The following is a 56,977-nucleotide window of genomic DNA, read 5'->3' on the forward strand; positions in this document are numbered from 1 at the left end:
TTCTTCTGCAAACTCAAAGAGTTCAAGCGCATCGCCATGCGCGCCTGCAAAACCGATCTAAGCTTCTCCGCAATGATCTACCTCGCCGCAGCCGTCATCAACTCGCGATGAATCCCCACAACCCCTAGAGCAGCCTGAGCCGTCTGCCCGTCTTGCCGAGCGCGAGCTTGTCATCGTGCGAAAGGCCAAAGCGGCCCGAGAGCCATATACCCGCGACCAGAAGGGCCGCGCCTGCCCCGATGCGGATCAGGTGGTGCAGGGGCAAAAGCAGTTGCGAGACGAGCAGGATGGCCACGCCTATGCCCGCGGCGACCACGGCGGCGCGCGCGAAGGGCGGGGCGAAGGGGTGGATGCGCTTGTCGACCCACAGCTGGATCATCGGCGTCACGACCGAGATGGCGATGCCCGCTGACACCGCGATGGCCATGCCGTCCATCCCGCCTTGCGGCAGCAACAGCGCGCCGAGCGCCAGCGCGGCCGCGAGCCCGATCATGCTGCCGACCAGCGGATGATGATAGCGGCTGATCACCGACTGGATCGATGACGCCTGTCCCGCTACCGCCTCGATCAGCCGGGTGAAGGTGAGCAGCGCGAGCGCCACATAGGCCGCCTGCGCGGGGCTGCCGAACAGCGCGAGCAGCGCACGTCCTCCACCGGCGATAGTGCAAACCACCGGGGTGGCGACAATGATGGTCAGGCGGGTGGCGAAGCCGTAGATTTCGGCGACATGCTTCAGGTCGTGGCGCACCGCTTCGGACGCGAGCGGCGCCATCACATAGGAGAATGCCTGGCGGATCAGCTGGACCGCGCTGGCGATCTTGCGCGCGATCGCGAACAGGCCGGCCGCGCTCGCCCCCGCCGCGCCGGGAATGATCAGGTTCAGGATCAGCGGCGGCGCGTCGGCGAACAGGCGGCTGACGATGTTGGAGGGCAGGACCGACAGCCCCGCATAGAGCGTGCCCTGGATGTTTCCGCCGTCGCCGCGCAGCACAAGGTCAAGCCGGTAATAGCGTGCGAGCAGTCGAGTCGAGAATATGCAGGTGATCGCGAGCGAACAGACATGCGCGATCAGCAGGCCGAGCGTTCCCGCGCCGAGCGCGTAGAGCAGGACCGCAGCGCCCATGCGGATGAACTGTTCCCACATCACCCGCAGCCGGATTTCCGGGCCGAATGCCTTGCGTGCGCGAAGCGCCGACGTCGAAATCTCGACATAGGCCCAGAAGGGCAGTGCCCAGGCGAACAGCGCGATGCCAGTCGCCAGATCGTCGCGGTCCTTGGCGGCGACGTTGACGATGTCGGCGATCCATGGCGCGCCGAGGCTGATGGCGATCGCGATGAGGATGCAGGGCGTCAGGCCCAGCAGCATCGCCTGGCGCAGCGCCCGTGCGCGCTCGGCATCGTCGCGGGCCTGCGGCACGACGCGCTGCAGCGCGCTGGTCATGCCAAGGTCGGCGATATTCTCGATCAGGTTCACCGCCGACCACAGCACCATGTAGAGCCCGTAGGTCGGCAGTCCGAACAGCCAGACGTACAGCGGCTGCGAGACGATCTCGATCACCCCGCCGGCGCGCGCCAACAGCGCGGTTCCCGCACCCTTGGCGACCTGTCGCGAGCCGGGCGGCGGCCCGTCGGGAGGGGGGGATGACATTGCGTGTTTCTAGCCATACGCGGGCCAGGTTCAAGGGCGTGGCATTTTACTGCGCTTACCCGTTGAGCCGCGCCGCGCTATTCGCTATCGCGGCACCAACAGACGCAGGGGGTTCCGAGTCATGGCTGAGTTCGCGCTTCCCAAGAACAGCACGATCACGAAGAAGGGCAAGGTCCACAAGACGCCCGGCGCGAAGGATGCGAAGTCCTTCAAAATCTATCGTTACGACCCGGATAGCGGCGAAAATCCCCGCTACGACACGTTCGAGATCGACCTCGCCGAATGCGGCCCTATGGTCCTCGACGCGCTGATCAAGATCAAGAGCGAGCAGGATCCTTCGCTGACCTTCCGCCGCTCGTGCCGCGAAGGGATCTGCGGATCCTGTTCGATGAACATGGATGGCAGGAACGGCCTAGCCTGCACCACCGCGATCGAGGAGTGCAAGGGCGAGGTGCGCATCACCCCGCTGCCGCACATGGATGTGATCAAGGACCTGGTTCCCGATTTCACCCATTTCTATGCGCAATATGCGTCGATCCAGCCCTGGCTGCAGACGGTGACGCCCGCGCCATCGGGCAAGGAACGGCTCCAGTCGCCCGACGACCGCAACAAGCTCGACGGCCTCTATGAGTGCATCCTGTGCGCCTGCTGCTCGACATCGTGCCCGAGCTACTGGTGGAATAGCGACAAGTTCCTTGGTCCCGCGATCCTGCTCCAGGCCTATCGCTGGCTGGCCGACAGCCGCGACGAGATGACGGGTGAGCGGCTCGACGAGCTTGAGGATCCGTTCCGTCTCTATCGCTGCCATACGATCATGAACTGCTCGAACGTCTGCCCCAAGGGCCTGAGCCCGGCGAAGGCGATCGCGGAGATCAAGAAGATGGTGGTCGAACGCCAGATCTGATGGTTTCTCGGGATGAGTAATCTCGAAACGGACCTCTATCTGTTCGAGCCGCACCCCGACATGCCGGGGTGGATGCGCTGGCGTATGAAGGATGAAGCGCGGTTCAGCGGGGTGGTTGGCGAGTTGGCCGTCCGCCGCGACGGAGACCGTGCCATCATCCGCATGCAGCCACGGCCCGGCCATTCCAACCTGGTCGGTACTGTCCATGGCGGTGCGTTGTTGACCTTGATCGACAATGCCTTGTTCATTGCGCCGCGCTTCCTGGATAATCCGGGCATGCGTGGAGTGACGGTCGACCTGAGCACCCAGTTCATGGCGGCGGCCGATATCGTCAGGCCGATCGACCTGACGCTGGAGATCATGCGCGAAACCGGACGGATGATGTTCATGCGCGGGACGATCGAGCAGGAAGGCGATATGGTCGCGACCTTCATGGGGATTATTCGCAAGATATCATGACAAGCGTTGTCGCCCGTTATGAGGAACTGCTGGCGGCAGGCGAGCTGCGCGCCGACGCCGACCAGCGCGCCACGATCGAGCGGCTCAACGCGCTGGCCGCCTCACTGGAACAGCAACCGGCCAAGGGTAGCCTGCTCTGGCGTATGTTGGGCAAGGCGCCCGCGCCGACGCGCGGCCTCTACATGTGGGGCGGTGTGGGGCGCGGTAAATCGATGCTGATGGACCTGTTCTACGACTGCGCACGGGTCGAAGCGAAGCGCCGGGTCCACTTTCACGAGTTCATGCTCGAGGTACATGACCGCCTGCGCGCCGAACGGACGAAGGAGAAGGGCGATCCAATTCCCCCCGTGGTCGAAGCTATCGCCGCCGAGGCGAAGCTGCTCGCCTTTGACGAGATGGTCGTCAACAACATGGCGGACGCCGCGATCCTCAGCCGCCTGTTCACCGGATTGATCGTTGATGCCGGTGTCACGATCGTCACCACGTCGAACCGGCCGCCGCGCGATCTGTATAAGGACGGGCTGAACCGCGAGCTGTTCCTGCCTTTCATCGACCTGATCGAGGCGAGGTTGGACGTGCTGTGCCTCAACGGGCCGACCGACTATCGGCTCGAACGGCTGGGGGGTGTCCCGGTCTGGTATACGCCAAACGGTCCCGAGGCGAGCGCGGCGCTGTCGCAGGCCTTTTTCCGCCTGACCGATTATCCTCCCGAGGATCGCGCGCATGTCCCGTCGGCCGATATTGCGGTGCATGGCGGGCGGACGTTGCATGTTCCCAAAAGCCTGAAAGGCGTGGCCGTCTTCTCGTTCAAGCGGCTGTGCGCCGAGGCGCGGGGCGCGGCGGACTATCTGGCGATCGCGCGCAACTATCATACCGTGATGATCGTCGGAATTCCGCTGCTCGGCCCCGAAAAGCGCAACGAGGCGTCGCGTTTCAAGGTGCTGATCGATGCGCTGTATGAGCATAAGGTGAAGCTGCTTGCGTCGGCGGAAGCCGAGCCCGGTCAGCTCTATCCAGACGGCGACGGCGCGTTTGAGTTCGAGCGCACCGTGTCGCGTCTGATGGAGATGCAGAGCCAGGACTATCTGGCGGCGGGACACGGCGTCGACGACTGACGACGCGGCGCTTTGCGGCATAGCGGCAAAGCCAGCTTTCCCGGCCCCCTAAAAAACTTGGGCAAAGCGTGCCGCCAACGGTTGCCCCATCGGGATCGCGGGGCTAAGCGGAGCCCGCACTTTCGGGCGGCCGCAACGCGGTGGTTGCCTTCCTTGGCGATTTCACATCGGAGGAGTCGGATGGCTCGTACTAAAATTGCGTTGATCGGTGCTGGCAACATTGGCGGTACGCTCGCGCACCTCGCGGCTTCGAAAGAGCTTGGCGATGTTATTCTCTTCGACGTTGTCGAAGGCGTTCCGCAGGGCAAGGCGCTCGATCTGTCGCAATGCGGCCCGGTCGAGGGCTTCGACGCGAAGATCACCGGCACCAATGATTATGCCGACATCAAGGGCGCCGACGTCATCATCGTCACCGCCGGTGTCGCCCGCAAGCCGGGCATGAGCCGCGACGATCTGCTCGGCATCAACCTGAAGGTGATGAAGTCGGTCGGCGAGGGCATCAAGGCGAATGCGCCCGATGCGTTCGTCATCTGCATCACCAATCCGCTCGACGCGATGGTCTGGGCGCTGCGCGAGTTTTCGGGCCTGCCGCACAACAAGGTCGTCGGCATGGCCGGCGTGCTCGATTCGGCGCGCTTCAGCTCCTTCCTCGCCGAAGAGTTCGGTGTCTCGGTCCAGGACGTCACCAGCTTCGTGCTCGGCGGCCATGGTGACACGATGGTCCCGGTCGTCGAATATTCGACGGTCGCGGGCATCCCGATCCCCGATCTGATCAAGATGGGCTGGTCGACCAAGGAGCGCATCGACGCGATCGTCCAGCGCACCCGCAGCGGCGGCGGCGAAATCGTCGGCCTGCTCAAGACCGGCTCGGCCTTCTACGCGCCCGCCACGTCGGCGATCGCGATGGCGGAAAGCTATCTGAAGGACAAGAAGCGGGTCCTGCCCGCTGCGGTCCATCTGACCGGCCAATATGGCATCGACAATCTCTATGTCGGCGTGCCGGTGGTCATCGGTGCCGGCGGCGTCGAGAAGATCGTCGAGATCGAATTGTCGGGGGAGGCCAAGGCCAATCTCGAAGTCTCGGTCGAGGCGGTCAAGGAATTGCTCGTCGCCTGCAAGGCGATCGATAGCTCGTTGGCCTGAGGCCGCATCACATTAGCCTCCCCGGGCGAAAGGAAGGTCTGACAGGCTTATGAGTATTCTCGTCAACAAGAACACTAAGGTCATCACGCAGGGCATGACCGGCAATACCGGCACCTTCCATACCGAGCAGGCGCTCGCTTATGGGACGCAGATGGTCGCCGGCGTCACGCCGGGCAAGGGTGGCACCACGCATATCGGCCTGCCTAATTACGACACCGTTCATGAGGCGGTCGCCGCGACCGGCGCCGACGCCAGCGTCGTCTATGTGCCGCCGCCCTTCGCCGCCGACTCGATCCTCGAGGCGATCGACGCCGAAGTGCCGCTGATCGTCTGCATCACCGAGGGTATCCCGGTGATCGACATGATCCGCGTCAAGCGCGCTCTGCAGGGTTCCAAGTCGCGGCTGATCGGCCCGAACTGCCCCGGCGTGCTGACCCCGAACGAGTGCAAGATCGGCATCATGCCGGGCTCGATCTTCAAGCAGGGCACGGTGGGTGTTGTTTCCCGCTCGGGCACGCTTACCTATGAAGCAGTGTTCCAGACCACGGCGATCGGCCTCGGTCAGACCACGGCGGTCGGTATCGGCGGTGATCCGGTCAACGGCACCAACTTCATCGACATGCTCGAACTGTTTCTCGCCGACGATGCGACCAAGTCGATCATCATGATCGGCGAGATCGGTGGTTCGGCCGAAGAAGAAGCCGCGCAATTCCTGCGTGACGAAGCCAAGCGTGGCCGCAAGAAGCCGATGGCCGGCTTCATCGCCGGCCGCACGGCGCCTCCGGGCCGCCGCATGGGTCATGCCGGGGCGATCGTCTCCGGCGGCCAGGGCGGCGCGGACGAAAAGATCGCGGCCATGGAAGCCGCGGGTATAAAGGTGGCGGCGAGCCCTTCGGAGCTCGGCACCACATTGGCAGAGGTCCTGAAGGGCTAGATTGGTTCGCCTTCGGGCGGATTGATTGAAGACATAGTATCAACCGCAATTGCTGTACTTCGGGCCTAAGTCCCGGGGTGGGTGCAGCCAAGGATGGTGTGATGGGTATCGAAGGCGTCGGACTCGACGGACCGGAGGGAGTGAGTGCTTCCTTCGTCGAGGGACTGTATCGGCAATATCGTGCCGATAAATCGAGCGTAGAGCAAAGCTGGCAGGATTATTTCGCCGGGGTCGAAGCCGAGGTTTCGGGGCCGAGCTGGGCCAGACCGGACTGGCCGCCATCCACCACCGACGCGCTGACAGCCGGGCTCGACCCGATGCAGATGGCGCCGGCGCCCAAGCTGTCGAAGACGGCGGCCCCCGCCGCAGCCCATCCCGCGGCATCGGCGATCAGCGAAAGCGATGTCGAGCAACGCGCGCTCGATTCGATGCGCGCGCTGATGCTGATCCGCACCTTTCGGGTGCGTGGTCATCTGCTCGCCAATCTTGATCCGCTCGGACTGAGCCGGAACGAAGAGCCCGCCGACCTTACCCCCGAATGGCATGGCTTCAAGGAAAGCGACATGGACCGCGAGGTCTATCTCGGCGGCTTCCTTGGCCTCGAACGTGCGACGCCGCGCGAGATCCTGGCGATCCTGCGCCGCAATTATTGCGGTAATGTCGGCCTCGAATATATGCACATCGGCGATGTCGAGGAGCGGCGCTTTCTCCAGGCGCGGATGGAGGGCAAGGATGCCGACATCCGCTTCTCGCCCGAGGGCAAGATAGCGATCCTCAACAAGGTGATCGAGGCCGAGCAGTGGGAGAAATTCCTCGGCCGGAAATATGTCGGCACCAAGCGTTTCGGCCTCGACGGCGGTGAATCGATGATCCCCGCGCTCGAAGCGGTGATCAAATATGCCGGGGCTTACGGCGTCAACGAAGTCGTGATCGGCATGGCGCATCGCGGCCGCCTGAACGTTCTCTCAAACGTGATGGCCAAGCCCTATCGGGCTATCTTCAACGAGTTTGCGGGCGGCTCCGCCAATCCGGAGGATGTCGGCGGCTCAGGCGATGTCAAATATCATCTCGGCACGTCGACCGACCGTGAGTTCGACGGCAATCAGGTCCATCTCAGCCTCGCGCCCAATCCGTCGCATCTCGAATGCGTCAACCCGGTGGTGCTGGGCAAGGCGCGCGCCAAGCAGACCAAGGTCGACGACGTCGAGCGCACCACGGTGCTGCCGATCCTGCTGCATGGCGACGCGGCTTTCGCAGGCCAGGGCATCATCATGGAATGCTTCGGCTTCTCCGGTCTGCGCGGCTATCATACCGGCGGCACGATCCATTTCGTGATCAACAATCAGGTGGGCTTCACCACCTCGCCACAATTCGCCCGTTCGTCGCCCTATCCGTCGGACATCGCAAAGATGGTCCAGGCGCCGATCCTGCACGTCAACGGCGACGATCCCGAGGCAGTTACTTTCGCCTGCAAGGTCGCGACCGAGTTCCGCCATACCTTCAAGCGCGACGTCGTGATCGATATGTGGTGCTATCGCCGCTTCGGCCATAACGAGGGCGACGAACCGGGCTTCACCCAGCCGCTGATGTACGAGGCGATCCGCAAGCATCCGCCGATCAGCGCGATCTACAACGCACGGCTGGTCCAGGAAGGCGTGATCGACGCCGACTGGACCGCGACCAAGGAAGCCGAGTTCGTCGCGCACCTCGAAGGCGAGTTCGACGCAGCCAAGAGCTACAAGGTCAACAAGGCCGACTGGTTCGAAGGCGATTGGACCGGCTTCGCCGAGCCTCGCGAGTCGATCAGCGAACGCCGCGCCGCGCAGACCGGCATCTCCGCCGATCTGCTCGGCGAGCTTGGCCGTCAGCTCACTACGGTTCCTGAGGGGCTAGTGATTCACAAGACGCTCGGCCGCATCCTCGACGCCAAGAAGGAGATGTTCGCTAGCGGACAGGGTTTCGACTGGGCGACCGGCGAGGCGCTGGCCTTCGGCTCGCTGCTTAAAGATGGTTATGGCGTCCGCCTCTCGGGGCAGGATTCAGGACGCGGCACCTTCAGCCAGCGTCACGCGGTGTGGGTCGATCAGACCGACGGCCATAAATATATCCCGCTCTCGGCGCTCGACCGCCATTTCCAGGTGCTCGACAGCCCGCTGTCCGAGTTCGGCGTGCTTGGCTTCGAATATGGCTATGCCTCGACCGCGCCGAACACGCTGGTGATGTGGGAAGCGCAGTTCGGCGATTTCGCCAATGGCGCGCAGGTCATCGTCGACCAGTTCATCTCGTCGGGCGAGGCCAAGTGGCTGCGCGTCAACGGCCTCGTGATGCTGTTGCCGCATGGGTATGAAGGGCAGGGGCCAGAGCATAGCTCCGCGCGGCTGGAGCGTTATCTCCAGCTGTGCGCAGAGGATAATATGCAGGTCGCGAACTGCACCACGCCGGCCAATTATTACCACATCCTGCGCCGTCAGATGGTCCGCAAATTCCGCAAGCCGCTGATCATCATGACCCCGAAGTCGCTGCTCCGTCACAAGGCGGCGGTGTCGAGCGCCGAGGATTTCATGGGCGATACGCGCTTCCAGCGCGTGCTGTCCGATCCGAACGCGCCGGAGGACAAGGATGTGCGCCGCGTCGTGCTGGTGTCCGGCAAGCTCTTCTACGAGCTGGCCGAGGCGCGTGACGCCGCCGGCGACACGAACACCGCGATTCTGCGGCTCGAGCAGCTCTATCCTTTCCCGGCCGATGCACTGATCACGCGGATGGGGCGCATGCCCAATCTCGAGACGGTCGTCTGGGCACAGGAAGAACCGAAGAACCAGGGAAGCTGGACCTTCGTCGAGCCTTATATCGAGAAGGTCCTGACCGAAGTCGGCGGAACGCCAGCCCGCGCCGTCTATGCTGGCCGCAAAGCCGCCGCGGCGACCGCGACGGGCCTCGCTCGAAACCACGCCGTGCAGCAGGCGGCGCTGATCGCCGAAGCGCTCGGCCACGAAGCAAAGGGTAAGTAAGATGGCGACCGATGTTGTAGTGCCGGCGCTCGGCGAATCGATCACCGAAGCGACGCTCGGCCAGTGGCTCAAGAAACCGGGTGAGGCCGTGAAGGCCGATGAGCCGATTGCCAGCCTCGAGACCGACAAGGTCGCGATCGAGGTACCAGCGCCCGTCGCGGGCGTGATCGGCGAACTCGTCGTCAGCGAGGGCGATACCGTCAATGTCGGTGCGGTGATCGCGCGGATCGAGGCGGGCGCCACCGCCGCGACCGCCGCCACCCCTGCGGTCGAGGATCGCACCGCGGTCGGCAAGGCCGAAGCCGCATCGCCGCCCGAGCCAGCCGCAGCGCCGGTAGACGAAGAGGGTGGCGATCCCGTCACATTGTCGCCTTCGGTCCGGCGCGCGGTGCTGGAGCATGGCGTCGACCCGTCGAAGATCAAGGGCAGCGGCAAGGACGGCCGCCTGACGAAGGACGACGTGATCGCCGCCGCGAAGACCGCGCCCAGGCCGGCCGCTCCGCTTGCCGCGCCGCCCGCGCCGGCCGCCACCGCGCCCGTCGCGTCGCAGGCCAATGGCCGCCGCGAGGAGCGGGTCCGCATGACCCGTCTGCGCCAGACCGTCGCAAGCCGCCTCAAGGAGGCGCAGAACACCGCGGCGATGCTTACCACGTTCAACGACGTCGACATGACGGCGGTGATCGAGGCGCGGAGCAAGTATAAGGACCTGTTCGAGAAGAAGCATGGCGTCCGGCTGGGCTTCATGGGCTTCTTCGTGAAGGCGGCCTGCATGGCACTAAAGGATGTGCCCGCGGTCAACGCCTCGATCGAGGGCGACGAGATCGTTTATCGCGATTATGTCGACGTGTCAGTCGCGGTGTCCGCGCCGAACGGGCTGGTAGTGCCGGTGATCCGCGACGCGCAGGCGCTGACCGTGGCCGAGATCGAAAAGACGATCGGCGACTTCGGTGCGCGTGCCAAGGCGGGCACCCTCAAGATGGACGACATGAAGGGCGGCACCTTCACCATTTCGAACGGCGGCGTGTTCGGCTCGCTGCTGTCGACCCCGATCATCAATCCGCCCCAATCGGCGGTGCTCGGCCTGCATCGCATCGAGGATCGCCCGGTCGTTCGCGATGGGCAGATCGTCGCGCGGCCGATGATGTATCTGGCGCTCAGCTATGATCACCGGTTGATCGATGGCCGCGAGGCGGTCACGTTCCTCGTCGCGCTCAAGAATGCGATCGAGGATCCGACCCGGCTGCTGATCGATCTGTAAGACTATCGTCGCCCCGGCGGAGGTCGGGGCCGCCCCGCGCTGGAGCGCTCCTGCTTCCTCCAGCGGCCCGGCCTTGGCCGGAGCGACGGAATGAGGAAGAGTTGTAATGTCCGACTATGATTTCGACGTACTCGTCATCGGCGCCGGCCCCGGTGGCTATGTCGCGGCGATCCGCGCGGCGCAGCTCGGGCTGAAGACCGCCTGTGCGGAGAGCCGCGAGACGCTGGGGGGGACCTGCCTCAATGTCGGCTGCATTCCTTCCAAGGCGATGCTCCACGCGTCCGAGCTTTACGATGAAGCCGCCAGCGGCAAGCTCGCCAAACTCGGCATCAAGACCACCGTCGAACTCGATCTCGATATGATGCACGGTCAGCGTCGCGAGGCTGTCAAAGGCCTGACGGGCGGCATTGAGTTCCTGTTCAAGAAGAACAAGGTCGAGTGGCTGAAGGGGCTGGCATCATTCACCGGCAAGGACACGGTCGATGTCGCCGGCAAGAGCTACCGTGCGAAGAACATCGTCATCGCCTCCGGTTCCAGCGTTACTCCGCTTCCGGGCGTCGAGATCGACGAGAAGGTCGTAATGTCCTCGACCGGCGCACTCGAACTTGCCAAGGTTCCCGGCCATCTCGTCGTGATCGGCGGGGGCGTGATCGGGCTCGAACTGGGTTCGGTGTGGAAGCGGCTCGGTGCGCAGGTGACTGTGGTCGAGTTCCTCGATCAGCTTCTCCCCGGCATGGACGGCGAAATCCGCAAGGAAGCCGCCAAGATCTTCAAGAAACAGGGCATCGTGCTCAAGCTTTCGACCAAGGTCACCGGCGTGACGGTCAAGGGTGACAAGGCGACCGTGAGCGTGGAGCCTGCCGCGGGCGGCGTTGCGGAGACGCTGGAGGCGGATGCGGTGCTGGTGTCGATCGGCCGCCGTCCGAACACCGAAGGGCTGGCGCTGGAGCGCGCCGGGCTGACCGTCAACAAGCGAGGCCAGATCGAAACCGGCCATGATTTCGGAACCGGCGTACGCGGCATCTGGGCGATCGGCGATGTCGTCCCCGGCCCGATGCTCGCGCACAAGGCCGAAGATGAAGGCATCGCGGTGGCGGAGAATATCGCGGGGCTGACCGGTATCGTGAACCACGACGTCATTCCCGGTGTCGTTTACACCATGCCCGAGATAGCGGGCGTTGGTCTGACCGAGGAAGAGGCAAAGGCCCGCGGTGAGGTAAAGGTCGGCAAATTCCCGATGATGGCCAATTCACGCGCCAAGACCAACCATGAGCCGGACGGCTTCGTGAAGGTCGTGGCAGACGCCAGGACCGACAAGGTGCTGGGCGTGCACATCATCGCTTCGCTCGCTGGCACGATGATAGCCCAGGCGGCTCAGGCGATGGAGTTCGGTGCGACCAGCGAAGACATCGCCTATACCTGTCATGCGCATCCGACCCATTCGGAAGCGCTGAAGGAAGCCGCGATGGCCGTGACCGGCAAACCCATCCACATCTGATCGATATAGGTCGTCCCGGCCTTCGCCGGGACGACAGTTCGGCCAAGCCCTTAAATCGGCGAGACGCCGAGCAGCTTCAGGATGCCGAGCACGAGCAGCAGCAACGCGATGGCGGCGATGATGCCGCCTATGTTGAAGCTGCTCTTTTCGACGACGACACGCTCGTCACTGTTCACGTCGGCCATGATCTCTCTCCTCTGAACTCGACTGCCCAACGTGCAGGCACCTCGCGCTGTTCCGTAGAGCGTCTCGGCCGAGCCACGCCGGACAAAGAAAAACCCCCTCGCGAACGAGGGGGTCGATCTCCGAAGCTACAAAAGCTTATCGAACGCTACGCTTATTGCACGACCAGCGTCGTGAAATAGACATTGTCGATGCCGCCAAAGCCGGTGCGCTGTTTGAGCACATCGTTGATCGCGGCCTTCAATTCCTTCTGGAGCTTGAGTTTGCCCTCGGGGGTCGAGATGGTGAAGCTGTCCTGTTGCGACAGCGCCATCAGGATCGCCGAGCGGATCGGCATCTCATTGTCCTTGACGTTGTCGACGACCTTCTGGTCGTAGAAGGTCGACGCACCGAGACCTACCTGGGTGAAGCCATCCGAATCCCGCAAGTTGGCGGTAAAGGGCTGCTCGAAGGTGTAATAGGTCGCCTTATATTTGGTCGGATCGGGCGACTTGTCGGTTTCTAAACCAACCGGAAGCGTCTTCTTCTCGCCATGGCCGCTATCCGTATGGCCTTCCTTCTCGACGAGCTTGGGCGCGTTGGGATCCTCGGGGACCTCCTCCTTATGCCCGCCGGCGAGGCCCGCGCCGGCTGCGTACAGCCCCGCGCCGACGCCACCGCCCGCGAAGACGATCGCCATAATGAGCATCATCAGGATGCCCTTCATCTTGCCCTTCTTCTTGGGCGCCTCAGCGGCGGGTGCTGCACTGCTCATCGTTCAAATCCCATGGATCAGGCGTAAAGTTCATCATCTTCGCGCGGAGCCGAATCAGCGGCATCCTCACGATTCACGGTCTGTGTACGCGCAAAAGGTTTAGAATCTTCTGACGGCTGGCGCTGTTGTCCCTGCGCGAAGGCGGAGCTGTTGCCGCTACCTTGCTGGTTGCTGTCGACCTGCGCATCAGCCACGCGCACGCCCTGCGCGCGGACCTCGGCTATCAGGCGCGGCTGCGCATCAGCGATTATCGCGCGCGCCTGGTCGGTCTCGGCGGACAGCTTGATCGCCGCGCCATTGGCACTGTTGGCGATCTCTACCGTCAACGCGCCGAGATGCTCCGGGTTGAGCTGGAACTTCAAATGGCCCTGCTGCGCGACCGACTGGCTGATGTCGCGCGCCAACTGGTCGAGCCACTGCGTATCACGGGCGAGATCCAGATGCCGGGCGACCGACTGTTCGGCGTGGTTCGGGGCGGCCATGATGACATCGGCCACTTGCGTATCGGTCGTAATCGCCGGCGCGACGGTGGCCGGGATCACCGGCGCGGCGCTCAGCGGCACAGAGGCGATGGCAGGCGTGGCGGCGCTCGCTGCCTGCTCTGCACTGTCTGGCGCCGGAGCGTCGGCCAGCGCAACGGGCGGTAACACCGACTCGGGCGCGACGGCGCTTACCGCCGGATCGGCGCGATCGATAGCGAATGCCGCTGCCGCCTTGCCCGCGGTCGATCTGACGGACTTGGCGAAGGTTTCGGACGTGGCGCCGATGTTGGCGACTTGCTCGCTTACCTTGGCTTCGGCTGGAATAGGCGTGGTCATATCGGCTGTGGACGTTGCCGGCGCTACGATGCCGGGGATCGCTACCGGCGCGGCAGCGATAGCGGTAGCGGCTTGGGCAACGGGTACCACGATCGCGCTGACAGTTGGCGTCGAGGCGAGCGCCACCGGTATTTCGACGGTAGTCTCGACCGGGTGGAACGCGGCCTTCAACGAGGCAACGATCGAGGCGATATCGCGTCGGATCGTGGTCGTTGTCGCGGCGGCACGGGTTCCGGCATCGGCAGCGATGTGCGGAGCCGGCTGGTCGGTCCGGAGAGCCGGGTTTATCGGTATGGCTTCGGCGTCTGCCGCAGCCGCGTCCTCGGCTGCGGCGATCGGGATCGTCGCGATCGGGAGCTTGACGGGCGTCGCGGCCATGGCGGGCTGTGCGATGCCGGGCGGCATGATTTCAGGCGTCGCCGGGGAAGGTGTGATCGGTGCTGCCGGGGCAGAGGCGGCCGGTGCGGCGATCGACGCGGACGGGGTCGCCGCAGGGGCGGGCGTGATTATGTTGATCTGCCCCGAGAAGGCGAACAGCGCCTCGATCTCGGCGAGCAGGTCGACCGGCTGATCCGGGGCGATGGCTTTCGCTTCGCTTTCGGGTTCGGCGGTAGTCTTGCCGATCGCGCTTTCGGCGGTTTCGGCTTCACCATCGGTCGTCTGCGGCTTGGTATCGCCTTTCGAGGCCTGTCCGTCGGGCTTGGCGCGCGACACGAGCTCCGCGAACGCTTCCGGTGTCTCGCCCGTCGCCGGCGCGGGCATAGCGGCCGGCACCGTCGCAAGGGCGATCGCGGATGTCGAAAGCGCGGCAACGGCCATGTCAGTAATTCCCCTTTTGCTTAAGTATCTTGGGCCGGAAGGCCGCGTTCATCCGCGACTCGGTCCAGTCCGCAAGTGCTTGCACGGCGCGCGCGTCGAGCTTGGCGGCGCTTTCCTGCCGCTGCCGCGCTTCGAGCCGCTCGGCGACTTTCAGTTCAGCCGCGGCGCGCGCCGAGACAATTGCGGTGGCGAGGCCATCACGCGCCTTATCGAGCCGCTGGGCGAGCTCGCCGCGATTCTGCAGCACCGCGCCGGTCGTCGTGCCGCTCGACACGGTAAGGCTGTCGCGCAGCGAGGCGAGCTTGGCGGCGTTGCTTTCGAGATGGACGACCTGCGCTTCGGCCGAAGCGGCCGCCGAAGCGGCGAGCAGATGTTGGGCGCTTCGAACGCGGGTGATTCGCGCGCGTTTCTTGACCAGCGCTTTCATCCGCCAAAGGCCTCAACCACCGCCTGGATCGAGTCCGCATAATTGACGCGGTCCTTCTGGCCCTGGCTGATGAACTCAAGAATATCGTCGTGACGGGCGATTGCCACGTCGACGATCGGATCGCTGCCGGCGCGATAGGCGCCCATCAGGATCAGGTCGCGATTCTCCTCATAGACCGCCCATAGCCGGCGCAGGATCTGCGCGGCCTGCTGATGTTCGGGGGTCACGATGTCGCTCATCACGCGGCTCAGCGACTTGCCGACGTCGATCGCCGGAAAGACGCCCTGTTCGGCCATGCTGCGCGAGAGGATGATGTGGCCGTCGACGATCGCGCGGGCGGTGTCGACGATCGGATCGTCGGTATCGTCGCCATCGGCGAGTACGGTGTAGAGCGCGGTGATCGATCCGCCCGAGGTGGCATCGACGCCGGCACGCTCGATCAGGCGGGGGATCAGGCCCAGCGCCGATGGCGGATAGCCCTTCATCGTCGGCGGCTCACCCAATGACAGGCCGATTTCGCGCTGCGCATGGGCAACGCGGGTCAGGCTGTCGATGAGCAGCAGGACACGCTTGCCTTGCGCGCGGAAATATTCGGCGATCGCGGTGGCGCGCATCGCGGCGCGCAGGCGCAGCACCGGCGGATGATCGGCGGGCACCGCGACGACGACGCTCTTCTGGCGGACAGGGCCGGCCAGCTTGGTGGCGAGGAAGTCCGAAACTTCGCGGCTGCGCTCACCGACCAGGCCGACGACGATGATGTCGGCGTCCGCGCCGGCGATCATCTGGCCCATCAGCACCGATTTGCCGACGCCGGATCCGGCGGCGATGGCGATGCGCTGGCCGACGCCTGCGGTCAGCAGCGCGTTGATCGCGCGCACACCCATGTCGAAAGGCTCGGTCACGCGGGCGCGATCGAGCGGATTGCCGCGTTTGCCGGCCAGCGGCCAGCGTTCGGAGGTAGCAATCGGCCCAAGGCCGTCTATCGGATTGCCGAGCGCGTCCATCACCCGGCCGAGCAGCGTCTCCCCGACATCGACCGAACCGCCACGGCGATCGGGCTCGACCCGCGCGCCGGCGCTGTGCGGGGCGTCGGCGTCGAGCGCCATCAGCAGGGTGCGATTGCCGCGGAAGCCGACGACTTCGGCGAGTGCGGCATGACCATCGGCATCGATCACGCGGGCATTCGAGCCGACCGGAACCGGAAAGCCGGTCGCTTCGAGCATCAGCCCGTCATAGGAGGCGAGGCGGCCGATGCGGCGGGGGCCGGCATGATCGATTTCGAGCGTGCCGAGCATCGCGTCGACCTGAGCGGCGAGACCCATCATTTCGGCTGTACCATGCTGTCGAGTTGCGTACGCAATTTGGCGAGACGGACCTGCGGGCCATCCTCGATCCAGCCCTCGCCAGTCTCCAGGATGATCGTGCCCGATGTCAGGTGATGATCGGGAGCCATCGGCAGGCCGAGATCGACGCCGTTGAGCATCGCGATATCGTCGGGGTTCATGCGCAGTCGGGCGGGCCCGGACTCGGCGGTGATGAGTTCGGCGATCGATTCGGCGCGCGCCTTGAGCATTACGGGGTCGATCTGCACCTCTCCGACGATCTGGCGGACGAGGCGCGTGACCGATTCCGCGAGCACTGCGGCGAGCGGGCCCGAGGGCTCGGGCTGGAGCGCCTCTGCTGAACGGATCAGCTCGGCGAGTGCTTCACGCTCGCGCATGAATTCGGCCATCACCGTCTGGCGGCCCTGCTCGAAGCCCTCGACGAAGGCTTCGTTGCGCAGCGTCTCGATATCGGTGACGGGCGAGCTCTGCTTCGGGGCGCTCGGCGCGAAATCGCTGGCGCGGCGGCGGGGATGGCCGTCGCTGCCCCAGGGGGTGAAGTGGCCGGTGGCCGCCGGGCGGGCCCAGGCGTCGACGCGGGTGGCTTCGCCGATATTCTCGGGGGTCCAGAGCTCAGACAAAGTCGTCGCCCTTGCCGCCGAGGCTGATCGTGCCTTCCGCCGCCAGCTTGCGCGCGATGGCGAGCATCGCCTTCTGCGCTTCCTGGACGTCGGCCAGGCGCATCGGGCCGCGATCGGCGATTTCGTCCTGGATCGACTGCGCTGCACGGCTCGACATGCAGCCGAAGATCTTCGCGCGCAGCTTCTCGTCGGCGCCCTTGAGCGAGACGACGAGAATATCGCTGTCGACTGCGCGGAGCAGCGTGCCGAGGTCCTTCTCGCCGACCGCCATCAGGTTGTCGAAGATGAACATTTCCTCCTCGATGTTGCGGGCGACGGACTTGTCGAGCTTCTGCAGCGCCTTGATGATCCGCTGTTCGGCCGCCTTGCGCGAGGAGTTGACGATCTTGGCCGCTTCTCCGGCGCCGCCGCGGCGGGTGGTCGATCCGGTCGACTGCGACGTGGTCGGGCGGTTGAGCAGTTCGTCGAGCTCGGACAGCGCGGCCTCGGTGATCGGCCCCATGGTGGCGACGCGATAAACGAGGTCGGCCTGCATATCCTCGGGCAGCAGCTGGAGCACATCGGCGGCGCGCTGCGATTCGAGGAAGGCGAGCACGGTGGCGGCAATCTGGGGATGCTCGAACTCGATCAGATTGGCGATCGCGCGAGCGTCCATCCATTTGAGGTTTTCGAGCGCATTGACATGCTGGACCGGGGTGATCCGCTGGAGAACCTGATCGGCCTTATCCTGGCCGAGCGCCTTGTGCATGATGCCCTTGATCTGGCGCTCGACGCCGAAACCGAGCGTGGTGCGGACGCGGGCCCGGTCGACGAATACGTCGAAGACGCCGTCGATTTCGTTTTCGGAGATGTTGGCGACGCCGAACATCGCGCCGCCGAGATGCTGGACCTCGCTGGGCTCCAGACGGCTCAACACGGTGGCGGCTTCTTCCTCGCCGAGCAGCATCAGCAGGATCGCGGCGGCCTGGCTGCCGCTGGGGGCAACCGGGGTGGCGTTTTCGGTATCGATGGGGGTTTCGTCCGCCATGACGTTACGCGGCTCCCGGCATGTCGGCGCGGATCAGGTCCCGGACGACCAGCGCGGCGCGGTCGGGATCCTGCTTCACGAAGTTGCGGATCAGTTCGGCGCGGTTGGCATAGCCCGGGGTTGCCTCGATCATGTCGAGGGTGACGGGCTTATTCGGATCGTGCAGCGCCTGCTGGGCGAGCGCCGAAGCGATCTCGTTGCGGATGGCCGGATTGGTGTTCTGCGGGATGCGGCCGCCCGAGGCGATGGCGGCGTCGATCGCGGCCTTCTTCTCCTCGGCATAGGCGGCGCGGCGCTTCAGCAGCGGCTTGGCGACGCCGAAGACGAGCAGCGCGACCACGAGCAGCGCCGACAGGTTGCGGGCGAGGGTGGAGACCCAAGGGGCTTCCCACCAGTTCGGCTTGACCTCGGCCTCCTCGGCAACCGCGAAGCTGCGCGCGGACAGGGCGACGACATCGCCGCGGGCCTGATCGGCGCCGATCGCACCGCGCACCAGCGTCTCGATGGAGGCTAGCTCAGCGCGGCTGAATTTGCGGGCGCCCTCGCGCAGGGCGACGGCGACCGACAGGCGCTTGACCTGACCTATCGGGTTGCGCGTGACCGAGACCTCGCGGCCCAGCTCATAAGTGCGGTTGTAGTTTTCAGAGGTTTTCCCGGCGTTCGCGGCGGCGGTCGTGCCCGGGGCATCGACGGTCTGCTGCGGAGCCGCCGTCACCTGGCTCGCGGCCGGCGGCTGGTTCGACAGCGCGCCCGGAATGCCCGAAGCCTCGCCGCCGGCGCCATTCTTGTCACCGGTCCACGCACCCTGCTCCGAGCGGACCACGGCGGTATCCTTGGGATAGCTTTCGCGGGTCGCCTGACTTTCGGTGAAATCGACATCGGCATGGACCTCGGCGGTGAAGTTGCCGGGGCCGACGATCGGCGTGAGGATCTTGTTGAGCGCTTCAAGATAGCGCTGCTCGATCTTGGTCTGGATATCGACCTGGCGGGCCGATGCCTGACTCATCGGATCGCTGCCGGAAGCCGATAGCAGCCGGCCGGCCTGGTCGACGACCGAAACGCCGTCGGGCGACAGGTTCGGCACCGACGATGCGACGAGATGGACGATCGCCTGGACCTGCGAGTCCGACAGCGCACGGCCAGCGCGCAGGCGCAGCATCACCGAAGCCTGGGGCTTGGCGTCGTCGCGCAGGAAGACGCTGGGCGCTTCGGCGGCGACATGGACCTTGGCGGTGTCGACCGCGTCGATCGCCTCGATCGTGCGGGCCAGATCCATCTCGCGCGCGGTGCGCAGCTTCTCGCCTTCGACCGCACGGCTGGCGCCGAGCGGCAGCGATGCCATCATGGTGTCGCCGTCGGGAGCCGCTTTGGGCAGCCCCTGCTGCGCAAGCAGCATCTTCGCCTGGTAGAAGCTGGTCTCCGGCACGGTCAGCGAGCCGGTGTTGCGATCCACCTCATAGGGAATATTGGCGGCCTTGAGCGCGTCGGCGACGGCGGCCTTGTCGGCATCCCCCATGCCGGCGAACAGGTCGCGCTGCGGCGCACCCGACATGGTCGACCACAGCAGCGCGGCGCCGCCGAGCAGGCCGAAAAGGCCGATCATCGGCAAGCTGCGCTGGACCGCCGGCTGGGCGGTGAAGCCCTTGACCCTTTCGAGGACGGCTGAGGTGCCGACGCCTGCGCTCGCAGGAGCAGACGAAGCCATTGCGGGGGCGGGGGAGGGGATGATGTCAGCCATATATTATACCGGCATGCTCATGATGTCCTTATAGGCGGACAGGAGTTTGTTGCGGACTTGTAAAGTGGCCTGGAAGCCGACGCTGGCCTGCTCGCGCTGGAGCATGACCGCGGCGATGTCGGTCGTCTCACCGCGCTCATAGCTCTCGGTGATCGCGCTCGACTTGGCCTGCTGGTTGTTGACCTCGCCGATCGCGCCACGCAGCGTCGAGACGAAGCTGTTGTCGGACGCGGCGGTGGCGTTGCCGATAGCGGCGGGGCCGGTGAGCGGGTTCGGAGCAGGCGCAGCGGCGGCCTTCTGCAGCGCGCTGTTCTGCTGCAATATGGCGTTGCGCATTGCCATGAGGTTGCTGGTGTTGACGGTCGTCATCTAACCCTCCTCAAGCCACGGCGCGCATATCGGCCATGCGATAGCGCAGCGTGCGTTCGGAAATGCCCAGTCGCTGGGCGGCGCGGAGACGGTGGCCGCCGGTGGCGGCAAGAGCTTCCTCGATCGCGCGGGCCTGGCTCATGCGGCGCGCATCGGCGAGGCGGATCGGACCGTTGTCGGCGACGATCGCCGGAGCGGCGACGGTCTCGACCGCGGTCATGCGAAAGGCGGGAGCAGCCGGGGCGGCGTCGATCATCAGGTCGGCGGCTTCGATCCGGTCGCCATCGCGCATGAGCATCGCGCGCTGGAGGACATTTTCGAGCTCGCGGACATTGCCCGGCCAGCCGTGGGTCATCAGCCGGTCCAGCGCGTTGGCGGTCGGCCAGGCCAGTTCTTCCTGGTCGGGCGTGTGACGCAGCAGCAGCGCGGCGGAGATCGCGCGGATGTCCTGACGGCGCTGGCCGAGCGGCTTGAGCATCATCGGCATGACGTTGAGACGCCAGTAGAGGTCGGCGCGGAAGCGGCCAGCTTCGACTTCGGCCGCGATGTCGCGATTGCCGGCGGCGATGATGCGGACATCTATCGCGATCGGCGCGGTAGCGCCGATGGGAAGGACCTCACGCTCCTGAAGCGCGCGGAGCAGCTTGGCCTGGAGCGCCAGCGGCAGCTCGGTGATTTCGTCGAGCATCAGCGTGCCGCCCTCGGCGGCGCGGAACAGGCCTTCGCCCGAGCCGCTGGCGCCGGTGAAGGCGCCCTTTTGATGACCGAACAGCATTGCCTCAAGCATCGTTTCGGGCAGCGCCGCGCAATTGACGGCGACGAAGGGCTTGTCGGCGCGCGGGCTGGCGGCGTGGATGAAGCGGGCAACGCCTTCCTTGCCGGTGCCGGTCTCGCCGAGCAGCAATACGGTAGCGTCGCTACGGGCGACGCGGGCGGCGATACCAAGGAAGCGGGCGCTCTCGGGCTCGCCGCAGGCCGGCATGGCGCGGGGACGGATCAGCTCGGCAATGAGGGCGTGACCGAAGGCCATGTCCTCAAAGCCGAAGACGACGGTGGAGGGGCGGCCGACCTTGGCGCGGCGGAGCACCGGCGCGCCGTCGGCGAAATCGATGAGGATGTCGTGCTGGCGGGCGAGGGCGACCTCGGTGACGTGGAGGATGCGCTGGCTGTCGCGGCCCGCCGAAGCGGCCGGATCGATCAGCGCGGTCTCGATGCCAGCGCCTGCCAGCCATGCGACGAGCGTGGGGTGGGAACCTTGCGCTTTCTCGCTGATGCCGATCATGGTCATTGCCGTCCTCATGGATCCGACGTGCCAGCCACGCCAATTCCTTCACGGACATCCTTACCGGCGAATTAACTTAAAAAGTCTTAATAGACCGCGCGCCGTGCACACCCGCGGTGGCGTCCACGCGTATGCGCGCGCGTAGGGGCCGACATAAACCCACGTTTTACGGGGCCTTTGCCGGTCGGCAAAAAGCTGCTCATCCTTTGGTCTAAAAGCGGCAAAGCCTTGCCGGGTCGGCTTTTTCCGGCGTCTTCGACGCCACGTGCTTCCGCATGAAAGCCGGTTTAAGCAAAAAAATCAGAAAATATTATCGTTATAAATCAGATAGATGATATGATTTTTCCGGGAAAAGTGAGCGTGGTGAACTTTCCTGGTTAAAGGGCGGGTAAGCATGGCCGTTAATGGGATCGAGGCGAGAACGGCCAGCACCGGATCGTCGCCCCTTAACAGGAACAAGGACTGATCCAATGACCGTCATCAACACCAACATTTCTTCGCTGCGTGCCCAGAATGCGGGCCGCCTTGCTGACGCCATGCAGGCAACCGCGATGGCCCGCCTTTCGAGCGGCAAGCGGATCAACAGCGCCAAGGACGACGCCGCCGGCCTCGCCATCGCTTCCTCGATGACCGCTTCGATCCGCGGCATGAGCGTGGCGATCCGCAACGCCAACGACGGCATCTCGCTGGCGCAGACCGCTGAAGGTGCGCTCGGCGAAGCCGCCAACATGCTGCAGCGTATCCGCGAACTGGCCGTCCAGGCCGCCAACGGTACCTATCAGAACAGCGACCGCGACAATCTGCAGACCGAAGTCGCAGCACTTCAGAGCCAGATCTCGAATGTCGTTACCGCCACCAAGTTCAATGGCAACACGCTGTTCTCGGCGACTTCGACGGCGACCACCTTCGCGATCCAGACCGGCATCAACTCCGGCGACACCACTGCGGTGTCGATCGGTGGCCTGGCCAGCGTCGCCCTGGCCTATGCCAGCACGATCCAGGTCGATACCGTTTCGGAAGCTTCCACCGCGCTCGGTGTCGTCGATACCGCGCTGACCCAGGTCGCCAACGTCCGGGCCAATCTCGGCGCCAACCAGAACCGCCTCGAAGCCAGCATCGCTGTGCTGACCGCGAACGTGACCAACCTTTCCGAAGCCCGCTCGCGGATCGAGGATACCGACTTCTCGGTGGAATCGAGCAATCTGGCAAAGGCAGGGATATTGTCGCAGGCATCGACCGCGATGCTTGCCCAGGCGAACCAGACCCAGCAGAATGTGCTGAGCCTGCTCAAGTAAACCGATTACAATTGCTGGCCGAGACGGCTCCCGGTGCATCGCATCGGGAGCCGTTTCGGTTTTTGGCGTCTTTGATTGTCTTCAGGCGCCGGCGGCAGGCTGTCCACCATAGCTGGCTTGCCGGTCCCTGCATCCCGGATCACGTCAGGGATCGAATGCGCGGCACCGCTCGGCTCTTGAAGCCTCTTCTCGCGCCCTGAGCGATAGCATGGGCGCTCTGAGCACGCCTTCGGCCGGCTGGCGAGCTGACCCACCATCCGTCAGTCTACACACAAAGCAGCTCGCTGCCCTCGGCGGCGCTCGGGCGACGGTGGGGCTGCTGCGCCGGCCGACCCGGCCTCACGCATCCTTCCTCGCGACAGTGGTGGTCCACCGGATGGATTTTTGGCGGATGCGCCGTTCAAGGCCTTCCGCATGACCGTGGCACAGGCCTCGCGCCTCGTCCGAATGACGGTAAAGAGATTAATGTCAGGATCTCGACCGGCAGACATTCGGCTATAGTCTAATGTCAAATACCCTTGAATTCCTTGGATATTGCGCGCCCGCGCGTAGAGGCGGGCCCATCGGGACAAAACTAATTTATGGTTAATCCGGGTTAACCATCTTTCTTCCTTAAGGCTGGTTTCGAGGCGTCGTTAACCGGATCGTGGCGAGGACGGTCAGTAGCCGGAACGCCGAGTAGTAGCGGAAGGATTACATCAATGGCTGTTATCAACACTAACGTTTCGTCGCTTCGTTCGCAGAACGCTGGCCGCCTCGCCGACAAGACCCTGGCGACCGCCATGGAGCGTCTGTCGAGCGGCAAGCGCATCAACAGCGCCAAGGACGACGCCGCCGGCATGGCGATCGCTTCTTCCATGACCGCATCGGTTCGCGGCATGTCGGTTGCGATCCGCAACGCCAACGACGGCATCTCGCTGGCCCAGACCGCTGAAGGCGCTCTCGGCGAAGTCAGCAACATGCTGCAGCGTGTTCGTGAACTTGCCGTCCAGGCGAGCAACGGCACCTACCAGACCAGCGACCGCGACAATCTGCAGACCGAGGTCAAGGCGCTGCAGGACCAGATCTCGGACGTCGTCACGAAGACCAAGTTCAACGGCAACACGCTGTTCTCGGCCACTTCGACCGCGACGAGCTTCGCGATCCAGACCGGCATCAACTCGGGCGACACCACGTCGATCTCGATCGGTGGTCTGAGCAGCGTTGCCGCAGCTTATGCGACGGGCATTCAGGTCGACAGCGTCACCGAAGCTCAGGCTGCGATCACCGCTTCTGACACCGCGCTGACCCAGGTCAACACGGTCCGTGCCAGCCTCGGTGCGACCCAGAGCCGCCTCGACGCCGCCGTCAACGTGCTGACCGCGAACGTCAACAACCTGTCCGAAGCCCGCTCGCGGATCGAGGACGCGGACTTCTCGGCGGAATCGACGGCTCTCGCCAAGGCGCAGATCCTGTCGCAGGCCTCCACCGCGATGCTCGCCCAGGCGAACCAGAACGGCCAGGGCGTCCTGAGCCTGCTTCGCTAAGGAATAGACGGCCAACCAAACTCGGCCGTCCGATAGGCCCCCGGCGCAATGTTTCCCCGCGCCGGGGGCCTTTTCCTTGAGTACCTGGAACGGCTCCCGATCCGATGGATTGGATCACGCATTCCAGGATGTTGTGTACCGCGATGATTTTCGGCCGGCCCAATCGGCCGGCCGAAACATCGAGTCAGTGTTCGACAGGAATATGTGATGGATGCGTCTCCCTCGGCCAGCGGAAATGGTTTCGACGCAGCGCTCAAGGCGCTTGAGGATCTCGACACGACGGTTGCCCCGCCCCGCGAGGCAGCGCCTGCGATCGTCGTGGCGCCCGCCATCGAACCGGTCAGCGCCCTTGCATTTTCCGATGCCGAAGACCCAGGCGAGCCCGCCGCGATCCTCGCCATCGCCGTTCCCGAAATCGTCGAGCTCCCTAACCAGCCCGCGGGGCCGGTAGCTGCTCCACAACCCATCGCCGCGGCCGCGCCAGTGCCAGTGCAGGCCGAGGCCGCGCCGGCGGCGCCCGTCCATGTAGTAGCCGCGCCCACCAGGGGCACTTTCACCAAAGTCGCGATTGGACTGGGTCTTGTATCCAGCGCCGTATCAGCTGCCGGGCTGATCGTCGCCGAACGCACCATCATGTCCGCGCAGCTGGTCGTCGCCGACGCGCGCGAGCGCCAGCGCCAGCTCGAACATGCCAACAAGCTGATCGACGATCTGGAACGGGTGCGTGACAAGCAGGTCGAATTGCTCCGCGCGCAGCAGGCGCAACTAAGCGCCGCGCCGGTCAGCAGCGCCGAGCTTCAGCACAGGATGGAAACTTTGCAAGCCGGCCTGCTCGCGCGCGATCCACTCAACGAGGTAGTGGTAGCGATCCGCGAGGGCCAGGCTGGCACCAATGCCCGGTTCAGCGAGTTCGGGATGAAAATCGAACGACTGGAAGCTGCAATGGGTCGGGGTGGCGACGGGCATTGATCGTCGCGCCTCAGGCGCCGGGGGCCGAGGCGGATCAGGCTATCGCCATTCCTTCAGCGAGCCGCGCAGCTTGTCGAGTGCGGCTTTCTTGATCTGGCAAACGCGCGCCGCGCCGATCCCCAATGTCTGGCCGATTTCCTCGAGGTTCATTTCCTCGACGAAGTAGAGCTGGAGAACCATCGCCTCCCGTTCGGGGAGGTCGGAGATATGTCCGGTTAGCGCCTGGCCGAGTTCTTCGCGCTCGATCGTCTGGTCGGCGCGCTCCTCGACATCGGCGAACCAGATCGACTGGTCCGAATAAACCTCATCGAGCGATTCCTGATAGGTCGCGGCGGTCTCGTCGATCAGCGCACGGAAGGCCGCGCCGTCGAGGCCGAGCGCCTGGGCGAGTTCCGACTCACTGGGGCTGCGGCCATAGGTCTTCTCGAACTCGGCCTTGGCCTTGAGCATCTGGCGTCGCTTGCCCATCGCCGAGCGGCTCATGGTGGCGTGACGGCGCAGGTGATCGATCATCGCGCCGCGCACCCGCATCGACGCATAAGTCGAGAAGGCGTGGCCGCGGTCCTCATAGCCATTCGCGGCCTCGACCAGCGAGATCATGCCGATCTGGATCAGATCCTCGATGTCGATCGCCGAGGAAACCCGGCCATGGACATGCCAGGCGATCTTGCGGACCAGCTGCATATGGCTGCGCACCAGCTCCTCCGGCCGTGCCTTCTGGGGCTTGCGGCCATAGGTCAGCTGTTGGGACTCTCTCGTTTCAGCCAGCACGAAGCACCGCCTCCATGCCGAAGAAGCAGTCGCCGCCCGCCTGCGCGCCGATATCGAGCGTGTCGATCGTCCGGGCGAGGTGGCCGATGGCCTGAGCGGCACGCGCATTGGGATATTGGTCGACAACCAGCCGGCGGCGGGCTGCGGCGGTCAGGACGCGTTCGTCCTTGGGAACACCGCCGAGATAGCTCAGCGACGTGTCGTCGAGGAAGCGTGCGGTCACGTCACGGAAGCGGCGGAACAGTTCGCGCCCCATCGCCTCGTCGCCGATGCGGTTGGTGATGATCGCGATGTCGCGGACGTCATGGTCGAGCGCGAGCAGCTTGACGGTGCCGTAGGCGTCCATGAACCGCTCGGCATCGGGCGCGAGCACGACGATCGGCAGGTCGGCCGAAGCGACCATGTCCAGAGTGTCGGGATCGGCGCTGCCTGGCGTGTCGACGATGACATAGTCCAGCGAGCGGCGATGCGGACGGAAGGCGTCGGCGAGCTTGAGGCGCGCGGCGAGGTCGACCCGGCCGGCGGCGTCGACCGGCCCGGCGGGTACGACGAACAGTGCCTCGGGGCCGTCCACGACGATCTCGTCGATCGTCAGGCGGCCGCCGATCACGTCATCGATCGATTCCTTGGGATTGAAACCCATCATGCGGGTCGCGTCGGTCGGGCCCGGATCGCAATCGACCAGCATCGCGCGGCGGTGCATCTTCGAAAGCGACAGCGCCAGATTGGCGGCGATCGTCGTCTTGCCGACGCCGCTGCGGCCACAGGCGATGCTGATTACACGGGCGCTGCGTTGCTGCTTGGCGGTACCCGGCAGGTCGGCGAGGGTTGGCATATGGGCGAAGGTCATGCTGCCGTCTCCAGGGGCCGTGCGCCTAATGCGCCGGCGCTACCTTGATGGGTGGGTCCGCCGCCGACGACAGCTGCGACCTCCACGGCCTTGCCATCGGGGATCTCGAGGAAGGACATGACGGGGGTCTCCGGCAGATGGGGCTTGAGAAGGCGGGCAAGGGCGCGGCGCGCAATCGGCGAGGTGACGATCGCGAACCGGGTCGCGCTGTTGACCAGCGGAGCCGACGCTTCGGAAATCGCCGCGACGACCTTGTTGGCGAGCGCGGGTTCGAACGGGTGGGCGGCGCCGGGCGAAGTGCGGACCGCCTGCGCGAGCAGCGATTCGAGACCGGCGTCGAGGGTGACGACCGGCAGCGGCATCTTCACCGGCACGAGCGTCTGGACGATCAGCGCGCCGATCTTGGAACGGATATTCTCGACCAGCGACTGGGCATCGGCCGACATGGTCGAGGCGTCGACCATCGCTTCGGCGATGCGACGGAAATCCTTGAGGGGCACGCCCTCGGCCAGCAGTGCGCGGCTGGCTGCGGCGATCTGCGCCAGACTGAGCGGCTGCGGGGTGAGGCCGGCGACCAGTTGAGGCGCGGATTCCTTGAGGGCGTCGAGCAGGCGCTGCGCTTCGTCCATGCCGAACAGATCGGCGGCGGCGGCGGCGATCACCTGGTTGAGATGGGTGGCGACCACGGTGGCGGGATCGACGACGGTATAGCCCGCGACGATCGCGTCGCCGCGCTTATCGGGGCTGATCCACACCGCTTCGAGGCCGAAGCTGGGATCGCGGACCATGCGGCCATCGACCGTGCCCTCCAGATCGCCGCTGTCGAGCGCGAGTAGCTGATCGGGGAAGGCTTCATCTTCGCCCATGATCACGCCGGCAACGGTGATGCGATAGGCGTTCGGCGGCAGACTGAGATTGTCGCGGACGCGGACCAGCGGCACGACGAAACCGAGCTCGCGCGAGAGCTGGCGGCGGATGCCGGTGATGCGGGCCATCAGCGGCGCGCCCTTGCGGTCGTCGACGAGGCTCACCAGGCCATAGCCCAGTTCGAGGCCCAGCGCGGCGCCGTCCGAAATCTCGTTCCAGTCGACGCTGTGCGGCGACACCGGGGCAGGAGCGTTGGCGGCTTCGGTCGCGGCGACTTCGAGCGCGGTCTCGGCGCTCTTGGCCTTGCTTAGTTTCCAGGCGGCGAAACCGGCGATGGCCGATGCCGGGAGGATGATGAAGTGCGGCATGCCGGGGACGATGCCGAGCAGGAACAGGATGCCCGAGACCGGCGCCCAGGCGCGGGCCGAACCGAACTGGCTGCTGATCTGGCCGGCAAGGTCGAGCGGCGAGGAGACGCGGGTGACGATCGCGGCGGCCGCGATCGACAGCAGCAGCGCGGGGACCTGCGCCACCAGCGCGTCACCGATCGCGAGGATGATATAGGTGGAGGCCGCTTCCGACAGCGACAGGCCATGGCTCATCACGCCGAGGATCAGGCCGCCGAGGATATTGATCACGAGGATCAGCACGCCGGCGACGGCATCGCCCTTCACGAACTTGGAGGCACCGTCCATCGAGCCGTAGAAGTCGGCTTCGGTGGCGACTTCCTGGCGGCGCAGCTTGGCGTCTTCGGGGGTGAGCAGACCGGCGTTGAGATCGGCGTCGATCGCCATCTGCTTGCCGGGCATCGCGTCGAGGGTGAAGCGCGCCGAGACTTCGGAGACGCGGCCGGCGCCCTTGGTGATCACGACGAGGTTGATCACCATCAGGATACCGAACACGAACAGGCCGACGGCATAGTCGCCGCCGATCAGGAAGTTGCCGAAGCTTTCGATGACATGGCCGGCGGCGGCGGGGCCCAGATGCCCATCGACCAGCACGACGCGGGTCGACGCGACGTTCAGCGCAAGGCGGAACAGGGTGGCGAACAGCAGCACCGTCGGAAAGGAAGAGAAGTCCAGCGGCTTGGCCGCGTTGAGCGAGACCATCAGCACCGCGAGGCTGATCATGATATTGGCGATGAAGCCGACATCGAGCAGGAATGCTGGCACCGGGATCACCATCAGCCCGACGAGCATCAGCGTCGCGAGCGGCAGGATCGCGCTACGGCCGGTGGCCGCCCACAATTTCCGAGTCACCGAAACCGGCGCCGCCATGACTCAGGCCCCCCGCCGCGCGGAGCGCGATATGGCCGGGAAAGTGGCGGAAACTCTGGCTCTGGGCATTGCGTCCTCGATTGCCTTTGCATGACTGCACGACGAGGAATGCCCGGAACGTGGTTAATTTTGCGTTAGGAAGCGTGAATATCGCGGCCCGGACTTAAGACTTTCGGATGAAGGCCGTTAAACTTCGGCTTTCTGGGTCGTGCGGCTGCGCCCGGCATCTACTCAAGTACGGGTGCTGCTTTCATCTTCGAGATGCTGGATGGCTTCTGCAGCACCGCGATGGCCTAGCCGCAGCCAATCCCGGAGCATGATGCGCGCCACTGTTGAAGGAGGTCGCTCAACCAAGTCGGCTACCTCGCCAATGAAATTGCGTAGATTCATTTCCATGCGAATGTGCATGTCTTCCGACTTCTTTTCCAACGGTCGATCCTACACAGGTGTGGGTAAGGCTTCGCGCGTTGCGCCACGATTGCGCCATATCAGCAGCTGAAGGGAACGGTCATGCCGGTAGGCGTTCCAAGCCTTTATGCTAATTGCGACCCGTTCGGCCTCAGCAGCCGGACTCGATGAGAGGCACGAGTTCGAATTAATCGCTCGCGCAGGTGACGAATCGGGCTGCCCTCTCCTAAATTAACACCATCGATTAACCGATCGAAAAAAATATCTGCCCTTTCTTCGTCCTTTTCGGCAAAGCTGCAATGCAATGCTGCAGCAATGCCGCTCCCCATTATTTCACGAATGGTCGCGACGTGCTTTAGGCTATATCTTATTTTGGGAGTGTTTTCTAGTAATTCTAGCAATTCTCCGGTAGATGGAGACGAATTTGCTGATAATACTACTCCTGTACGAATCATCCACAGCCAGCGCAAGGCAGAGGCTAAGATTATCGTATGTACCTCACCTCTTTCACGCAATATATCGCTTGTCGCGCGTCTGCGTCCAATATCTAGGGAGCTAATTATTTCATCAGGCAACCCCTCTACAATGATTGCGGGGAAAGGTTTCTTTGCTTTTTTTCCGGCTTCTAAGCGATGTTGTCCATCCAAAAGCCTGCCGCTGGAGCTTATTTTAATCGTTTGTCCATTTAATCGCCACCGACCTGCTTCTATATCTCTAGCGTACTTAGCTATGACAACCGCAGATACTGTTCTGTTGGGACCGCGATCAGCGAGGAGGCTATCGGCCATGGCGGGATCAATCATTAGGGCTTTGACCTTAATGCTGCGACTTGCCGATCGGCTCGTTTCTGGCAAACGCGGGGCGGTCGCTCGACTAAGTGGACCCCAATCCTGCTCGCCTGCAATTCGAGGAAAACTTTCGCGGTCGGGCGCAAAACGGAGAAGCTTAATCGCCTTTCCGGCTACAAATGCGTTCCAGGCTTTGATTGCAACCGCGAGAACGTAGGTCTGTTTACGAGCTCCGCCTTGTCCCCGCGTAGCGAGCAATATTTCTCGTAGTTGGTTGACGGGGTTATCCGGCGAGTCTGAAATAGGATCCTGAATTTGGGCCAGAAATTGGCTTGCTCGAATAGGATCGATTGCGCTGGCAAGGTAATGCAAAGCAATTCCGCAGCCATGGGGAAGCAGTGGCATGGCGCGTAGTGCCGGTTTGACGCTGTCTCGGATTATCGGATGCTCCTCAAGCACGCCCAACAGAGCCGTGGGAGCTGGAGGTTTACCGATGCCCGGTGTGCGGCCAGAACTGTAGGTCCACAGTATTCTCAGTGCAGCTCCCAGAGCGCGGCCGTGATGCTCCTCACGCATCGATAGCACATCTGCGAGCGTTCGCTTTCGCACAGCGTCGATTGTCTCGAAAGCTGTTACATCAATGCCTTCTATGATCAATGACTCGAATGTCGCGCCCGAGCGCACGCAGGCGTTCAGCCGCGCTCGACCATCGAGCAGCTGTCCATCACCAGAAAACACAATGGGAGCGCCGTTAAGCGCCCATCGCCCATCGCGCATGTCATGTTCGAATGCTTGAACTGAGGCCGCATCAAGTCTGGCACTACCAACGATCCGCTCAAGCATTTGCTTGGCAACCTCCGGAGTGACCTGCTGAATGCGTGATGTAATGGTGGATAAGTTGGACATGCACCCTCCTGCAAGTCCAACTTAGCGGGATGATCTCGCCCTGATCAGTCAGTTTCGTGTCGCACTTACTCAGCTTTTCCGCGCGTCACTGCTATCGGGCGGAATGATAAGGACGCCACCAGATTGGCTTATCAGACGGCTGCTTGCGCATGACCGTGGCAGGCAGATGCCAAGATTCTGTGAGACGCCTCGGATGTACTGCGATGAGGTGAGCAACAATAGCCGAATCGCGTTGGTTCATCTGACCGCACTCGTTATCGTCGGTATCCAAGCCAACGAGTACGGATCGCGCATAACAAGTGAAGAGCCGTATAGGCCTAAATGCCCTTATTAGAAAGAATATACGCTGTTCTTCGGTCATGGAGTGGCGCCATCGTTGAGGATAGTTATGGCGAGCGCCTGATAACGCTGATATTGCCGAACGCGGTGGACGCCCTTGCTCGAATGTCCAGGCAGTTTAAGCGTTAACGCGTATTCGCGTAGGTCGCCGGTGTGCAGTCGAACCGTCCCGCCGCGGTGGCGAGCATGTCGATCCGTTGCTGGGTGCGATCCGCGAGATAGCGGATGCGGGCGCGGGCGGAGTCGGCGAGTTTCATCGCCTCTGCCAGGCGCGCCGAAAGCCCCGGCGTCTTGTTGAAGACGCCGGGGGATTTCAGTGCCGCCACGCTCTGCCCGAACAGGGGAAGCGCGGCTTCGATCGCCTCGATATCATGGGCATCGAGCGCGGCGATCAACGCCTCGCTCGATGCGATCAGTCCATCGACGGCGGCCTCGGTCACGCGTTCGCCCTGGGCAGGTCGAGCGCGATCATCTTGGCGGCGATCGCCTTGGCGTCGATCGGATACTGGCCGGACGCAATGGCCCTGCGGATGGCCTCGATCTTTTCACTGTTGATCGGCGGGCCGGCTTGCGCCAGCGCCGCGACGAGCGACGGCGTCATCGACGTGTCGCTGCCCGTCGTCTGAACGACGTCGACCGGGGCCGCAGCCCCGACCTTGCCGTCCTTGACCTGACCGATGCGGGTCGGGCTGGTCGAACCTACCCCATTGATCATGATTGGTCCTTTCACTTCCGGCCCTTCGGCCAATATGTTTCCCACCATGCCGATGTTAACGACAGGTTTCGAATTCCTTTAAATTATTTAAATCCGATCAGGCGCACACGGCCCATATCGATCACCTCGGCGAACAATGTGCCCGGCTTCGACGCTGCCGAAACGCGGATGCGGCCGCCAATATTGGCGTCTTCCATCGCCATCGCATCGACACTGATCGAATAGGACTGGCCTTGCGCGATCAACTGGACCGGATCGCCCTTGCGGATGTCGGCCCTCGCCATCGGCGCTGGGCGGCCGCCATTTGGCTGCGCGCGATTGGCGGACACCATGTCGACCCTAGCCAGCGGCACGCGCAGGCGCCAGCCCGCGGTGGTGCAGCGGACGGTCACGGCGCCCAGCGTCGGCGGATCGACCTGGATGCCGATCGGGCAGGCGGCGAGCCGCATGCGCCGGTCGATCGGCGCCATCGGGCCGCCCGGCTGGCCGATATCGGCGCCGAGCGTCGTCACAACGATCTGTTCGAGCTGGTCAAGATCTTGCGCGGGGGGCAGCGCCCGCTGCGCGAGCAGGGGCGTCGCCGACAGTGCGAGTACGGGCGCGAGAGTCATAAAGGCGATGCGGATCATGTCGGAACTCCGGGTCATTGGCGGGGCATATCCCCAGACCTGGAAACAAATGGTTAACGCGCCGGTTACTTATTTCGAGATGATGGGAGCGTCACTCCGGGGGAGGGCGGAGCCCCGGCGGCATCGACGGCCAGCGGGACAGATGCCTCCTGAGACTCCGGCCACCGCCGGAGTGACGCTATATACATAGGGGCTAGCGCGAGCCGGCCCCCGGAAACGGTTGCACCGAAATGCGCTGGCCCCTGGCGGGTTCGCTCGCGCGCATTGGCGGAATGGTGATCTCGATCATCGCGTCGGGAACGCCGCCCATCCGGATGGCCCTTGCGACCGCGGTGGTGCGGGCGGCGGACAATTCCCAGCTGTCGAGCCGGGCGGTATGGCCATCGCGGCCCTGGCTGGCGACGATCACGCGCTGCTTCGCCTTCGCCGCTGCTGCGCCAATCGCCTTGAGGCGTGCCGCTTCGCCGGACTTGAGGATCGCCTCGTCCGCCTCGAAGGCGTTCGCGGCGACAAGGCCGTGGATCGTGCTGCTACTGCCATCGCCATCGCCTTCGCCCGAGCCGCCGAACGCATCGCGCATCCCGGCGACCAGCTTGATCCGGTCGCCCACCTGCGCCTGCATCATCACGAAGAAGGCTAGCAGCAGCAGCGCGAGATCGGCGAAACTCAGCACCCAGCGCTGCGAAATCTCCCTCCTCATGCCGCAGTCCGGAAGGCCGGGCGGGCAGGACGGCCTTGCGGCGCCGCGTCGAGCTCGTCACGGGCAAGCAGTTCGAGCTGCTTGCACGCGCTCATCTGCCAGGCGAGTTCGGTCTCGGACAGGCTCTCCAGCCGGCCGGCGACGGGCGCGGCAATCCCCGCGGACAATATGATGCCATAGAGGGTGGTCAGCATGGCCACCGCCATCGCCGGGCCGATCGTCGACGGATCGTCCATCTGGGCGAACATCTGAACGAGGCCGATGATCGTACCGATCATGCCCATCGACGGACCGGCTTCGGCGATAGCGCGCCATACGCCGATCGCGGCCTGATGGCGCAGGCGGCGGCCCTCGATCTCGTCGATGGCCCAGCGGGCGAAGTCCCGTGAGCTGCGTGCTTCGGACAGTTCGCGTGCGGCGCGCATCAGGAAGCGCTGCGCGGTCTCGACCCGATCGACGCAGTTGATGCTGCGGACCTCGGCGAGTTCGCGAATGCGGCTGACGGAAATGCGGGCGGCGGCGGCATCGGCGGTCGGGTCGGCCTTGCCAAGCAGGCCGAGCGCGGCGAAGGCGCGGCCGATATGCGCCCATGGCGCGCGGAAGATGGTGGTGATCAGTGTTCCGCCGAGCACGATCGCGATCGCGGCCGGGTCGATGAAGCGGGCAATCTGTTCAAGCAGGAACATTGTTTCCCATTGCCCTTCACTGGTCAAGAACCCGTTGCCGAACTTGGCTAACGGACCCGGCAGAATCGACCGGCAAAACCTTGCCGCAGCCGGCAACACTTTGCCGCTCACGCGCCAAATGCAGGAAATTTGAGGGGTTTCGACCCTGTTAACCACATTTGGCACGGCAGTTGCTTGGGATGTGGCCAAGGCAGCCGTCGAGCCTGTTCGAACATGATTAACGGCGGCGGCTGACAGACTTTTAGAGGAAGAAGCGAAAAAATGGCTGATCCGCTTTTCGGGGTACATGGCAAGGCGCTGGCGATCCGTTCGCAGCGGCTGGCGATGCTCGCCTCCAACATCGCGAACGCCGCCACGCCTAACTACAAGGCGCGCGATATCGATTTCCAGAAGGCGCTGTCCGACGCGACCGCCAATGGCGGGATGAGCGTCGACCAGGCCGCGCAGAGCAATGTCGGCTACCGCATTCCGCTGGAAACCTCGCTCGACGGCAACACCGTCGAACTGTCCACCGAACAGAATCAGTTCGCCGAGAACGCGATCCAGTACCGGGCCACGCTTTCCTTCCTGGAAGGCCGGATCGGCACGATCATGACGGCGCTGAGAGGAGAATAAGGCATGGCCAACAATCTCTCCGTCTTCGATATCGCCGGCCGCGCGATGTCCGCCCAGATGGTCCGGCTCAACACCTCGGCCTCGAACCTCGCCAATGCGGGATCGGTCGCGGGCAGCAAGGCCGAAGCGTTTCGCGCGATCAAGCCAGTCTTCTCCTCGGTCACCGACAGCCCCGGCGTCGCGACCGTGAAGGTCGATCAGGTGGTTGCTTCCAACATCGAACCCACCAAGCGCTACGACCCCAACCATCCCAAGGCCGACAAGGACGGCAATGTCTGGGAAGCGGGCGTCGATCAGGCGCAGGAGCTGGTGGAGATGATGGAGACCTCCCGCCAGTACCAGAACAACGTTCAGGTCATGCAGACCGCAAAGACGCTCACTCTCGACACACTGAGGCTCGGCAAATGACGATCAACACCGGCACTAGCTACCTGGACAGCCTTACCGGCAACCCGAAGGGCAGCAGCACGACGACGACAAAGTCGAACAATGCGCTCGATCAGACCGCTTTCCTGAAGCTTCTGACCACGCAGATGCAGACCCAGGATCCTTTCGATCCCGTCGACAACACACAGATGGTCGCCCAGATGGCGCAATTCTCGTCGACCACCGGCATCGCCGAGATGAACCAGTCGCTCAAGGCGATCACGCAGAGCCTGGCCTCCAGCCGCGTCGGCGACGCCGCCAGCTGGATCGGCAAGGCCGCGCTGGTCGAATCGAAGACCGCAAGCGCGCTGTCCGATGGTTCCTTCGCCGGCACCGTCACGTTGCCCGAAAACGCCTCGAGCGTCAGCGTCAGCCTCGTCGATTCGACCGGCAAGGTCGTTTACACTGGCCGCGCGAACGACGTCGCGAAGGGCGACCTGCCCTTCTACTGGGACGGCAAGGACCAGGAGGGCAACGCCGTCGCCGGCCCGCTGACCATCTCGGTCTACGCGAAGAACAACGAGGCCAAGACGATGGACAGCTCGACCGCGAGCTGGACCACCGTTCAGGGCGTCCAGTCGCCTGCCAGCGGCGCCACCAAACTCGTCACCGCGCTGGGGAATATCGACCCGGCCGACGCCATCCAGCTTTCCTGATTTTCGGTAACGGAGCTTAACGCCATGTCCTTTTACACCTCGCTTTCCGGCCTCAAGGCCTCGCAGACGTCCCTCGGGGTCATCTCGAACAATATCGCGAATGTCGGCACCACCGCGTTCAAGCGGAGCAGCACCGAGTTTTCCGATCTGGTGTCATCCTCACCGACCCAGGCCGCCGGTATCGCCGGCCAGGGCACGCGGCTTCGCGGCATCAACCAGCAGTTTACCCAGGGCGGACTGGCCAGCTCGGAGCGCTCGCTCGATCTCGCCATCTCGGGCCAAGGCTTCTTCGTGACCCGCGCATCGGGTTCGAACGCCCAGATCGCCTATACTCGCAACGGATCGTTCACCGTCGACAAGGCGCGCTACCTGACCGACAGCTCGGGCGCTTATCTGCAGGTGCTTCCCACCGACTCCACCGGCACCGTCACCAGCACCGGCGTCAACGCGGCGCGCGCGGTACAGCTGCCGCTGTCGTCGGGCACGTCGAAGGCGACCGAGGAAATCGACCTCGCCGTCACCTTCCCGTCAGCAGCCGACGTTCCCTCGGCACGGTCGGTTTACAGCACGACCAGCCCCTATGCTTTCGATCGTGACGATCCCAACAGCTACAATCAGTCGACCACGACCACGGTCTACGACAGCGCCGGAACGGCCTATCCGATGACCACATACTATGTCCGCGATAATATTCCGTCGGGCACGACAACGACGACGACCTGGACCGCGCACACCTTCATCGGCGATCAGGAGCTGAGCTATGACGGCGCAGCGGCGACCCAGCCGGCCCCGCTCTCGCTGACCTTCGACGCGGCGGGCGTTCTGACCGCGCCGACCGGGACCGTCACGACCGCCTCGATCAATCCATCGGGCGCTTCGGCCCCGCTGGCGTTCGACCTGACCTATGCCGGCGCGACCAAGATGGGCACGGTTCCGTTCACGATGACCAGCTTCGATCAGGATGGCTTCGCCGCGGGCCAGCTTGACAACATCTCGGTCGGCACCGACGGCCTGATCACCGCGACCTTCTCGAACGGCGACACTCAGGCGTTGGGCAAGATCATCGTCGCCAACTTCTCGAACCCGGAAGGCCTGCGCCAGCTGGGTGACAGCAAGTGGAGCGCGACCGGTAACTCGGGCGAGCCGATGATCAGCGAAGCCGCCACCAACGGCGCGGGCACGATCCAGTCGGGTGCGCTCGAGCAGGCCAATGTCGACATCACCGAGGAACTGGTCGCGCTGATTCAGGCGCAGCGCAACTTCTCGGCCAATGCCAAGGCGATCGAGGCGGCCAACACGATGACCACCACGATCGTCAACCTGCGCACATAAGCCTGAGACGCTGAGGGAAACCGGCCATGGATAAGCTGATCTACAGTTCGCTTTCGGCGATGCGGGCAGCGATGGCGCGTCAGACGACGACCGCCAACAACCTTGCCAACATCAACACGGCCGGTTTCCGCTCCGAAATGAGCTCGAGCTCGGCCCTGTGGCTGAAGGGCGACGGCTTCGACAGCCGCGCGACCAATTCGGGCGAAGTGGTTTCGGCCGATATGTCGGAAGGCACGGTCGCCGAAACCGGCCGCACCCTCGACGTCGCGCTCCAGGGCAAGGACAAGCTGCTCGCGGTGCAGAGCCGCGAGGGCGACGAAGCCTACACCCGCCGGGGCGACCTTCAGGTCAGCGACAGCGGGCTGCTCACCACCGGCGACGGCATGCCCGTCCTCGGTGACGGCGGCCCGATCACCCTGCCGGCCTATGACAAGCTGACGATCGCTTCCGACGGCACGATTTCGATCGTGCCGCAGGGCGGGGATCCGACGCAGATGCAGCAGGTCGACCGGCTTAAGCTGGTCGCCGTCAACGGCACCGACATCGCCAAGGGCCTCGATGGCCTGTTCCGCGCCCGCAACGGCGGCGCGCTGGCGGCGGACCCCGACGCTACCGTCCGTCAGGGCGCGCTGGAGGGTTCGAACGTCAATGCTTCGGCCACGCTGATCGACATGATCGAAGCGAGCCGGGACTGGGACATGCAGGTGAAGATGATGAGTGCGGCTCAGGACATCGACAAGGCGTCGACCGAATTGATGAGCCTCACCTGAGCCCTAACAGATTTAGAACGGAGTAGCTTTCGATGAGCAACGCAGCATTGCATGTCGCCCGTACGGGCCTCGATGCGCAGAATATGCGCATGCAGGTGATCGCCAACAATCTGGCGAACGTGAACACCACCGGCTTCAAGCGCGACCGCGCAAGTTTCGAGACGCTCGCCTATCAGGCGATGACCGCGCCGGGCGCGGCCTCGTCCGAGTCGACCAAGTTCGCCACCGGCACCAATCTGGGGACCGGCGTTCAGATCAACGGCACCGCCAAGATCGACACGCAGGGCGGCCTCCAGGCGACCGGCAACGCGCTCGATATGGCGATCGAAGGTCCGGGCTATTTCCAGATCCAGATGCCCGACGGGCGGACCGGCTATACCCGCGACGGCAATTTCAACCTGTCGTCCGACGGCACGATCGTAAACAGCGACGGCTATCAGCTGCAGCCGCAGATCCAGATCCCCGAAGGCGCGCAGAATATCACGATCGGCGCCGACGGCACCGTCAGCGTGACGGTCGCGGGCCAGACCGAGGCGAGCGAGGTCGGCAAGATCGAACTGGCGCGCTTCGTCAATCCGGCGGGCCTCCAGGCCGAGGGCAACAATCTCCTCACCGAAAGCGGCGCATCGGGCCAGGCCCAGGTCGGCGCCGCCGGCGTCGATGGCCGCGGCAATATCCGTCAGGCATCGCTCGAAGGCTCGAACGTCAACATCGTCGAGGAACTCGTCGACATGATCGAGACGCAGCGCGCCTATGAAGTGAACAGCAAGATGATCTCCTCCACCGACCAGATGCTGCAATATGTCAACCAGAACATCTAATCTCGACGTGATGGCCTATGCCCTCAACGGCGTCATCGCGGTGCTGATGCTCGGCACCGCGTTTCAGCCGGTCGACGCCAGAAAGCGCGATCGCGATCCGGAATATGCACCGACCTATTCGGCGCAGCCGATGGCGCCCGTCGCCAACGGCGCAATTTTTCAGGCATCGAACGGCTATTCGGCGCTGACCAACGGTGCGCGGGCCGCAATGGTGGGCGATATCGTCACCATTTCGCTGGTCGAGCGCACCCAGGCGACCAAGTCGAACAGCGCGTCGACCGATCGCTCCGGCGAGATCAGCCTGACCCCGCCGACCACCGGTCCGGCCTCCTTCTTCAACCCGGCCGACATCGGGGCGAGTGGCGGCAGCACCTTCGGAGGCAAGGGTGCGGCTGCCCAGTCGAACCAGCTCAACGGCGAGATCAGCGTGACGATCGCGCGGATCTATCCCAACGGGACCATGCTGGTGCGCGGCGAAAAAATGCTGACGCTCAACCGCGGCGACGAGAATATCGCGATTACCGGGATCATCCGCGCAGCGGATATCGGCCCCGACAACCGCGTTGCATCCACCCGCGTTGCCGACGCCCGCATTACCTATTCGGGTAAGGGCGAGATCGCACGGGGCTCGCGCCAGGGTTGGCTTAACCGTTTCTTCAGCATGTTGAGCCCATTCTAATTTAAGTTTTTCGAGGATGTGCCGTTCATGTATCGCGCGTTGATCACTTTCCTGTTCTGTCTCGGCGGCCTCTCGCTGTCTGGCGTCAGCCATGCCGAGCGGATCAAGGACATCGGAACCTTCCAGGGTCTGCGCGCCAACCAGCTCACCGGCTATGGCATCGTCGTCGGTCTCGCCGGCACCGGTGACGACAGCCTCGACTATTCCACGCTGGGCATGAAAGGCGTCGCCTCGCGCTTCGGCCTCCAGCTTCCGGCCGGGGTCAATCCCGCGCTGAAGAATGCGGCCGCCGTGATGCTGACCGCCGAACTTCCCGCCTTCGCCAAGCCTGGCCAGCGCCTCGACGTCACCATCTCGGCGCTGGGCAAGGCCAAGTCGCTGCGTGGCGGCACGCTGATCATGGCGCCGTTGCTCGGGGCGGACGGCCAGATCTATGCGATGGCGCAGGGCAACCTCGCGGTCGGCGGTCTCGGCATCGATGCCGCCGACGGTTCCAAGCTCACCATCAACGTGCCCACCGCCGGACGCATTCCGGGCGGGGCTACCGTCGAGCGCAGCGTCGATTCCGGCTTTGCCAGCACGCCGCAGCTTCGCTTCGACCTGGCTGAAGCCGACCTCACCACCTCGCAGCGCGTCGCCGCCGCGATCAACGCGAAGCTGGGCGCCAATGTCGCCCGCTCGATCGATGCGACCACGATTACCGTCGAGGCAGCCGCCGGCGCGGAATATCGCACGACGATGATGAGCCAGATCGAAAATATTCAGGTCGAGACCGCCGACGCCGCAGCGCGGGTCGTGGTCAACGCCCGCACCGGCACCGTCGTCATCAATGGCGCGGTTCGCATCGCTCCCGTCGCTGTCACACATGGCAAGATGACCGTGCAGGTCGACGAGAAGCCGCAGATCATCCAGCCCAACGCCTTTTCGAAAGGCGAGACCGCGGTTCAGCAGTCGAGCGCGATCAAGGTCGACCAGGAAGCCCGGCCGATGTTCGAGTTCCAGCCGGGCGCCTCGCTCGCCGAGATCGTCAAGGCGGTCAACGCGATCGGCGCTTCGCCCGCCGATCTGGTGGCGATCCTCGAAGCGCTCAAGCAGGCTGGCGCGATGAAGGCGGAGCTCGTGGTGCTATGATCAACGGCGTTTCCATCAAGGCGGGCGCGCTCGCCGATCCGAAGGCTGCCGAGCTCGATCAGCTCAAGGCCGCCGCGAAGCAATTCGAGGCGATCTTCACGCGCCAGATGCTCAAGTCGATGCGCGACTCGAAGCTTGCCGAGGACGATCTGTTCGGCAGCGATGCGACCGATCAGTTCCGCGAAATGCAGGATTCCAACTTCGCCGACGAGATGGCCAGCAAGGATTCGCTGGGCATTGCCGATCTCCTGGTCAAGCAATTCCAGGCGCGGGTCGGCAAGTCCGCGCCTGTGGCCGATGCGCCGTCTGCCGCCGACGCCGCGGCCAACACCGATAGTGCAAGCTGATGGCCGATCTGCTCAGTATCGGCCGATCGGGCGTCATCGCCTACCGGGCCGCGCTGTCCACAGTCGGTGAGAATGTCTCGAACGCCGAGACCGAAGGCTATACCCGTCGCACGGTGTCGCTCGGTGAATCGGCGGTCGCGACCTCCACCAACTATATGTACCGCTCGTCGGCTGTGTTCGGCGGTGTCGAGGTCGGCAGCGTTCAGCGCGTCTTCGACAATTACCGTTCATCCTATGCCCGCTTCGCCAATTCGGAAGCCGAGCGCGCGAACGCCCGGGCGAGCTGGCTCGAGACCGCCGAAGCGGCGCTTAATGATTCAGACGTCGGCCTCGGCGTGAAGATGAGCACCGTCTTCACCTCCGCCGAAGCGCTTAGCGCCGACGTATCGAGCGATACCAACCGCCAGCAGATGCTGACCTCGCTTACCGACGCAGCCTTTCAGTTCAACGCCACGGCGAGCAAGCTGAAGAGCGCGGCCGATGGCGTCTCGACGGCGGCGCAGAACACGATCGACAAGCTCAACGCCGATCTTCAGACGCTTGTGCAGATCAATTCTGGGCTGCGCCGCGCGGAAACGGGCTCGGCGGGCAAGGCGCTGCTGATGGACCAGCGCGACGCTTTGCTGAAGAGTATTTCGGGCGCGGTCGGCATCGATGTCAAATTGCAGGACGACGGCCGTGCCGATGTGACGATGCAGGGCGACGCATCGGTCCACTTGGTCGACGCAACCAAGACCAGCCCCAGCTATGTCGGCATGATCGAGGCAAGTGACGGGCGGTTGTCGCTGACGGCGTCGGGCTATGGAACCGCGGTCAACATGGCGCCGCAGTCGGGCGCGCTCTCCGGACTCGTCGATGTGTCGAACTCGATCGCGTCGCGCCGCCAATCGCTCGATGCGATCGCAGCCAACTTCGCCAATGTCATAAACACCTGGAATCAGGCGGGCGTCGATCGCACCGGCGCCGCAGGGGCGGCGCTGATCAGCGGCACGACCGCAGCCACGCTGTCGGTCGCTACCACCGATCTTTCCAAGATCGCCGCGGCCACCAGCGGTGGCGCGGCCAATGGCAACGCGCTGGCGCTCAAGGATTATCGCAATTCGAACGGGCCCGAAGCGGGCTGGGCGCTGCTCGTGTCGAACCATGCGCAGAGCGTGGCGGCGGCGAAGGCGGAGCAGACTGCGACGTCGACTCAGCGTGACGGCGCCCTGTTGCAACTCGATGAGGTCACCGGCGTCGATCTCGATGTCGAGGCGGCGCAGCTGCTGCGTTTCCAGCAAGCCTATAACGGTTCGGCGAGGATCATCCAGATCGCGCGCGAGACGCTCCAGGAAATTTTGGGTCTCTTCAATTGAGGGGTTTTGAGCGGTGATCACGGCTACCCGATACCGCGCGTTGGCGGAAATCAACCGGCAAGCCAAGCTTGGCGCCGAAATCGCGCGTGCGCAGACGGAAATATCGACCGGCAAGCGCATTCAGGTCGCCTCCGACGATCCGATCGCCTCGGCAAGGGTTTCGGTGATCCGCAACGCGCAGGCCGATCAGACGGTATGGGCCCGCAATATCCAGAGCGCCAAGTCGATCGCCGCCGAGGTAGATACCGCGCTGTCGGGGGTGTCGGACATCTTCAACCGGGTGAAGGAGCTGACCCTGGCCGGCGCATCGGAATCGGTATCCAGCAACGACCGCGCCGCAATGGTGCAGGAACTCGCCTCGCTCCGAACCGCGTTGACCAACCTTTCGACCTCGACCACCCCGACGGGGCAGTCGCTGTTCCCGACCGACGCGCCGTTGCTGGTGTCGACTTCGGCGACTCAGCGGCTGCCGGCCACCGCGCAGCGATCGACGGTGTTCGAGGGCATTTCCTATGCGCATGGATCCGATACGCTCGACTGGGTCATCGGCTCGGCGATAGACGCGATCGCGACCGACGACGTGACGGCGCGTCGCGCCGCCGCGAATACGGCGATCAGCGACATCGACAAGGCGATCGGCCATGTCACCAATCAATATGCGGCGCAGGGCGTGCGTGCGGCCCAGCTCGATAGCGCGGCGGAATCGATGGAAAGTGCGTCGATCCAGCTGTCGGAGGAGCGCAGCAAGCTCGAGGATACCGATGTCGCATCGACGGTGATGAGCCTCAATGCGAAGACGCTTAGCCTTCAGGCGGCGCAGATGGCGTTCGCCAAGGTCAATCGAAACACTTTGTTTGATCTTCTGAGTTAAGAGATTCTCACGACGCTTGGATAAAGCCTGTGCTTATCCTGCCGTTAACATTGAAGGGGAAGGCGCGAGACCCGCGCAAATGTCCCGAAATCGATATTCCCGTGGGAGTGTGCGTTCATGTTTGCTGGCATCGGCCTCGTTATCCTTCTCGCCATGGTGTTCGGCGGCTTCGCGATCACCGGCGGTGATCTCGCGCCTGTCCTTCACGCCATCCCGCACGAAATGCTGATCATCGGTGGCGCTGCCGTCGGTGCGCTTGTCGCGGGCAATTCGATGAAGGAACTCAAGGCTTTCGGCGGCGGCTTCGCAAAGGTCTTCAAGGGTCCGAAGTACAACAAGAAGGACTATCTCGACGTCATCTTCCTCGTTTCCTCGCTGATGAAGAAATTGCGGACCGAGGGCCCTGTCGCGCTCGAGCCGCATATCGAGGATCCAAAGGCGTCGACCCTGTTCGCCGAATATCCCAAGCTCCTCAAGGACAGCACGCTGATCCATATGATCACCGACACGCTGCGCCTGATCGTCATCTCGTCGGGCACGCTCGATCCGATGGCGGTCGAGGACGTCATGGATAACGCGCTCAAGACCCACCACCATGACGAGATCAAGCCCGCCGACATGATGCAGGGCCTGGCCGACGCGCTTCCGGCGCTGGGCATCGTCGCCGCCGTTCTCGGCGTGGTGAAGACGATGGGCTCGATCGATCAGCCGCCGGCCATTCTCGGCGCGATGATCGGCTCGGCGCTCGTCGGTACCTTCCTCGGCATTCTGCTCGCTTATGGCATCGTCGCGCCCTTCGCCGGCCGCTGCCGCCAGGTGATCGAGGCGGACTCCGCGATCTATGGCGTGGTCAAGCAGATCATCATCGCTTCGCTTCATGGTCACCCGCTGCCGCTGGTGATCGAGGCCGCGCGCTCGGGCATCAGCCATTCGAACCAGCCGGCTTTCGCCGACGTGTTCGACGGCATGCGCGGCCGCTAAGTCCAGTTACGCAAGGGACCGCTGATCCATGGCGCAATCGCCTGCAAAGCGTGGCAAGAATGAGCCCGAACCCAGACCGATAATCATCAAGAAGATTATCGCGGAGGGGCATGGCGGCCATCATGGCGGCGCGTGGAAAGTGGCCTATGCCGACTTCGTGACGGCAATGATGGCGTTCTTCCTGCTGATGTGGATTCTTGGCGCGACCACGGAGAAGCAGCGCAAGGGCATCGCCGATTATTTCACGCCGACGATGGTTCAGCTCCGGGAAAAAAGCGCGGGCGCGAATGGCCTGTTCGGCGGCGAATCGATCGTCGACAGGGACAATTATCCGCACCGCGCGGCGCAGACCGGCTCCAAGTCGATCACCATCCCAAAGGATGCATCGGGCGGCGACAAGGAAGGCGGCGCGGCGGTGCGCGCGAAGGAGCGCGTCGCGTTCCAGAAGCTCAAGGCGATCCTGGAGCAGAAGATGGCGAGCAATCCCGCCATGGCTTCGATGGCCAAGAATGTCCGCTTCATGGAAACGCGCGAGGGCCTGCGCATCGATCTGGTGGACCAGGCCGACTTCACGATGTTCAAGTCGGGCACCGACCAGCTGTCGGATAAGGCGCGCGAACTGATGAAGCAGGTCGCCGAAGTCGCCGACCTCGCCGACAATGCGGTGATCGTGCGCGGCCATACCGACGCGATGCCCTATTCGAAGGGCCGGATGGTCAACAACTGGACGTTATCTGCCGCGCGCGCCGAATCGACGCGCCGGGCGCTGTCCGACTATGGCGTGCCGAACAGCCGCTTTGCCCGCATCGAAGGCGTCGCCGACCGCGAGCCCTATGTGCCCGAGGATCCCTATGATCCGCGCAATCGCCGCATGTCGATCACGCTGGCCTGGTCTTCGGACATCGGTGGCGCGTCGGATGGCGGTACGGGTGGCACCGGCGGTGCTGGCGGCGAACGCAAGCCCGTCGACCTGATGGCGGGTGGCGGCGCGAACGACCCCACCGCGATGCCTGCGGCCGCGATGGCGCAGATGGCTGCGGCCAAGAAGCACTGAGCCATTATCATTCCAGCGAAAGCTGGAGTTTCGGTTTTCTCGCCCGGAAGAAGCCAATGAGATCCCAGCTTGGGCTGGGATTACGGCTTACTAAGCGTCTAGCGTGGTATCGCTGATCGTGCCGTCGCCACCGGAGGCGAGCATCATATAGGCGAGCATCGCGGTGTTGGGGTTCGGCTTCAGCAGGTTGAGGCGCGGGGTGTTGCCCATCATCGCCAGCATTTCGTTGGTGTCGGGCGAGGACTTGCCGTCGCCTTCGAAAACCTCGCGGGCATAGGCCAGCCGCATGCGGTCCGCCGAGAGCGGATCGGCCGCGCGGACCGGAGCGACCGGCGAACCATTGTCGTCGATCTTCTTCGCCATCAGCGCATAGACCTGGCTCAGCGACCGGGCGCTGCCGCCATTGTCGTAGAAGATGCTGCGGTTGGCGCGCGCCTCGCGCGGGAAGAGCGACGCGGCGCTCGCATCGGGCCGCGCATCGGCGGCCTTCAGGAATTTGGAGGCCCCTTCGAGGCCCAGGAAATGCGCGAAATAGAGATCGGCCGGGCGCGGCTGGCGGCCCAGCGCCGATTGTAGCCCTTGCGCGTTGTCGCTGGCGAACTCGGCCGCCATCAGCGACGACGCCTCGGGTTGATTGCGCAGCGCCATCACCTGTTCGCGGACCGCGCCATTGACTTTCCAGCTGCCATCGCCGCGCCGGCTGATCGCATCGGCGGCCCAGCCGAGGCCATGTTTGGCGCCGTACATTTTCACCGCGCCGAGCCAGCTCTGATCGATGAACTGGAACAGGCCTCCCGCCGAACTCGACTGCGCCTTGGCATTGGGGTTCAGCCCGCTTTCGGACTTCGCCTGGTTGAACAGATAGGAGAAGTCCACCCCGACGCGCTGCGCGGCACGGCTGATCGCGCCGCGCACGTCATTGACGTCGCGTTCGATACGGCCGCCGAAATCGGTCAGGCTCATGGGAGGGGTCCTGTTAACACCCCTTAATTATCGTCGATCATAGTTAACGAAAGGTTGCCGCCGGATCGGGGCCGGCTTCAGACTTTCGGCTGATCCTCGTCCTTGTCTGGATTGTCGCGCGGCAGTCGCTTGATCCGGGCGATCCCCGCGAACATCGGCAGGAGCAGGACGAGCAGGAGGATCGCCGCGACGATCTGTTTCTTCAAATCGCCACCTCGCGCGCCGCCGCCAGGATCGCCTCGTAGATCGCGTCGAGATCGGCATCGTCGATGCAATAGGGCGGCATCACATAGACGGTGTTTCCCATCGGTCGCAGCAACAGCCCGCGATCGCGGAAGAAGCGGCCGAGGACCGGCGCCATCGCCGACAGATAATCCCCGTACGGATCGACGAACTCCATCGCGGTGATCGTGCCGAGCTGGCGCTTGTTGACGATCGCCGGGTGGTCGAGCGCGGTGAGCCGCCGCGTCTGACGATAGCTGAGGTCCAGGATGCGCCGGCGGACCGGCTCGTCGCGCCAGATGGCGAGATTCGCATTGGCGGCGGCGCAGGCGATCGGGTTCGCCGTATAGCTCGACGAGTGAAAGAACATCTTCCCGCGATCGTCGGAACGATGCGCGTCGAAAATCTCGCGGGTCGCCAGTGTCGCCGCCAGCGGCACCGCGCCTCCCGTCAGCCCCTTGGACAGGCACATGATGTCCGGCGCGACCTCGGCCTGCTCGCAGGCGAACAGGGTGCCGGTGCGGCCCCAGCCAGTCATCACCTCGTCGGCGATGAACAGCACGCCCGCCCGCGCGCAGACGTCGCGCAGCGCCTTCAGCACATGGGGCGCATAGATCAGCATCCCGCCCGCGCCGAGGATCAGCGGCTCGACGATCAGCGCGGCGGGCGGTGCTTTCGCACACAGCCGTTCGAGTGCGGCGATCGCGGCGTCGCCATCGCCGGTCGGGAAGGGAATGGTGTCAACGTCGAACAGCAGTGGCTGATAGGCGCGGTTATAGACGCCGCGCTCGCCGACCGACATCGCCCCGATCGTGTCGCCATGATAGCTGTGCTCCATCACCGCAATACGATGCCGGGGCTCGCCGCGATTGAGCCAGTAGCCAAGCGCCATCTTGAGAGCCACCTCGACGCTGGTCGATCCGCTGTCGGAAAAGAACACATGCGCGAGCGGCCCGGGGGTGATGTCGACGAGATCCTGCGCCAGCGTCTCGGCGGGTTGATGCGTCCACCCGGCGAAGATGAGCTGGTCGAGATGCTGGGTCTGATCGCGGATCGCAGCCATAATCCGCGGGTCGCAATGACCGTGCGTCGTCACCCACCAGGAGGAGATCGCGTCGATATAGCGGCGTCCCTCCACAGTGTAGAGCGCGGCGCCCTGGGCGCGGACCACCAGCGGGATATCCTCGCCCAGGCCATGCTGGGTGAAGGGATGCCAGACGGGCGAGGTCAAGGCGCGAAATCCTCGATGTCGAAGGCTTCGTCGAACGCCTTGGCCAGACCGGCGGCGTCGAGCGGATCGATCCAGGGAAGGCGGCCCAGTCTTTTGACCCCGGCGATTCCGGCTATGGTGCGCTCGCTTTCTTCGTTGGCGTCGCCGACGAAGGCGACGCCCAGGATCGGAATATCGCGCGCGCGCAACGCCTCGATGGTCAGCAGACTGTGGTTGATCGTCCCCAGCGTGGTCCGTGCGACGACGACCGTCTCATAGCGCCAGCGCGCGAAGATATCAGCGAAGAGGAGCCCGCCGGCGAGCGGCACCAGCAGGCCGCCCGCGCCCTCGATCACGAGCCGCCGGTCACAGGCCGGTGGATCGAGCAGCGCGGGGTCGATCACGACATTTGCGATCGCGGCTGCCTGATGCGGCGAAGCCGGGGTCTCCAGCCGATAAGCCTCGGGCAGGATGCGCCCGGCGGGAACGCCGGAAAGCCGCCGCACCGTATCGCTGTCGGTGCCGTCGGCCAGTCCCGCCTGCACCGGCTTCCAATAGCAGCCGTCGATCGCGCGGGTCAGCCCGGCGGCGAAGACGGTCTTGCCGGCATCGGTGTCGGTGGCGGTGACGACGATGGCGTGGGTCATGCGGTCAGCTCGCTGATCGCATCGGCCAGCTGAGCGACGATCGCCTCGTCGACGTTGAGGGTCAGCGAGATCCGCAGCCGCGACGTTCCAGGAGGGACGGTCGGCGGGCGGATGCCGCGCACGTCGAAGCCGCAATCCTGCAGGGCAGTGGCCACCGCCATCGTCCGGGCGTCGTCGCCGAGGATGACGGGAATGATCTGCGACCCTGTAGAGGGCAGACGGGTTCCGGCGAAGGCGATCAGCCGGGCGAGGCGTTCGCGCCGTTCGGGCTGGCTGCGCAGCAGGGTGAGGCTGGCGCGCACCGCGGCGGCGGCAAGCGGGGAGGGCGCTGTCGAGAAAATGAAGCCCCGCGCCTTGTTGACGAATATGTCGGCGAGGACGCGCGGGCAGCAGATCAGTGCGCCCTCGCAGCCGAGCGCCTTGCCGCAGGTCCGGAGCGTCACGACATTCTCGCGGCCTTCGAGCGCATGAGCGAGGCCCCGGCCATCGGGACCGAACACGCCGGTGGCATGCGCTTCGTCGATGACCAGAAAGGCTTCTTCGCGGTTGGCCAGCGCGGCGAGTTCGTCGAGCGGGGCGATATCGCCGTCCATGCTGTAGAGGCTTTCGACCGCGATCCAGACCCGCCCTGTGTTGCCGGCGGCGCGCCAGTCGCGAATCGCGTCGGCGAAAGCCTGCACGTCGCCATGCGCGGCGGAAATCGCGGTGGCGCGGCCGAGGCGTATCCCTTCATGCGCGCTGGCGTGGATCAGCGCGTCGTGGACGATCAGGTCGCGGCCCGCCGGCAGGGTCGAGAAGATCGCGCTGTTGGCGGCAAATCCCGTCGAGAAAAACAATGCCGCCTCGCTACCGAAATAAGCCGCGGCTTCGGCTTCGAGCGCCTCATGCTCGGGATCGTTGCCGCGGAGCAGCCGCGATCCGCCCGCGCCTATCGCGACGCCGCGATCGAGCGCGGCGGCGACCGCTGTACGCAGTTCGGGTGCGGCCGACAGGCCCAGATAGTCGTTCGACGCAAAATCATGTCCGGCGCGCGCGATCAGCCTTCGGCTGCGTGACCTTTGCGCAATCAGGCTCAGGGCCTCGCGATGGGCGTCGAGGATCGACATGCGGCTGCCCTAGTGCGTGCACCGATTTGATGCAAAAAATACTGAACCACTGGTCGATTGCCTTCGTTTGACTATATCAGCGCGCGAAGCGATGGCGGGCGCGGCCCGAGACATGAAACCGGAAGCAGGCATGAGCGAAGAGAAGATCGGCGAGAACGACATGGAAACCCCCGTTGTTGCGGAAGAGGAAGGCGATTCTGAAAGCCCCTTCGCCCGGCTGGAAGGCGAACTGGAGAAGCTGCGCAACGAGGTCCTCTACGCGCAGGCGGAAACCCAGAATGTGCGTCGCCGGCTGGAAAAGGAAAAGGCCGACGCCTCGGCCTATGCCGCGACCGGCTTCGCGCGCGACATCCTGTCCGTCGCCGACAATCTTGGCCGCGCGTTGCAGGCGATTCCGGGCGAATTGCGTGAGGACGACCGGATCAAGCCGCTGCTGACCGGGCTCGAGATGACCGGCAAGGAGCTCGACAATGTGTTCCAGCGCAACGGCATCACCAAGATCGAGGCGATCGGCGCGAAGCTCGACCCGAACAAACATCAGGCGATGGTCGAGTTGCCGCATGCCGAGGCTGAGCCAGGCACGGTGATTCAGGAGATGCAGGCCGGCTATATGATTAAGGATCGGCTGCTGCGCCCTGCGCTCGTGGGTGTCGCGAAGGCGGGCGACGCATGAATATCGGCGTCATTCCCGCGAAAGCCGGGATGACGCTTCACGTTAATCGTCGCTGCGGGCCATCAATTCGGCCTGTTCGCGCTTGAGACGGGACTTGGCTTTCTTGCGGCCGAAGCGAGCGGTGTAGACGCTTTTCAGCCAGGCGCCGGTGCCGAGCAATTCGCGGCGGTGATTAGCGAGAGTCAGCTTGTTCTGGATATGGAGCGCCGTCCGCCGCAGGATCGCAGGTGGGCGCACCGTGGCGCTTAGAAAATAGCCGTTCTGAAGCAGCCAGCGGGCGGCACGGTGCTCCGCTGCGGACAGTTCGGCAATGTCCGCCTTGCGCCAGCGGCCTGTCGGTTCGCGGTGGAGCGCTTGCGCGGGGCCGAGCATCGCCGGATCGAACGGAAGCCCCAAAAACTCGCAAATCCGCTGCAACTCATAGCTGGTGTCGCTTGCCAGCACTTCATAGCGCAGGCTGAGTTGTCGCTCGGCGGGCAGCTTGTGCGACATCCGGTCCCACAGCACCTCGGCATCGACCCAGCCGGCGATACCGTGCCACAGATTGCCCGCCCGCCGCGACGCCACGGTCGCCTGCGCGACGTCGCGTCCGTCGCGAACGAGGTGGATGAAGCGCGCATCGGGCCACAGCCACAATATCCGGTCGAAATGACGTTGAAGCACCGCGCCGACGATCGGTGCGCCCGGCTTGGTCGCGGCGACCTGTTCCAGCATCGCCTGGGCGATCCCGGTGAAGGGTGTGCCCGGTGGCACAGTGAGGCCGAGTCGCTTGAAGCGGATGTTGAACTCCACCGAGCGCAGGAAGGCGTCGCGCTTCATGAAGCGGCCTTCGGAGCTGATCGCGTCGACCAGGAAATCGAACTCGGACGCCATCGCGATCGCGGGATGCAGGGCCAGCATCTGCCGCAATGTCTCCGCGCCCGATCGCGGCGCCGCGACCAGGAAGAGCGGGGATGGGATCGGCGGCGTGCTGCTCATCAGGGGTGCATATGCTCCATGTCGTCACCGGCGGCCACCGTCTTGGCCTCGGCTTCGATCCTGGCGCCGCTCTGGAAGGTGAAAAGCATCGGGATCGCCGTGCCGGGCGTGATTCGTGCATCGACGCCGAACAGCATCGCATGCTTGCCTCCAGGCGCGAACGATACGTCCGCTCCCTTGGGCAGTGGCACGTCGGCCATCTGCCGCATCGTCATCACGCCCCCGTTCATGACTTCCTCGTGCAACTCTATCTTGTTCACCACCGCGCTGTCGATGCGGAGCAGCCGATCATCGGCCCTGGCGCCCTTCACGACGAAATAGCCCGCTGCGGGGCGGCCTGCCACGGCGGGGAGGCGCACCCAGGCATCCTCGACAACCGGTTTTTCCGCGCCCTTCGGCTGGCAAGCGGTGAGAGCGAGGGCGGCAAAGCTGATGGCGAGCAGGCGGCGCATTCCGAACTCCATGAAAATCTGCACGCCAATTAGTCCGCCTTGCGTCTTGCAGCAATCGAATCCCCACCTATATCGCCCCCATTCAATGCGATCCGCGTGATGCTCGCCTCATTATCTGGGGGCATCGAGGGGGTCGCCCTTTGGGGGTTTGAAAGGACTGGAATGGCTAAGGTTATTGGTATCGATCTGGGCACCACGAACAGCTGCGTTGCTGTGATGGAAGGCGGCAAGCCCAAGGTCATCGAAAATTCGGAAGGAGCGCGCACGACGCCTTCGATCGTCGCGTTCGCCAAGGACGGCGAGCGGCTCATCGGCCAGCCGGCGAAGCGCCAGGCGGTCACCAATCCGGACAGCACGATTTTCGCGGTGAAGCGTCTGATCGGCCGTCGGTTCGACGATCCGATCACCAAGAAGGACACCGAACTGGTTCCCTATCACATCGTGAAGGGTCCGAATGGCGACGCATGGGTGAAGGCGGGTGGCGAGGATTATTCGCCGTCGCAGATCTCGGCTTACACGCTGCAGAAGATGAAGGAGACCGCCGAGAGCTATCTGGGCGAGACCGTCACGCAGGCAGTGATCACCGTCCCCGCCTATTTCAACGACGCTCAGCGTCAGGCGACAAAGGACGCCGGCAAGATCGCCGGCCTCGAAGTGCTGCGCATCATCAACGAGCCAACGGCGGCGGCGCTGTCCTATGGGCTCGAGAAGAATGACGGCAAGACGATTGCGGTCTACGATCTCGGCGGTGGCACCTTCGACATCTCGATCCTCGAGATCGGCGACGGCGTGTTCGAGGTCAAGTCGACCAACGGCGATACCTTCCTGGGTGGCGAGGATTTCGACGCCAAGCTGGTCGAGTTCCTGGCGGCTGATTTCCAGAAGTCCGAAGGCATCGACCTGACCAAGGACCGGCTCGCGCTGCAGCGGCTCAAGGAAGCGGCCGAAAAGGCGAAGATCGAACTGTCCTCGGCGCAGACCACCGAGGTCAACCTGCCGTTCATCACCGCCGATGCGACGGGCCCGAAGCATCTCGTCAAGTCGATCAGCCGCTCGGATCTCGAGCGTCTCGTCGAACCGCTGATCCAGCGTTCGATCGAGCCGCTGAAGAAGGCGCTGGCCGACGCCGGCATGAAGGCCAGCGACCTCGACGAGGTCGTCCTGGTCGGCGGCATGACCCGCATGCCGCGCGTCCGCGAGGTCGTGAAGAACTTCTTCGGTAAGGAGCCGCATACCGGCGTTAATCCGGATGAGGTCGTCGCAATGGGCGCGGCGATCCAGGCCGGTGTGCTTCAGGGCGACGTCAAGGATGTCCTGCTGCTCGACGTGACCCCGCTGTCGCTCGGGATCGAGACGCTGGGTGGCGTGTTCACCCGGATGATCGACCGCAACACGACGATCCCGACCAAGAAGTCGCAGACCTATTCGACGGCCGACGATAACCAGAACGCCGTCACGATCCGCGTCTTCCAGGGCGAGCGCGAAATGGCGGCGGACAACAAGATGCTCGGCCAGTTCGACCTGATCGGCATTCCTCCGGCGCCGCGCGGCGTGCCGCAGATCGAGGTCACGTTCGACATCGACGCCAACGGCATCGTCAACGTCCATGCCAAGGACAAGGGCACCGGCAAGGAGCAGCAGATCAAGATCCAGGCTTCGGGCGGTCTCTCGGACGCCGACATCGATCAGATGGTCAAGGATGCCGAGCAGTTCGCCGACGAGGACAAGAAGCGTCGCGAGGCGGCCGAGGCGAAGAATAACGCCGAAAGCCTGATCCACTCGACCGAGCGCCAGCTTCAGGAGCATGGCGACAAAGTCGAGCCGGCGCTGAAGGAAGAGATCGAGGCTGCGATCACCGAAGCCAAGACGGCTGTCGAGGGTGGTGAACCAGCCACGATGACCGAAAAGGCGCAGGCGCTCGCCCAGGTCGCGATGAAGCTCGGCCAGGCGATCTACGAGCAGGAACAGGCGGCCGCCGCCTCGCCCTCGCCCGATGACGCTGCAAAGAACGACGATGTGGTCGACGCCGAATTCTCGGAAGTCGACGACAAGAAGTAAGGCTAGTAGGCGTGATGCGTTTTCCGGTCCCGTTGCTCAAAGCGGCGGGGCCGGGTAGCGTTGCGTGGGGGCGTGATGGCAACTGACATCGATTATTATGAACTGCTGGAAGTCGAGCGCACCGCCGACGACAAGGTCATCAAGTCGTCCTATCGGCGGCTGGCGATGCAGTTCCACCCCGATCGTAACCCCGGCGATCATGAAGCCGAGGCGAAGTTCAAGGCGATCAGTCAGGCCTATGACTGCCTGAAAGACCCGCAGAAGCGCGCGGCCTATGACCGCTTCGGCAAAGCCGCGTTTGAAAATGGCGGCGTCGGCGGTGGCGCGGGACAGGGCGGTGGCTTTGAAGGCTTCTCGGATATCTTCGAGAATATCTTCGGCGAATTCATGGGCGGCGGCCGCGGCGGCGGCGGGCGTTCCAGCGTGCGGCGCGGCGCCGATCTGCGCTACGATCTGGAGATCAGTTTCGAGGACGCCTATGCGGGCAAGCAGGCATCGATCACCGTCGATGTCGCCGCACAGTGCGAGACCTGTGATGGATCGGGCGCAAAGCCCGGAACTGGCACCACCAGCTGCAAGACCTGTGGCGGCCACGGCAAGGTCCGTGCGCAGCAGGGCTTCTTTGTGGTCGAGCGCGCATGTCCGGCCTGCCATGGCGCGGGCGAAGTCATTTCCGACCCCTGTGGCGATTGCCATGGCGAAGGCCGGATCGAGAAAACCAAGACGCTCGATGTCGGCATCCCGGCGGGCGTCGACGACGGCACCCGTATCCGCCTCACCGGTGAAGGCGAGGCCGGCGCGCGGGGCGGCCCGCCCGGCGATCTCTACATCTTCCTGCACCTGGCGCAGCACGAACTTTTCGAACGCGATGGCACCACCCTGTTCGCCCGTGCGCCGATCAGCTTCACCACCGCGGCGCTGGGCGGTACGATCGACGTGCCCGGCCTCGACAAGACCCGTCACGAAATCCGCATTCCAGCCGGCATCCAGTCGGGCAAGCAGATCCGCCAGCGCGGCGCAGGCATGCCGGTGCTCAATGGACGCGGCTATGGCGATCTCGTCATCCAGATCGAGGTCGAAACGCCCACGAAGCTGAGCGCCCGGCAGAAGGAACTGCTCGAGGAATTCCGGACAACCGAAACCGGCGACGAAAGTCCGCAATCGAGCGGCTTCTTCGCCCGGCTCAAGGGCATGTGGGAAGACCTGACCGACTAGCTTCGCAGAGGCGAAACCGGAAGGGGTGGGCAGCTATTTCAGCTCGGCATCCGAAAATGTCAGTCCTGCCTTTTGCGCGGTGGCGGCGATGCCAGGGTCAGCGGCAAGCGCAGCATCCCGATCGGCTTTGGCCTTTTGAGCATCGCCTTTGCGTTGCCAAGCCACCGCGCGGCCGAACAGCGATCCTGCATTATCAGGTTCGAGCGCAAGGGAGCGGCTGTAGGACTCTATGGCCTCATCGGTCTTGCCGAGTTTGAGTTTCACAAGGGCCAGGCTTTTCAGGGTCAGATAATCGTCCGGTGTTTTTGCGGATGCGACCTCGCAATCCTGCAGCGCGGTCGGCAGGTCAATGTCGGTGAGTGCGTGATTCCAGCACAGAAGATCGAAATCGGTGCTGCTTTTGGCGGTGACGCGGGCGGCGGTGAAGCTTCGTGCGGCTTCGCCCTTATGGCCAGCTTGCGATAGCAGTTCCGCGCGCAACGTCAGCAGCTGGGAATCTTGAGGCTGCTCGCGCAGCGCGATCGCCAATGTTGCCGCGCCGCCCATCGGGTCGCCTGTTCTATCCTGCAGAGCCGCCTTTTCCCTCAAAGCCTGGAGGTTGGAAGGGTCGAAGCGCAGGGCCGCTTCGATATCCTGTCGTTTGCTGGCCAGGTCGTCATCGGCCCGCATGAACATGCGGCTGACGAACATTTCGGCGCCGGGGCGTATCTCGATCGCGCGGTTGATGGCCTTCAGGGCCGCGTCCTTCCGGCCCCCCTCATTGTAGATGATGGCTGCTTGATAATGGGCGAAGCTGTTCTCGGGTGCCGCGGCGATAGCGGCCTCGGCCTCGGCAAACGCCTTGGCGTCTTCGCGCGCCTTTTGGTATATTCGGGCGCGTAGAAAATACATGTCGGCCCATCCGGGCGATAGCTTCGTTGCGGCGTGCGCGTCGCGGATCGCGGCGGCATCGTCGCCTACCAAATGATAAACCTCGGCCCGCCATCCATATGTCACATGGTCGTCCGGTTGCGTCTGAAGCACCCGAGTATAGAAGCGAATTGCCTCTGCATGACGCTTCTGCTTCTGGGCGAGATACCCGCGATTCCGGAGCACATACGGGTCTTCCGGATCCAATACGGCGGCGGCGTTGAGATCGCGGGCGGCGCCGTTGAAATCGTCATACCATGCCAGAATGAGGCCGCGTCCGGCGAGAGCTCGGACATTATTCGCATCTCGCTTCAGGGCAGTCTCGAACGCGGCGCTCGCCCCGTCGAAATCCATGTCGCCGAGCAGTTCGAATCCCCGAAGGGTGAATGCATCCATCGGCCGGCGGCCTGCGGATGCGTCTGCGGGTTCTTGCTGCGCTGTACGGGGGGCATGGCTCTCCACACTCGCCCGCAGGGCAGGATTGTGGTCCGCCAGTGCGCGCATCGTCTGCTGAGCAGAGGGCGCCTCGCTCGCGGCAAACTCGCGCGCGACACTTTTCATGCTCGTTACCGCTGTGAAACGACTGCCGGTCAGGTCGGCGGTCCGCACGAAATGAATGCCGCCGGCGATCTGATCGACCGGCTCGACATTGACCGGCTTCACGCCGGGCGGAAGCAGCAGCGTTTCGGTCGCCCGGACAAAATAGGGGAAGCGCACGCTATAAGGTGCATCGCGATTCTCACCCGGGCCACGCTCCAGACTGGCGTTCTTGAACCCGACATCGCTGTCGGTCAGCCAATAGACCCCGCCCCGCCAGTCCATCGTCGCGATGCCGTCCATCGTCAGGCGCTGCTCGCGCTTGTTGGCATCATAGGATTGCCCCGCTGTCTTCACCTGAATGAACGGGTAACGTTTGACCCAATAGTCCCGCACCCATTTGTCGCGCTGGTCGGCGGTGAGGTTGGCGACAGACTGTTGCATGCCATAGGCGTCGTCGCCGCGCAGCACGATCTCCGCCTGCACCGGCGCGGGGCTTGAGATGCCGGCGCGCGCGTCGATGCGCAGCTGGGTATCCGCCTCGGGTAAGGCAAGTTGTTCGGAGAGCATTCGGACCAGTCCGGCGTCTTGTACCAGCGGGAGCCCCCAGTCATAGTCGGGGGTGCCGAGCTGATCGAGCCGCAGGTCGCCCGTCCGGGTGCCATCGAGCCAGTAATCTTTGCCGCGGATGGTTGCACGAACGATCACGTGGTTGAAATAGCGCAGCATGGGCAGTCGTTGATCGAGTCCGTCATTGCCATAGGTGTTGACGATGACCGGGGCGGCATTGATATCCATTGCGCGCAACATCGCGACTAGCATCGCGGACTTGGCCTTGCAGTCGCCGAACCGGCGGCTCCATGTCACCGCAGGGTCGGCGGGCGCGAAGTTGCCAG

At 64.2% G+C, this 56,977-nt stretch carries 56 protein-coding genes and 1 pseudogene (1 of these 57 cut by a window edge); 28 read left to right on the plus strand and 29 right to left on the minus strand.

From position 1 onward, the window contains the following. Positions 1-111 (plus strand): annotated as a pseudogene (locus tag WP12_RS25895) (IS5/IS1182 family transposase); the annotation flags it as partial. 13 nt (positions 112-124) lie between these two features. Here the strand turns inward: WP12_RS25895 and WP12_RS14520 are convergent. Then, a complete protein-coding gene (locus WP12_RS14520) occupies positions 125-1,648 on the minus strand; it encodes a lipopolysaccharide biosynthesis protein (RefSeq protein WP_046194397.1) in 1,524 nt (507 codons plus the stop codon). Between the two features lie 121 nt (positions 1,649-1,769). On the opposite strand from WP12_RS14520, the gene WP12_RS14525 reads away from it, so the two are divergent. The 8 genes from WP12_RS14525 to lpdA all read left to right on the plus strand — a co-directional run bounded on the left by WP12_RS14525 (position 1,770) and on the right by lpdA (position 11,967). Continuing rightward, on the plus strand, positions 1,770-2,552 hold the full coding sequence (locus WP12_RS14525; protein ID WP_046194398.1) for a succinate dehydrogenase iron-sulfur subunit: 783 nt from the start codon (positions 1,770-1,772) through the stop codon (positions 2,550-2,552). Between the two features lie 12 nt (positions 2,553-2,564). After that, complete coding sequence (locus tag WP12_RS14530; protein ID WP_046194399.1) at positions 2,565-3,011, plus strand: PaaI family thioesterase; 447 nt, start codon at positions 2,565-2,567, stop codon at positions 3,009-3,011. Beyond that, positions 3,008-4,126, plus strand: coding sequence for a cell division protein ZapE (gene zapE, locus WP12_RS14535; RefSeq protein WP_046194400.1), 1,119 nt, complete (start codon positions 3,008-3,010; stop codon positions 4,124-4,126). The genes WP12_RS14530 and zapE overlap by 4 nt, the downstream gene beginning before the upstream one ends. A 180-nt stretch (positions 4,127-4,306) precedes the next feature. Then, positions 4,307-5,269: a malate dehydrogenase gene (gene mdh / locus WP12_RS14540; RefSeq protein ID WP_046194401.1), complete on the plus strand. Its 963-nt coding sequence runs from the start codon at positions 4,307-4,309 to the stop codon at positions 5,267-5,269. Between the two features lie 49 nt (positions 5,270-5,318). Beyond that, a complete protein-coding gene (gene sucD / locus WP12_RS14545) occupies positions 5,319-6,203 on the plus strand; it encodes a succinate--CoA ligase subunit alpha (RefSeq protein ID WP_046194402.1) in 885 nt (294 codons plus the stop codon). Positions 6,204-6,304: 101 nt separating this feature from the next. After that, entirely contained in the window at positions 6,305-9,211 is a 2,907-nt protein-coding gene (locus tag WP12_RS14550) for a 2-oxoglutarate dehydrogenase E1 component (RefSeq protein ID WP_046194403.1), read from the plus strand. A gap of 1 nt (position 9,212) precedes the next feature. Beyond that, positions 9,213-10,469 carry a 2-oxoglutarate dehydrogenase complex dihydrolipoyllysine-residue succinyltransferase gene (gene odhB / locus WP12_RS14555; RefSeq protein WP_046194404.1) on the plus strand — a complete coding sequence of 419 codons (1,257 nt, stop codon included), beginning with the start codon at positions 9,213-9,215 and terminating at the stop codon, positions 10,467-10,469. Positions 10,470-10,575: 106 nt separating this feature from the next. Beyond that, on the plus strand, positions 10,576-11,967 hold the full coding sequence (gene lpdA, locus WP12_RS14560) for a dihydrolipoyl dehydrogenase (protein WP_046194405.1): 1,392 nt from the start codon (positions 10,576-10,578) through the stop codon (positions 11,965-11,967). Between the two features lie 50 nt (positions 11,968-12,017). Here lpdA and WP12_RS26235 read toward each other — a convergent pair whose 3' ends face one another. The 10 genes from WP12_RS26235 to WP12_RS14605 all read right to left on the minus strand — a co-directional run bounded on the left by WP12_RS26235 (position 12,018) and on the right by WP12_RS14605 (position 21,353). Beyond that, positions 12,018-12,152, minus strand: coding sequence for a hypothetical protein (locus WP12_RS26235; RefSeq protein ID WP_268794734.1), 135 nt, complete (start codon positions 12,150-12,152; stop codon positions 12,018-12,020). A gap of 152 nt (positions 12,153-12,304) precedes the next feature. Then, the gene (locus WP12_RS14565; RefSeq protein ID WP_046194406.1) at positions 12,305-12,904 is read right to left on the minus strand and encodes a flagellar basal body-associated FliL family protein; all 600 of its coding nucleotides are present in this window, start codon (positions 12,902-12,904) and stop codon (positions 12,305-12,307) included. A 17-nt stretch (positions 12,905-12,921) separates the two neighbouring features. Next, positions 12,922-14,541, minus strand: a complete 1,620-nt coding sequence (locus WP12_RS14570; RefSeq protein ID WP_046194407.1) for a flagellar hook-length control protein FliK — start codon at positions 14,539-14,541, stop codon at positions 12,922-12,924. 1 nt (position 14,542) lies between these two features. Further along, positions 14,543-14,968: a hypothetical protein gene (locus WP12_RS14575; RefSeq protein ID WP_046194408.1), complete on the minus strand. Its 426-nt coding sequence runs from the start codon at positions 14,966-14,968 to the stop codon at positions 14,543-14,545. Then, the gene (locus WP12_RS14580; RefSeq protein WP_235399148.1) at positions 14,965-16,293 is read right to left on the minus strand and encodes a FliI/YscN family ATPase; all 1,329 of its coding nucleotides are present in this window, start codon (positions 16,291-16,293) and stop codon (positions 14,965-14,967) included. Before WP12_RS14580 ends, WP12_RS14575 begins: the two co-directional genes overlap by 4 nt. Beyond that, positions 16,290-16,931: a FliH/SctL family protein gene (locus WP12_RS14585; protein WP_046194409.1), complete on the minus strand. Its 642-nt coding sequence runs from the start codon at positions 16,929-16,931 to the stop codon at positions 16,290-16,292. Before WP12_RS14585 ends, WP12_RS14580 begins: the two co-directional genes overlap by 4 nt. Then, positions 16,924-17,958 (minus strand): flagellar motor switch protein FliG, encoded by a 1,035-nt coding sequence (gene fliG / locus WP12_RS14590; protein WP_046194410.1) that lies wholly within the window; start codon positions 17,956-17,958, stop codon positions 16,924-16,926. Before fliG ends, WP12_RS14585 begins: the two co-directional genes overlap by 8 nt. A 4-nt stretch (positions 17,959-17,962) precedes the next feature. Beyond that, positions 17,963-19,696 carry a flagellar basal-body MS-ring/collar protein FliF gene (fliF, locus tag WP12_RS14595; RefSeq protein WP_046194411.1) on the minus strand — a complete coding sequence of 578 codons (1,734 nt, stop codon included), beginning with the start codon at positions 19,694-19,696 and terminating at the stop codon, positions 17,963-17,965. A 3-nt stretch (positions 19,697-19,699) separates the two neighbouring features. Next, complete coding sequence (fliE, locus tag WP12_RS14600) at positions 19,700-20,065, minus strand: flagellar hook-basal body complex protein FliE (protein ID WP_046194412.1); 366 nt, start codon at positions 20,063-20,065, stop codon at positions 19,700-19,702. Between the two features lie 10 nt (positions 20,066-20,075). Continuing rightward, complete coding sequence (locus WP12_RS14605) at positions 20,076-21,353, minus strand: sigma-54 interaction domain-containing protein (protein ID WP_046194413.1); 1,278 nt, start codon at positions 21,351-21,353, stop codon at positions 20,076-20,078. 464 nt (positions 21,354-21,817) lie between these two features. Here WP12_RS14605 and WP12_RS14610 point away from each other — a divergent pair, with 464 nt between their 5' ends. The 3 genes from WP12_RS14610 (at position 21,818) to WP12_RS14620 (ending at position 25,137) form a co-directional block, all read left to right on the plus strand. Further along, complete coding sequence (locus WP12_RS14610) at positions 21,818-22,642, plus strand: flagellin N-terminal helical domain-containing protein (RefSeq protein ID WP_046194414.1); 825 nt, start codon at positions 21,818-21,820, stop codon at positions 22,640-22,642. A 701-nt stretch (positions 22,643-23,343) separates the two neighbouring features. Beyond that, entirely contained in the window at positions 23,344-24,168 is an 825-nt protein-coding gene (locus WP12_RS14615) for a flagellin N-terminal helical domain-containing protein (protein ID WP_046194415.1), read from the plus strand. A gap of 207 nt (positions 24,169-24,375) precedes the next feature. Continuing rightward, positions 24,376-25,137, plus strand: a complete 762-nt coding sequence (locus tag WP12_RS14620; protein ID WP_046194416.1) for a hypothetical protein — start codon at positions 24,376-24,378, stop codon at positions 25,135-25,137. 39 nt (positions 25,138-25,176) lie between these two features. On the opposite strand, the gene WP12_RS14625 is transcribed toward WP12_RS14620, so the two are convergent. The 10 genes from WP12_RS14625 to WP12_RS14660 form a co-directional block, all read right to left on the minus strand. Then, complete coding sequence (locus WP12_RS14625; protein ID WP_443027875.1) at positions 25,177-25,821, minus strand: sigma-70 family RNA polymerase sigma factor; 645 nt, start codon at positions 25,819-25,821, stop codon at positions 25,177-25,179. A 76-nt stretch (positions 25,822-25,897) separates the two neighbouring features. Further along, positions 25,898-26,758, minus strand: a complete 861-nt coding sequence (locus WP12_RS14630) for an AAA family ATPase (protein WP_046194418.1) — start codon at positions 26,756-26,758, stop codon at positions 25,898-25,900. Then, a complete protein-coding gene (gene flhA, locus WP12_RS14635; protein WP_046194419.1) occupies positions 26,755-28,902 on the minus strand; it encodes a flagellar biosynthesis protein FlhA in 2,148 nt (715 codons plus the stop codon). Before flhA ends, WP12_RS14630 begins: the two co-directional genes overlap by 4 nt. A 231-nt stretch (positions 28,903-29,133) precedes the next feature. Continuing rightward, positions 29,134-29,331 (minus strand): hypothetical protein, encoded by a 198-nt coding sequence (locus tag WP12_RS24915; protein ID WP_152664008.1) that lies wholly within the window; start codon positions 29,329-29,331, stop codon positions 29,134-29,136. Positions 29,332-29,435: 104 nt separating this feature from the next. After that, a complete protein-coding gene (locus WP12_RS24920) occupies positions 29,436-31,004 on the minus strand; it encodes a hypothetical protein (protein WP_152664009.1) in 1,569 nt (522 codons plus the stop codon). A 464-nt stretch (positions 31,005-31,468) separates the two neighbouring features. Then, a complete protein-coding gene (locus WP12_RS14640; protein WP_046194420.1) occupies positions 31,469-31,783 on the minus strand; it encodes a hypothetical protein in 315 nt (104 codons plus the stop codon). Then, entirely contained in the window at positions 31,780-32,058 is a 279-nt protein-coding gene (gene flgM, locus WP12_RS14645; RefSeq protein WP_046194421.1) for a flagellar biosynthesis anti-sigma factor FlgM, read from the minus strand. The genes WP12_RS14640 and flgM overlap by 4 nt, the downstream gene beginning before the upstream one ends. 83 nt (positions 32,059-32,141) lie before the next feature. After that, the gene (locus tag WP12_RS14650; protein ID WP_084691163.1) at positions 32,142-32,705 is read right to left on the minus strand and encodes a flagella basal body P-ring formation protein FlgA; all 564 of its coding nucleotides are present in this window, start codon (positions 32,703-32,705) and stop codon (positions 32,142-32,144) included. A gap of 175 nt (positions 32,706-32,880) precedes the next feature. Beyond that, on the minus strand, positions 32,881-33,387 hold the full coding sequence (locus tag WP12_RS14655) for a flagellar motor protein MotB (protein ID WP_046194423.1): 507 nt from the start codon (positions 33,385-33,387) through the stop codon (positions 32,881-32,883). Further along, positions 33,384-34,073 (minus strand): motility protein A, encoded by a 690-nt coding sequence (locus tag WP12_RS14660; protein WP_046194424.1) that lies wholly within the window; start codon positions 34,071-34,073, stop codon positions 33,384-33,386. The genes WP12_RS14655 and WP12_RS14660 overlap by 4 nt, the downstream gene beginning before the upstream one ends. 261 nt (positions 34,074-34,334) lie before the next feature. On the opposite strand from WP12_RS14660, the gene flgB reads away from it, so the two are divergent. From flgB to WP12_RS14725, 13 genes are all read left to right on the plus strand, one after another. After that, entirely contained in the window at positions 34,335-34,688 is a 354-nt protein-coding gene (gene flgB / locus WP12_RS14665; protein ID WP_046194425.1) for a flagellar basal body rod protein FlgB, read from the plus strand. Positions 34,689-34,691: 3 nt separating this feature from the next. Further along, positions 34,692-35,096: a flagellar basal body rod protein FlgC gene (gene flgC / locus WP12_RS14670; protein ID WP_046194426.1), complete on the plus strand. Its 405-nt coding sequence runs from the start codon at positions 34,692-34,694 to the stop codon at positions 35,094-35,096. Next, the gene (locus tag WP12_RS14675; RefSeq protein ID WP_046194427.1) at positions 35,093-35,770 is read left to right on the plus strand and encodes a flagellar hook assembly protein FlgD; all 678 of its coding nucleotides are present in this window, start codon (positions 35,093-35,095) and stop codon (positions 35,768-35,770) included. The genes flgC and WP12_RS14675 overlap by 4 nt, the downstream gene beginning before the upstream one ends. Positions 35,771-35,794: 24 nt before the next feature. Continuing rightward, complete coding sequence (locus WP12_RS14680; RefSeq protein WP_046194428.1) at positions 35,795-37,102, plus strand: flagellar hook protein FlgE; 1,308 nt, start codon at positions 35,795-35,797, stop codon at positions 37,100-37,102. A gap of 26 nt (positions 37,103-37,128) precedes the next feature. Then, positions 37,129-37,872, plus strand: a complete 744-nt coding sequence (flgF, locus tag WP12_RS14685) for a flagellar basal-body rod protein FlgF (protein ID WP_046194429.1) — start codon at positions 37,129-37,131, stop codon at positions 37,870-37,872. Positions 37,873-37,904: 32 nt separating this feature from the next. After that, positions 37,905-38,693: a flagellar basal-body rod protein FlgG gene (flgG, locus tag WP12_RS14690; protein ID WP_046194430.1), complete on the plus strand. Its 789-nt coding sequence runs from the start codon at positions 37,905-37,907 to the stop codon at positions 38,691-38,693. Then, the gene (locus tag WP12_RS14695) at positions 38,674-39,372 is read left to right on the plus strand and encodes a flagellar basal body L-ring protein FlgH (RefSeq protein WP_046194431.1); all 699 of its coding nucleotides are present in this window, start codon (positions 38,674-38,676) and stop codon (positions 39,370-39,372) included. The genes flgG and WP12_RS14695 overlap by 20 nt, the downstream gene beginning before the upstream one ends. Before the next feature lie 27 nt (positions 39,373-39,399). After that, a complete protein-coding gene (locus tag WP12_RS14700; RefSeq protein WP_046194432.1) occupies positions 39,400-40,503 on the plus strand; it encodes a flagellar basal body P-ring protein FlgI in 1,104 nt (367 codons plus the stop codon). After that, positions 40,500-40,850 (plus strand): rod-binding protein, encoded by a 351-nt coding sequence (locus tag WP12_RS14705; protein WP_046194433.1) that lies wholly within the window; start codon positions 40,500-40,502, stop codon positions 40,848-40,850. Before WP12_RS14700 ends, WP12_RS14705 begins: the two co-directional genes overlap by 4 nt. Then, on the plus strand, positions 40,850-42,205 hold the full coding sequence (gene flgK, locus WP12_RS14710) for a flagellar hook-associated protein FlgK (RefSeq protein WP_046194434.1): 1,356 nt from the start codon (positions 40,850-40,852) through the stop codon (positions 42,203-42,205). The genes WP12_RS14705 and flgK overlap by 1 nt, the downstream gene beginning before the upstream one ends. 13 nt (positions 42,206-42,218) lie before the next feature. Beyond that, a complete protein-coding gene (locus WP12_RS14715; protein WP_046194435.1) occupies positions 42,219-43,076 on the plus strand; it encodes a flagellin in 858 nt (285 codons plus the stop codon). A gap of 117 nt (positions 43,077-43,193) precedes the next feature. Then, the gene (gene motA, locus WP12_RS14720; protein ID WP_046194436.1) at positions 43,194-44,057 is read left to right on the plus strand and encodes a flagellar motor stator protein MotA; all 864 of its coding nucleotides are present in this window, start codon (positions 43,194-43,196) and stop codon (positions 44,055-44,057) included. Between the two features lie 28 nt (positions 44,058-44,085). Beyond that, on the plus strand, positions 44,086-45,111 hold the full coding sequence (locus WP12_RS14725; RefSeq protein ID WP_046194437.1) for a flagellar motor protein MotB: 1,026 nt from the start codon (positions 44,086-44,088) through the stop codon (positions 45,109-45,111). A gap of 90 nt (positions 45,112-45,201) precedes the next feature. On the opposite strand, the gene WP12_RS14730 is transcribed toward WP12_RS14725, so the two are convergent. The 5 genes from WP12_RS14730 to WP12_RS14745 all read right to left on the minus strand — a co-directional run bounded on the left by WP12_RS14730 (position 45,202) and on the right by WP12_RS14745 (position 49,259). Further along, complete coding sequence (locus WP12_RS14730) at positions 45,202-46,074, minus strand: hypothetical protein (RefSeq protein WP_046194438.1); 873 nt, start codon at positions 46,072-46,074, stop codon at positions 45,202-45,204. 77 nt (positions 46,075-46,151) lie between these two features. Next, positions 46,152-46,280, minus strand: coding sequence for a hypothetical protein (locus WP12_RS26240; RefSeq protein ID WP_268794735.1), 129 nt, complete (start codon positions 46,278-46,280; stop codon positions 46,152-46,154). Further along, a complete protein-coding gene (locus tag WP12_RS14735; RefSeq protein ID WP_046194439.1) occupies positions 46,277-47,527 on the minus strand; it encodes an adenosylmethionine--8-amino-7-oxononanoate transaminase in 1,251 nt (416 codons plus the stop codon). The genes WP12_RS26240 and WP12_RS14735 overlap by 4 nt, the downstream gene beginning before the upstream one ends. Next, a complete protein-coding gene (gene bioD / locus WP12_RS14740) occupies positions 47,524-48,153 on the minus strand; it encodes a dethiobiotin synthase (protein WP_046194440.1) in 630 nt (209 codons plus the stop codon). The genes WP12_RS14735 and bioD overlap by 4 nt, the downstream gene beginning before the upstream one ends. After that, positions 48,150-49,259, minus strand: coding sequence for an 8-amino-7-oxononanoate synthase (locus tag WP12_RS14745; RefSeq protein ID WP_046194441.1), 1,110 nt, complete (start codon positions 49,257-49,259; stop codon positions 48,150-48,152). Before WP12_RS14745 ends, bioD begins: the two co-directional genes overlap by 4 nt. Positions 49,260-49,389: 130 nt before the next feature. Between WP12_RS14745 and grpE the strand changes: the two genes are divergently transcribed. Further along, positions 49,390-49,932 carry a nucleotide exchange factor GrpE gene (gene grpE / locus WP12_RS14750; RefSeq protein ID WP_046194463.1) on the plus strand — a complete coding sequence of 181 codons (543 nt, stop codon included), beginning with the start codon at positions 49,390-49,392 and terminating at the stop codon, positions 49,930-49,932. 42 nt (positions 49,933-49,974) lie between these two features. Here the strand turns inward: grpE and WP12_RS14755 are convergent, their stop codons facing one another. Beyond that, positions 49,975-50,910 carry a sulfotransferase family protein gene (locus WP12_RS14755; protein WP_046194442.1) on the minus strand — a complete coding sequence of 312 codons (936 nt, stop codon included), beginning with the start codon at positions 50,908-50,910 and terminating at the stop codon, positions 49,975-49,977. Further along, complete coding sequence (locus WP12_RS14760) at positions 50,910-51,386, minus strand: copper chaperone PCu(A)C (RefSeq protein WP_235399149.1); 477 nt, start codon at positions 51,384-51,386, stop codon at positions 50,910-50,912. Before WP12_RS14760 ends, WP12_RS14755 begins: the two co-directional genes overlap by 1 nt. A gap of 138 nt (positions 51,387-51,524) precedes the next feature. Between WP12_RS14760 and dnaK the strand changes: the two genes are divergently transcribed. After that, positions 51,525-53,420: a molecular chaperone DnaK gene (dnaK, locus tag WP12_RS14765; RefSeq protein WP_046194443.1), complete on the plus strand. Its 1,896-nt coding sequence runs from the start codon at positions 51,525-51,527 to the stop codon at positions 53,418-53,420. A 75-nt stretch (positions 53,421-53,495) separates the two neighbouring features. Then, positions 53,496-54,635: a molecular chaperone DnaJ gene (dnaJ, locus tag WP12_RS14770; RefSeq protein WP_046194444.1), complete on the plus strand. Its 1,140-nt coding sequence runs from the start codon at positions 53,496-53,498 to the stop codon at positions 54,633-54,635. Between the two features lie 33 nt (positions 54,636-54,668). Here the strand turns inward: dnaJ and WP12_RS23475 are convergent, their stop codons facing one another. Further along, a protein-coding gene (locus WP12_RS23475) for a DUF3857 domain-containing protein (RefSeq protein WP_052730401.1) crosses the window boundary here: on the minus strand, positions 54,669-56,977 show its 3' portion. Its footprint extends 931 nt past the window's final position; only the last 2,309 of its 3,240 coding nucleotides appear in the window; the start codon falls outside the window, past its right edge; it ends in the stop codon at positions 54,669-54,671.

This window comes from Sphingomonas sp. SRS2 (assembly GCF_000971055.1).
In the GTDB taxonomy this organism is placed as follows: Bacteria; Pseudomonadota; Alphaproteobacteria; order Sphingomonadales; family Sphingomonadaceae; genus Rhizorhabdus.

Bases quoted from the DNA above. Each gene is read 5' to 3' on its own strand.
- WP12_RS14520 (WP_046194397.1), bottom strand. From the start codon at position 1,648: ATGTCATCCCCCCCTCCCGACGGGCCGCCGCCCGGCTCGCGACAGGTC.
- WP12_RS14525 (WP_046194398.1), top strand. From the start codon at position 1,770: ATGGCTGAGTTCGCGCTTCCCAAGAACAGCACGATCACGAAGAAGGGC.
- WP12_RS14530 (WP_046194399.1), top strand. From the start codon at position 2,565: ATGAGTAATCTCGAAACGGACCTCTATCTGTTCGAGCCGCACCCCGAC.
- zapE (WP_046194400.1), top strand. From the start codon at position 3,008: ATGACAAGCGTTGTCGCCCGTTATGAGGAACTGCTGGCGGCAGGCGAG.
- mdh (WP_046194401.1), top strand. From the start codon at position 4,307: ATGGCTCGTACTAAAATTGCGTTGATCGGTGCTGGCAACATTGGCGGT.
- sucD (WP_046194402.1), top strand. From the start codon at position 5,319: ATGAGTATTCTCGTCAACAAGAACACTAAGGTCATCACGCAGGGCATG.
- WP12_RS14550 (WP_046194403.1), top strand. From the start codon at position 6,305: ATGGGTATCGAAGGCGTCGGACTCGACGGACCGGAGGGAGTGAGTGCT.
- odhB (WP_046194404.1), top strand. From the start codon at position 9,213: ATGGCGACCGATGTTGTAGTGCCGGCGCTCGGCGAATCGATCACCGAA.
- lpdA (WP_046194405.1), top strand. From the start codon at position 10,576: ATGTCCGACTATGATTTCGACGTACTCGTCATCGGCGCCGGCCCCGGT.
- WP12_RS26235 (WP_268794734.1), bottom strand. From the start codon at position 12,152: ATGGCCGACGTGAACAGTGACGAGCGTGTCGTCGTCGAAAAGAGCAGC.
- WP12_RS14565 (WP_046194406.1), bottom strand. From the start codon at position 12,904: ATGAGCAGTGCAGCACCCGCCGCTGAGGCGCCCAAGAAGAAGGGCAAG.
- WP12_RS14570 (WP_046194407.1), bottom strand. From the start codon at position 14,541: ATGGCCGTTGCCGCGCTTTCGACATCCGCGATCGCCCTTGCGACGGTG.
- WP12_RS14575 (WP_046194408.1), bottom strand. From the start codon at position 14,968: ATGAAAGCGCTGGTCAAGAAACGCGCGCGAATCACCCGCGTTCGAAGC.
- WP12_RS14580 (WP_235399148.1), bottom strand. From the start codon at position 16,293: ATGATGGGTCTCGCCGCTCAGGTCGACGCGATGCTCGGCACGCTCGAA.
- fliG (WP_046194410.1), bottom strand. From the start codon at position 17,958: ATGGCGGACGAAACCCCCATCGATACCGAAAACGCCACCCCGGTTGCC.
- fliF (WP_046194411.1), bottom strand. From the start codon at position 19,696: ATGGCTGACATCATCCCCTCCCCCGCCCCCGCAATGGCTTCGTCTGCT.
- fliE (WP_046194412.1), bottom strand. From the start codon at position 20,065: ATGACGACCGTCAACACCAGCAACCTCATGGCAATGCGCAACGCCATA.
- WP12_RS14605 (WP_046194413.1), bottom strand. From the start codon at position 21,353: ATGACCATGATCGGCATCAGCGAGAAAGCGCAAGGTTCCCACCCCACG.
- WP12_RS14610 (WP_046194414.1), top strand. From the start codon at position 21,818: ATGACCGTCATCAACACCAACATTTCTTCGCTGCGTGCCCAGAATGCG.
- WP12_RS14615 (WP_046194415.1), top strand. From the start codon at position 23,344: ATGGCTGTTATCAACACTAACGTTTCGTCGCTTCGTTCGCAGAACGCT.
- WP12_RS14620 (WP_046194416.1), top strand. From the start codon at position 24,376: ATGGATGCGTCTCCCTCGGCCAGCGGAAATGGTTTCGACGCAGCGCTC.
- WP12_RS14625 (WP_443027875.1), bottom strand. From the start codon at position 25,821: ATGCAGCTGGTCCGCAAGATCGCCTGGCATGTCCATGGCCGGGTTTCC.
- WP12_RS14630 (WP_046194418.1), bottom strand. From the start codon at position 26,758: ATGACCTTCGCCCATATGCCAACCCTCGCCGACCTGCCGGGTACCGCC.
- flhA (WP_046194419.1), bottom strand. From the start codon at position 28,902: ATGGCGGCGCCGGTTTCGGTGACTCGGAAATTGTGGGCGGCCACCGGC.
- WP12_RS24920 (WP_152664009.1), bottom strand. From the start codon at position 31,004: ATGTCCAACTTATCCACCATTACATCACGCATTCAGCAGGTCACTCCG.
- flgM (WP_046194421.1), bottom strand. From the start codon at position 32,058: ATGATCAATGGGGTAGGTTCGACCAGCCCGACCCGCATCGGTCAGGTC.
- WP12_RS14650 (WP_084691163.1), bottom strand. From the start codon at position 32,705: ATGACCCGGAGTTCCGACATGATCCGCATCGCCTTTATGACTCTCGCG.
- WP12_RS14655 (WP_046194423.1), bottom strand. From the start codon at position 33,387: ATGAGGAGGGAGATTTCGCAGCGCTGGGTGCTGAGTTTCGCCGATCTC.
- WP12_RS14660 (WP_046194424.1), bottom strand. From the start codon at position 34,073: ATGTTCCTGCTTGAACAGATTGCCCGCTTCATCGACCCGGCCGCGATC.
- flgB (WP_046194425.1), top strand. From the start codon at position 34,335: ATGGCTGATCCGCTTTTCGGGGTACATGGCAAGGCGCTGGCGATCCGT.
- flgC (WP_046194426.1), top strand. From the start codon at position 34,692: ATGGCCAACAATCTCTCCGTCTTCGATATCGCCGGCCGCGCGATGTCC.
- WP12_RS14675 (WP_046194427.1), top strand. From the start codon at position 35,093: ATGACGATCAACACCGGCACTAGCTACCTGGACAGCCTTACCGGCAAC.
- WP12_RS14680 (WP_046194428.1), top strand. From the start codon at position 35,795: ATGTCCTTTTACACCTCGCTTTCCGGCCTCAAGGCCTCGCAGACGTCC.
- flgF (WP_046194429.1), top strand. From the start codon at position 37,129: ATGGATAAGCTGATCTACAGTTCGCTTTCGGCGATGCGGGCAGCGATG.
- flgG (WP_046194430.1), top strand. From the start codon at position 37,905: ATGAGCAACGCAGCATTGCATGTCGCCCGTACGGGCCTCGATGCGCAG.
- WP12_RS14695 (WP_046194431.1), top strand. From the start codon at position 38,674: ATGTCAACCAGAACATCTAATCTCGACGTGATGGCCTATGCCCTCAAC.
- WP12_RS14700 (WP_046194432.1), top strand. From the start codon at position 39,400: ATGTATCGCGCGTTGATCACTTTCCTGTTCTGTCTCGGCGGCCTCTCG.
- WP12_RS14705 (WP_046194433.1), top strand. From the start codon at position 40,500: ATGATCAACGGCGTTTCCATCAAGGCGGGCGCGCTCGCCGATCCGAAG.
- flgK (WP_046194434.1), top strand. From the start codon at position 40,850: ATGGCCGATCTGCTCAGTATCGGCCGATCGGGCGTCATCGCCTACCGG.
- motA (WP_046194436.1), top strand. From the start codon at position 43,194: ATGTTTGCTGGCATCGGCCTCGTTATCCTTCTCGCCATGGTGTTCGGC.
- WP12_RS14725 (WP_046194437.1), top strand. From the start codon at position 44,086: ATGGCGCAATCGCCTGCAAAGCGTGGCAAGAATGAGCCCGAACCCAGA.
- WP12_RS14730 (WP_046194438.1), bottom strand. From the start codon at position 46,074: ATGAGCCTGACCGATTTCGGCGGCCGTATCGAACGCGACGTCAATGAC.
- bioD (WP_046194440.1), bottom strand. From the start codon at position 48,153: ATGACCCACGCCATCGTCGTCACCGCCACCGACACCGATGCCGGCAAG.
- WP12_RS14745 (WP_046194441.1), bottom strand. From the start codon at position 49,259: ATGTCGATCCTCGACGCCCATCGCGAGGCCCTGAGCCTGATTGCGCAA.
- grpE (WP_046194463.1), top strand. From the start codon at position 49,390: ATGAGCGAAGAGAAGATCGGCGAGAACGACATGGAAACCCCCGTTGTT.
- WP12_RS14755 (WP_046194442.1), bottom strand. From the start codon at position 50,910: ATGAGCAGCACGCCGCCGATCCCATCCCCGCTCTTCCTGGTCGCGGCG.
- dnaK (WP_046194443.1), top strand. From the start codon at position 51,525: ATGGCTAAGGTTATTGGTATCGATCTGGGCACCACGAACAGCTGCGTT.
- dnaJ (WP_046194444.1), top strand. From the start codon at position 53,496: ATGGCAACTGACATCGATTATTATGAACTGCTGGAAGTCGAGCGCACC.